A 54103-nucleotide genomic window follows, 5' to 3' on the forward strand; every position below is an offset into this window, starting at 1 on the left:
TGGGAAATATTAAATTTTAGAGTTATCCCCTGATCCTTGATCGGGGGTTTCATTTATATCTAAGTTGGTACCAAACTTGATATTCTTTTAAACCACCCCCACCGCCCTGAGGGCTCGTCTTCATTGCCAGACGGGCTAGACCCCACAAAATTAACTAGCAGTATCATTGAGTAGCTTTTCACGGGTTAATTGAAGACTGTCCAAAAAAGTCTGAATAGTCAATATGATATGATTTATCTTCTCTTTTGTGTAAATAAAAAGTAGGGTTTGATTCCATACCTTGAAATTCATTTTCTTTACAATGATAACAACTATGCAAATTAAAACTTTCTAAATCTTTTACTACTGCTGAATGTGTTCTAATCTTATGTCCTTTATCCCAACAACTATTACTGTTAAAATCACCACATATTAATAGATTTTTCAGTGCTTCCAATTTTTTGAAATGTATCTTTAAATAGACATATATATCTTCTATATAGTTCCCACATGCCCATATACCAATTAGGTTCAAATTGTCATTAATGGTACATGAAATAAACCATTCTAATCCATACGACTCCCATTCACAATTCTTTAATACAACTCCCTCTTTTACAAATATACCCAAGCCTTTATTTTTGTATCCAACCCATAAATAATTGCTCGCAAACTTACTATATCCTTCATCATTTACTGTTTTTGGGTCCTCACATTCTTGAATAATAAATATATCAGCATTTAAATTTTTAACAGCACTGAATTTTTTTCTAAATGCACCATTGCAATTCCATGTTACTACTCGCAAATAGATCCTCACCTCAAATCTAAAAAAACTCCAGAGACAATCTCTAAAAACCCGGGCCATGGATGGCCCGGCAATCGTCTGATTTCGTACAACATCCTATATCTGTAATGATTACGTCCATGCAAAAAAATATTGCTGCATTAGCGAAAAGTTTTTCGCTAATGCAGCCTATAAATCACTTCGTGATTTTGTCCTTGGGATCCTTATAAAGGTATTCCTGGCTGTTGATCAATTTTCTCCTTTTACCGTGATTTCGAGTGTAGCTGCCGCTGCTTGACAAGATTCTTGCCTTTACATTGTCCTTTAAATAGACTTCAATAATCTCCTTAATCCTCATGAATGTTTCGCTTTCTTCTACAGGGAACAAAAGCTCCACTCTTCTGTCAAGGTTTCGCGTCATCCAGTCGGCACTGGCCAGGTATATTTTTTCATCACCGCCGTTATGAAAATAGAAAATTCTGCTGTGTTCAAGGTATCTGCCTACAATGCTTCGGACTGTTATGTTTTCGCTTATTCCCTCAACACCCGGTTTCAAGCAGCAAATTCCCCTGACTATGAGGTCAATCTTCACACCTGCACAGGATGCCTCGTAGAGCTTTCTAATTATGCCTTCGTCAACAAGAGAGTTTACCTTTGCTATTATTTGTGCTTTCTTGCCTTCTTTTGCATTTGTTATTTCATTATCAATGAGGCTGACAAATTTTGCCCTTATCCCTGTTGGTGATATGTATAACTTATGTAGGTTAGGAAGTTTGGAGTAACCTGACAGCATATTAAAGAGTGCTGATGCATCAGCACCAAAGTACGGATTGGAGGAAAAGAGTCCTAGATCAGTATAGAACTTTGCCGTCACATCATTATAATTTCCTGTGCCAAAATGAACATAACGCTTCACACCATCCTGCTCCATTCTTATAATAAGGAGCACCTTACAGTGGGTCTTCAATCCAACAAGCCCGTAAATAACCTGACATCCAGCCATTTCAAGCCGTTTTGCCCATTGGATATTGTTTTGCTCATCAAATCTTGCCTTAAGTTCAACCAATACGGTAACCTGCTTTCCATTTTCCGCAGCATTAATAAGTGCCTCAACAATGGGTGAATTACCGCTAACTCTATAAAGGGTCTGCTTAATAGCCAGGACTTTAGGATCCTCTGCAGCCTCTTTTACCAACCGTACAACAGGATCAAAGGAGTCATAGGGGTGGTGCAGCAAAATGTCCTTTTTGCTTATTACATCAAAAATGTCTTCGATATCCGTTAATTCTTCCAATACCCTTGGGGTAAAGGAAGGATATTTTAAATTGTCATAGCCCGGGATTGAGCTTAATTTCATAAGGTAAGTAAGATCAAGAGGACCGTTTATATAAAAAACGCCCTGTTCTTTTATTTCAAATTCTTCCATGAGAATTTTCAAGAGTCTTGGATCGGTTTTTTTCTTAACCTCGAGCCTAATTACCATTCCCCATTTTCTTTTCTTAATATATTCTTCAATAGCCTGCAAAAGGTCTTCAGCATCTTCCTCGTCCAATGCCTGGTCTGTGTTTCTGGTTATTCTAAATTGTGTCAGTGTAAACTTATTGTATCCTGTAAAAAGCTTATCTATATATTTCTCAATAACATCCTCAAGGAAAACAAAGCATTCGTTGCCCGATTCATCTGAAGGAACTTTAATAAGTCTGTCAAGTACAGAAGGCACTTGTACCATTCCGAATATGGGCTCCTCCTCATCATCGTTTTCCAATATCAGAGCTATATTGAGGCTTTTATTGAGCACAAGAGGGAAAGGCCTGCTCCTGTCTACAACCATCGGGGTCAGAACCGGGTATACAGTATTAAAATAATAATCTTCAATAAACTTATACTGTCTCTTGTCAAGCTCATTAAGCTTTTTGAGGATTATTTTTTCATTTTTCAAAGCAGGGATAAGAGATTTATTGTAGCAATCATATTGTTGTTTAACCATTGAATGTATCTTCTCTACAATTTTGGTGAGCTGCTCCTCAGGCGTCAGACCTGAAAAGTCGCGGCTGTTTATACCGGCAAGATACTGATCCATAAGGGAAGCAACCCTGACCATGAAAAACTCATCAAGATTGGAGCTTACAATGGATAAAAATTTCATCCTTTCAATAACAGGATTATTTTTAAGGTCACAAGCCTCTTCCAAAACTCTTCCATTAAACTCAAGCCAGCTTAATTCTCTGTTAATAAACACATTTTTTTCATGAGACTTAGCTTTAGTTTTATCCTGTGCTTTACTTTTGCTTTGTATTTTGTTTTGCGTTTTGTTTTGTGTTTTGTTCTTGATTTCAGTTTTATCCTGTGCTTTGTCCTCCATTTTACCTGAATTCTTAATGGGCTTATTTAAATTGTTCTTGTCCTGAGACTTCATCACTAAACACTCCTAAATCCTTTTTAGAATTATTTTTGGTCTAACTCCCATTACATCTTCAAAAAATCCCGATACCTGTGAAAAACTCCATTGTTCAAGCATTATGTCTTCTTTGGATGTCACCTTGAATAATAACTCGTTTTTGTTAACTGTTATTTCGAAGGCAGTTATTTTCTGCTTGTGTGATACGTCCAAGGCCTCGGAAAGCCTTAAAATAGCTGCCAGCTTTGAAACAGTCAGCCTGTCAATTTCGTTAAGATCTGAATATTGCTTATGGGTAGTGTCAGGGAGATCTTCCTCGTGGTACCTTACAATATTTGCAATAAGGTTTACTTCTCTATCTGAAAAACCCATAATATCTTGATACTGGATTATGTTGTAAGAATGGATATCATGGCTGTTATAATTAATATATTTTCCTATGTCGTGCAAAATAGCAGAAACCCTGAAACAAAACCTTTCGCGGCTCCCCAGATTGTGAAATCTTTGTGTCTGGTCAAATATAGAAAGAGCTGTTTTTTCTATATATGCACTGTGATGTTCATCAATAAAGTATTTCTTACCTATATTCCAGACCAGACTTATAATATCGTCTATTATTTTTTTCTTTCTTGGGGTTTCATGCCATTGATCGGCAATATCAGCAAGTATACCGTTTCTTAAGGATAAAAAGGGTGCATATATTCCGTCAGATTCAGTCATATGTAAGAAACTTCTAAAAAGTACCATGGAAGGGAGTAAAATTTCAGCCTGATTTTTCTGCAGTTTGAACTTTTCTTCAATTTGCTCGGTTGTAAGATGGTTTATTTTGTCAAAGAGCTTTTCGAAGGTATCCCTTCCTATAGTCCTTATGCTGTCTGGAAGGTTTTCTTCCTTCACAATTTCCATTTCGCAAAGTTTAAGGATAGTTTTAAGTTCTCCGCCCAAACCTATAAAGTTATCTATTCGGGCACCCTTAATAATTGATTTCAAAAAGTCAACTTCACTCTTAATATATTCCTGAAGCACACTGGAAAAATGCAGGGACCTTTTCTGCAGATCCGCTAAAACCTCCCGAAGCCGCAATGAGCCTATTTTCAAGTATTCTGTAAATTTGAGCTTGTTATCTGAATATACAGATACCTCAACGCCTCCGGATCTAATATCTACGATAAGGGAATCCTTTTTATTTATAAACTTGGTGTTTAAAAGATAATCCCTTAGTGCTTTATACATGTAATAACGTTCTTTGGCATTATTGATAACCTCAATGCTAACGCCTGTTTGAAGCTTCACCTGATCTAAAAGATAATCCCTGTTTTTTGCTTCTCTAATTGCACTTGTTCCAACGACCATGTAGTTTTTGATCCTATAGTCCCTCATAAGCTTTGTATAGCCTTTTAATATTTCACAAAGCTCCATTATGGTTTCATTCTGGATTTTGCCGTATGAAAAAGAATCTCTTCCAAGGTTGGTGTTTTTTTCTACATCTTCGAGAATGTCGATTTCACCATCGGCACCAATTTGAGCTATAGTCATACGAACAAGATTTGAACCTACATCAAGTGCTGCAACAACTTCAATTTTTCGAACCATAAAAATACACCTTTCATTTTTTCTATAATTCCATAAAACTTTCGGTCATTTCTACAAAATCTTTTTCCGACTCATCATAAATGTTTTCCATGGTCCAGCCAATTAGCTGGTAAAAGCTCTTATCCGTTTCTAATAGGGTTATGATATATTTTAAATCTTGGTCGTTATGATTTATGTTAACCTTTAATTGTTTTGCTTCATATCCGGATATTAATGTTATGTCTTTAATGCTTTCTTCTTCGATTCCTGCTTCCAACTCAGTATTTTCACTTTTTACAGCATCAAAATAATCTTCCAGAGTAACATCATCACCTAATTCATCTTTACCCTCACATATAACAAGATAGCCTTTATTTCTATTCTTACCCGACAAAATAAGGCTTGCATCCTCGTTAGAGGAAAGGTCGGCTTTTTCCCATTCTTTTGTAGCAGTAAGTTGAAATTTGATCTCAGTGTCTTCTTTCTTTTGTCCTTCAATAGTTATTTTTTCGTTGTAGGTATCTTTATTATTTAATATATTCGATATAAAAATGAAGGAATACACTGACATTAATGCAATACCTGCAGTTGCCAATATAAAAAATATAACGGGGATCAGTTTTCTTTTCTTTTTCTGCGTCTGGGATTTTGCATATTTATACTTGTTTATTATATCCTCATCAGACTCAGTATAGGTCTCTAAACAAAAATTTCTATACTCGGTTTCAAAATCATCAAAGGAACTGCCTTTTGAAATGGTGTATCTGCTGCCGTCAAAATATTGCTTTTCAAAGCTGCTATATTGCTCTTCACCACTGGAAGGCTCATTAGTAAAATTTTCAGAATTCATAATTATTTCAAGGTTTTGTACCTTGCCCCCTCCTTAAAAGGAATTTCTCATGACAACAACCAAGGCTTCAAAATCACAAGTGATTTTGATCTTAATATCGTCATGTATGCTAAAAAAAATAATCACTTTAGTATAGTCTTTCATACTTTTTATTTAGCACTAGATATTATAACAAAATAAGACACAATTTTCAAGAAAGCTGAATTTCGTCCATACGGTAAAAGCATGAACCCACCTCCTACCAATACTCTCAAAGAGAGCTTTCTAAAATGCCATTTCAGCATTTGTATTTTGGCAGGGTTACCATTGTAACAATAGCTCCTTTTATGCACAATAAGTCTAAAAGCTCTGGTATTGCTGTAATCTCATTACTCTTTTCATTCATTCATGCTTTTGCCGTGAAAAATGCACTAAGAAAATCAAAAGATACTAAACATTTAGTTGTTATTTCAATTGATATTGGCAATGAATAATTATATAATGGTGTTAATACCCGTTAATTACATTTAATGGTATAGTGCCAAGATTATTGAGTAACTATATAAAAATATGTAAATATGGCTGGAATCTGCTAGACAATAAAAATTATAAAAATTCTCAGGAGGGTAAAACAGTGGATAAAGAGAGCACACCAAAAACCCAATTAACAGATGAAGAACTAATGGAAATGGTTGGAGGCTTTGATACAGCTGCAAGCGAGAATATAACTTCGCCTGTAACTATAGAAAAGTATGGAATTCCACCAATGATGAAATATGGTATTAAACCACCCATTACAAAATACGGTATAATACCGCCGACTCTAAAATATGGTATTATTCCTATTATGAAATATGGAATTAAGCCTTATTAGTACATAAACAAAAGCATTTTCCAGCCATTATATAAAAATATGATTTTTAAAATTGGAGGAAGTTTATGAGTAATTTATACAATCCTATTACTGCAGTATGGGAGATTACCATGGGCTGCAACTTAAGGTGTAAGCACTGCGGTTCATCCTGTGAAAATGCTCTTGAAGGTGAGCTTATCACACAAGAAGCACTTAAGCTGTGTGACGAGATGAAGTTATTAGGTCTAAAATGGATAACCCTTTCGGGAGGAGAACCGACGACTAGGGAGGATTGGAATATAATTGCATCAAGACTGAGTGAAAACGGAATAATCCCAAATATGATTACCAACGGCTGGCTTATGGATGACGAAATAATCAAAAAAGCAAAAAGTGCCGGAATCAATACAATAGCAATAAGCCTTGACGGCCTACAAAAGACACACGACCATATTAGAAAAAAAGGTTCCTTTGATAAGATCATGAAATCCTTTGACATTATTACCGGTGCAGGAATTAACTGTTCTGTAATAACTACCATCAATAGCTTTAACATTAACGAGCTTGAAGAAATGCACGGCATTTTATCCAAAAAGAATCTTTTTGGATGGCAGATTCAGCTTGGACTGCCTATGGGCAATATGGCACACAACAATGAACTGGTCTCGAGTCCGGAACACATTGACAGGGTAATTGAATTTGCGTATAACTCCTGTAAAAAAGGCGGTATAGAAATCCAACTTGCAGATTGCATAGGTTACTTCAACAATAAAGAAATTGAAGTAAGAAAAGCACAATCTGGAAATGATGGTGAATATGGATGGGTTGGATGCGGTGCGGGTAAACATAATTTTGGAATTCTCCATAACGGAGATGTTGTCGGATGCACTTCTATAAGAAGTAAGGAATTTATTGAAGGTAATGTAAAAGAAACTTCAATAATTGATATATGGAATAACGATAAACTTTTCGCATGGAACAGAGAACTCACCAAGGACAAGCTTAAAGGATTATGTTCAAAGTGCATAAACGGCAGCAGATGTTTGGGTGGATGTGCAAATACAAGGCTTACAATGGATGGATCTGTCTATGGCGAAAACCGCTATTGCTCGTATAATAATGCAGTAAAAAGAGCAGAAGAGCATTTAAACAGAGTATCTGATTCCCGGCTGCTCCTTGATAAATCTAGAACTTTTATAAAAAATAATAGCTTCCAATTGGCTGGAATAGTCCTTGAAAAGGTAATAGAGGCAGACAATAACAATTGTGAGGCACTGGCTCTTTATGGGTTCGCATCATTCATGCTGGGAAATTATATCGATGCAAAAAATTCTAATGAAAAGCTTCTTTCTATTTCCCCCACAGATCCATATGCACTGAAAGGTTATGGATTATCTATAGCAAAACTTGGCGATGTAGAAGAGGGTATATCATACTTGAAGAAATCCATCGAATTCGGAGCTGAAAGCTTTTTAGACCCCTATCATGATCTAGCGGTACTGCTTTATGAAAACGGGAGAATAGATGATGCCATAAGTATTCTTGATAAAGGGAGAAGCATATCCCAAAGTTTCAGGGATGAAACTGATGATTTTTATAAAATGTTATTAGCATGAGTGATACATAAAATTTCTTTTTTATTTATGCCCATATATGCATATTGAATAAGTTACAATAAAATTGTATTATATAATAAAGTATAGTTTATAACATTACACTTTTATTGTAATTTTACTTGCGGATAATCCTATTATATATTCTCTATTTAATGCATTTTTCTAAGTTTTTTCTGTAGATATCTTTATTATCCATTTTTAGGAATATAAAATCAAATGAAGGGAGGCGAAATATTTTTTTGTTCCGCAAGATAAAAATAGAAAAAACATAAAATTAGGAGGTATAAGTGTAAATGAATATTTTTAAGGAAAAGAGAAAATCGCTAATATCGCTGTTATTAGCAGTAATACTTGTTTTGCCAACTGTATTCTCATCGTCTGTTATTGAGGCAGCGGCTGGTTTTAAGATTTTTGGCTATGTTAAAACTGATGTTTCCTCTACCGTTTCTGTTCTTCAAGGAATAAAAGTTGAGCTTGGGTCAGGCTATTGGGCGGCAACCGATCAAAACGGTTATTTTGAAATAACTGGTATTCCAAGCGGTTCATACACTATGAAAATATCCAAACCCGGCTTTTTAAAAAGAAATGCTTCCTTAAACGTAAACTCGGATATAAGAGTTTCTACACAAGCAAATGCTGCTATATTATGGGCAGGTGACTTTAATCAGGATGACAGTGTAAATATGTCGGATGTTATCGAGATTTCCAAAGCCTTTAATGCAAGAAGCGGCGATGTCAAATACAACCCTAACTGCGATATTGACAATGATGGCTCTATAAATATGCAGGAGGTTATATTCATCGCAACAAGATTTAACAAAACAAGTGCAGACTATCCGGCCTTAACTCCTGAGTTATTGCCTACTCAGCCTTCAAACACGCCAACAAACACCCCTACAAATACTCCTACAAGCACACCCAAGCCTACTTTACCTCAGGTAACCATACCTGGCAACTTACAGGTAAACAGCAATATTCGTATTAATTCAATAGGATACCTGCCTGACCAGGAGAAGATAGCTACTATTACAGTTTCCACTTCAAATTTCTACATAGTTAAAACAGGCGGTTCCACGGTGTTTGCCGGCACTGCAAAGCCTATGACCGACAGTGATTCTAAACAGCAGGTATGGATTGCAGATTTTTCCGGAGTAACTGATCCAGGTACTTATTATCTTGCTATACCAAGTATAGGAAAAAGCGTTGACTTTAAGATAGCTGAAGACCTTTATAATAATCCTTTTAAAGATGTAATGACGGGATTATACCTGATGAGATGCGGAACCAGCGTATCAGCTACTTTTAACGGTCAGACATTTTCACATAACGCCTGCCACACTAATGACGGTACCCTTGATCCAAAGATAGGCTCAGGAAAGAAGGATGGTGTAGGCGGATGGCATGATGCAGGCGATTACAACAAATATGTTGTTAATGCAGGTATATCGGTTGGCTCTATGATTCTTGCCTGGGAACAGTTTGGAGACAAAATAAAGAACATGAAGCTAGTCATGCCGGAAAACTCCAATACAATGCCTGATTTCCTTGATGAAATTAAATTTGAGACAGACTGGCTTCTTAAAATGCAGTATCCCGACAACAGCGGAAAAGTTAGTCATAAGCTTACAACAAAGGGTTTCGGAGGGTTTATACCTCCCGAGCAGGAAAACACCGAAAGGTTTTTTACACCATGGGGCAGTCCTGCAACAGCTGATTTTGTTGCAATGATGGCTGCTGCAGCACGAATATTCAAGCCTTATGATTCGGCTTATGCAGATAAATGCTTGCAGGCCGCTAAAAAGAGCTATGATTTCCTTAAGGCAAACCCTTCAAACACAAACCCTGATCAGAGCGGCTACACAACAGGAGGATACGATACAACGGATGACGATGACAGGTTATGGGCTTCAGTAGAAATGTGGGATACTACAGGAGACAGTGTCTACCTTACCGACTTTGAAAACAGGGCAAAGAATCAAACCAAAAAGGTTGATTTTGATTTTGACTGGGGGAATGTTAAAAACCTGGCGATGTACAAATACCTGTTATCAACAAGAACAGGGAAGGATCAAGCCTTATACAATACAATAAAAGACGCCCTTATATCACAGGCAAATACCGCAGTAACAACAAGAAATTCCCATGGATTTGGAAGACCTCTTGGAACTGCATACTATTGGGGATGCAACGGAAGTGTTGCAAGGCAGACGATGCTTCTTCAGGTTGCAAACATTCTGTCCCCTAATAAAGACTATATAAACACAGCACTAGATGCTATCGGGCACTTATTTGGCAGGAACCAATACGGACGTTCATATGTAACCGGTATGGGTGTTAATCCTCCAATGAATCCTCATGATAGAAGGTCTGGCGGAGATAATATAAAAGATCCATGGCCAGGATGTCTTGTAGGCGGTAGGCATACAGACAGACAATGGACTGATACACAGGATGATTACTATACAAACGAAATTGCAATAAACTGGAGTACAGCTTTGATTTATGCACTTGCAGGCTTCACAAAGTAATTGAAGTATAATTCTTACAATTTTGCATCATTGATGTTGACTTAATAAATTAGAAGGCTGTTGGACAATCACCAACAGCCTTTTAATTTAACGTATTAACATTTTTAGCCAATATAAATATCGGAGAACTCAATTGCTACTGAATGAGTTATCCGATCGTTTGTTTGTTTCTTTAGGGTTGGTATGCTTTCTGCTTTTATTTTGGTCTCTATAGGAAGTGATAATGTAAAAGTACTTCCCTCATGTATTTTACTATCTACAGATATAGTACCTCCCATAACATTTATAAGGGATTTTACCAGATACAGTCCAATACCTGTGCCTTCAGCCTGTCTTGTCAATGAGCTGTCAACCTGCCCAAAGCGTTCAAATATTACATCCATTTTATTTGGTGGTATGCCAACACCTTCATCTTTTACAATTACAAAAATATTATTCTCGTTACAAGTTACTTGAACATAGACTGATTTGCCTTTTGGGGTAAATTTTATTGCATTTGATAATAGATTTAGTAAAATCCTTTCATATTTTTCACCATCTATTGCAATTTCCTTATAACCTATATCAGAAGTAAATTCAAGGTTAATTTCCTTCTGATTTGCAAAAGCTTTTACTGATTGGGTTATTGCCTGAGTTATAAATACAATGTCTATATTCTGGCTATGTACCTTTACGTGCCCTGCATAATACTTGGTTATATCAAGTAGGTTATTTACAAGTCTTATCTGCCTGAAAGAATTAAGACGAATTCTTTGGATGTGCTTTTTGACCTTATCTGGTAATTCTTTGCTATAAAGATCATTTATAATCTGAACTGCAGCATGAATCACGCTAAGGGGCGTTTTAAATTCATGAGTAATTGTTGTTAAAAACTCATCTTTCATTTCTATTACATTCCTCAGTATCTCGTTCTTTTCACGCTCAGCTTTTAATAACTGTGCATTCTGATTTCTTAGTTTTTCTTCATATTCTACCATTTGAGTGATATCATGCTGAGACACAACTGCTGATACCAGATTATTGTCTTTGTCAAATACAGGTACAGCATTAACCTCAATTATTACACTTCTATCAGGGTGTCTGATAATCAACCTTTCGTTGCAAATTCTTTCACCTCTAACCACTCGGATTGAGGGTAAGTTTTCCATAGCTATGGGGTTATTATACATATCAAAACATTTTATATCACTATGAATATATTCGACTTTGGAATTAACACAAATATGAGGATATAGCCTGCGTGCTTCTGCATTGGCTCTGATAACACTGCCGGCCTTGTCAAAAATGATAATAGCATCGTTCATGTTTTCAATAGTGGCTTCCAACTGCTCTTTTTGCTTTATAATCTCCCGTTCCTTATTAACCAAATCTGTAATGTTCCTACAGCATAAGATCGACATTACAAAATTTCCGTTTTTATCAAAAATAGGTGTAGCATTGGCATCAACATATAATTCTAAGTCCTTGTGCTTTATGATATACTTGAAATTGTTGATTTTTTCACCCCTGGATGATCGCTTATGGGGCATTTCATCTAAAGGAATGGGTTTATGCTCTAAATTCAGATACTGAATGGTACCAAATTGATGTTCCAGATTTCCATTATCAGGAGGTATACTGAGGATATCCTTTGCTATATAATCAGCTACAGGATTTGTGGCAAGAATGTTCCCTGCTTTATCAGAAACTATAAGAGAATCGGATATTGTTTCAAAAACAGTCTCAAGCATTTCCTTTTTATCCCTTATTTCCTGTTCGTGCTTATATTTTTCAGTAATATTTCTTAAACATAATATTGCTGAAATAATTTCTCTATCAGCACCATAAATGGGGCTGCCGTTCAAGTTGAAATATGTAGTAAAATTAGGCCTTTCCACTCTAATCACAACATTTTGAATTTCCTCACCCTGAAGTATTCTAGTGCTTGGAATATTATCTTCTGTGATCTCAATGCCGCTTTGGTCGTAGTATATGGAATTCAATGCAATTTTACCGCCAGGACCTTTAATACCTAATTCAAGTGCTGTTTTTTTTGCGTGCTTATTGTAATATTCATAATTTCCATCCTTATTGATTATTAATAAAGCATCGTTCATATTTTCAGTTATAAGCTTTAATTGCTGCTCTTTACGCTTTAATATTCTATTTTTTTCTTGAATAGATATTCTATTTACAACCCTTTCAGTCACATTAATAGAGTTGACTATGAAATACTTTATTTTTCCACAATCATACATTGGCACAATAGAAAAATCCCAATATGTAACCCCTTTTTCACACTTATCATTCTTTAATTCATCGGCATAAAACGGTTTACCCGTACTAATAAGAGATGATAGAATATTTTCCATAAAACTACCTTTAAAATACACAAAAAATTCTTCTGCCCTTTTTCCAATACAGCTTTCTTTATTGCAGGGTTCACCGAGAAATTCAATAAATGTCTTGTTAGCTTTAAGTAGTATTAAATCCTGAGCGGAATAAATTGCAACACCTGATTTATGTAGATATTCTATGTAAGAGAACTTTTCTTCAATTCTAGTATGAGGCTTTTCAATTATGGTAATTAATTTTTCGTTATTGATTGATTGTATGATGATATCTACTTCCCTAGGATCAAAATTTTTAGTAAATATATAAGAGTTCATAGATGTGTTCATAATTTTACCAATATCTACATTTGCTCTTAGCAAGTATTCCCAAATGTGTTGAATACTCTTATTTAATATATCTGCTTTAGAATATCCAGATAACTGAAGGAACGAATTACTTACATCGATAGCCTCATTTTCACGTATCAAAATGTAAGGTGTCGTGTTTAAATTATCTGTATCAAAACTACTGATCACATTTAAGCCTCCAATACTTTATAAATGATCTATATATAACTTTGAACCACTATTGTGGTAATAAGTAGTATTTTACTTTAATTTAGATAAAAAATCCATAAATTTTATATAATAATTGTTGTGCAGAATACACTATAATATGCCACACATCGAAAAGGGAGCTTTTTAAGCTCCCTTAATAGAAATTTGTATCATTATAATTGAAATCCCCTTGAGATTCGTTACCATGATATGACTTCGCCTTCTAAAGACCATGTCTGAGTGCCTGTAACTTTCACCTTGACAAGCTTACCAACAAGCTCTTTACTTCCTTTAAAATTGACAATCTTATTGGTTCGGGTTCTTCCGGTGTAATTCCAGATACTGTTTTTGCTTAGTCCTTCAACAAGCACTTCTTCTGTTCTTCCTAAAAGGGTATCGTTTATTTCTTTGCTAATTTTGTTCTGAACCTCTAAAAGCTTCTCGAACCGTGATTTTTTAACATCTTCACTTACCTGATCGGCACTTTTTGCTGCTGGTGTGCCTGTTCTTCTCGAATAAAGGAATGTATATGCAAAATCAAACCTTACCTTCCTTAATACATCCAGCGTTTCTTCAAAATCTTCTTCTGTTTCGCCGGGGTAGCCCACAATAATATCTGTTGTAAGTGCAATACCCGGCACCTTTTCTTTTATTTTGCCAATTAGATTAATATAATCTTCCTTTGAATATTTACGGTTCATGTCCTGGAGTATTCTAGAGCTTCCTGCCTGAATGGGAAGATGGAGATGCTCGCATACCTTGTCTAAATCCCTGAAAGCCAGGATAATATCCTCGGTCAGATCCTTCGGGTGGGATGTCATAAACCTTATCCTTTCTATCCCCTCCACGCTGTTTATCTCTTTGAGCAGGTCTGCAAAGCTTACTCTGTCTGCAAAATCCTTTCCGTAGGAATTTACATTCTGCCCTAATAAGGTTATTTCCATAAAATTATTCCGGCCGAGCTCCTGCACCTCTTTTACTATATCATCTGTGCTCCTGCTTCGCTCTCTTCCACGGACATACGGCACGATACAGTATGAGCAGAAATTATTACAGCCATACATAACCGTTACCCATGCTTTTATAGAATCTTTTCGTTCTATTGGCAAGCCCTCTGCTATTGATCCGGGTGACTCGTCTACATCTATAACTGAAGAATCACTATTTATCGCTCTATTGAGAAGCTCAGGAAATTTATATAAATTGTGGGTACCGAAGACTATATCTACATGCCTGTATTTTTTCTTTATTGTTTCAACAACATGGCCTTGCTGCATCATGCATCCGCATATGGCTATAATCTTTTCCTGATTATCTACCTTCTGCTTTTTAAGGGCTCCCAAATGTCCATAAACCTTTTCCTCTGCATTCTCCCTTACACAGCAGGTATTAAAGATAACCATATCACTTTCTTCACTGTTTTTTCCTTCGCCGTATCCCATTTCTGAAAGCATTCCCCAAAGCCTCTCGGAGTCGTTTTCATTCATCTGGCAGCCAAAGGATTGTAAATACACCAGCCTTTTTCTTCCGGACTTTATTTCATATTCAGCATTAGCTTCCTTTATAGATTCCATGTATTGATATTGCCTAGCTATTTCTTCAGCGGAAACCTGTATTTCCTTTTTGTTTTCCGTACCTTTATTCATTTCGTTCCTCCATATTGAATTCATTCATGTCTAATTACCTTTGAATTCAAGTATTTGTATCATTATTATCACCATATTATAACACAAAAATAGCAGGTGAAAATACCTACTATTTGAGTAAAGCTATAGTATTGTTTATATACTTGAAATTATGGTATTAAATCAATACATTGCTGTGAAGGGCCATATTCTTATAAACGCCAAGCATTGCAGCACCTATTATTACAGATGCACTTCCTGTTTGTGCCAGTGTAATCTCCGTCTGGCGAACCTGCTGGCAGTATACTTTGCTGTTTACCATCTCTTTTAAAGGTTTTAGGAAATAATCCCCTTCTTTTGCAATCTGTCCGGCTATAACTATGACCTCAGGCTGAAGCATGTTTATTATGTTCACAAGCCCTTCGGACAAATAGAATAAATATTTGTTTATAACTTCCTTAGCTGTAATATCTCCCTTTTTAGCTGCTTCAAATATGATGTGTTCGGTTAATTTGCCATAATCGTTTTCAGTGAGCTGATTAATAAGGGATTCCGGACATTTGGAAGCTGCCTCAATTGCTTGATTTATAAGTGCTGTGGCTGAAGCATATGATTCCCAGCATCCGTTTCTTCCGCATGTGCACTTTAATCCGTCAAAACTTACTACCATGTGCCCCAACTCAGCTCCTGCATAATTAAATCCGCTATATACCTTGTTGTTTATAATTATTCCTCCACCTATCCCGGTACCTATCCTGATGGTAACAGAATAGTCTATATCTTCTGCAGCACCTGCGACACTTTCCGCCAATGCAGCACAGTTTGCATCATTCTCAACATACACAGGAAGATTAATATACTTTTCAATTTCAGCCCTTAAGGGAATGTTATGAAAATTCAAAGTGTAGTTTCGGACAATTATTCCATTTTTTGCGTCCGGTGTGCCTGGACACCCCACTCCAATATATTTGACATTTCTTATATCGATGTCTTCCTTATCCAAAACTTCCATAATGAGTTTGGCAGTATCCTCAACTATTTTTGTATATGGTCTTTCCTTTATAGTAGGAATAGATTCTTTTCTAAGTAGTTTTCCGTATTTATCAACAACACCGACTAATATATTTTTTACCCCAAGTTCAACACCAACAAAATATTTCATTTTATAATCCTCCTGTTATAATGAAACATAATATTAAATGAATTAAAACAAATATTCCATTATTTTACACCGCTTTTAATTACATTAAAAGTTATCAATATTTATATTTTTATTTTTTTCCTTAAGATATAATACTAGTTTTCCATTAATATTACAATAACTAAATTTAATGAAAAACATAAATAATCTATGATTTTAATTATTTGCAGAATTCAACATTAAAATTAAATAGAATTATATATTTAATATCGTCAATATTATTAAAATATATTAATTTCGACAATATTGATTTTTTATCTTTTCATAACTCTGCAATTATTGTAAAATGATATTTATAGGCTTGTTTTAATAAAACAGTTTTATAAATAAAAGATATAAGAACATAACGGGGGCATAAACATGAACAGGTTTTTTAAATCTTACTGCGTTATAGCATTATCAACTTTAATTTTGACGTCTTGCAGCGGCAAAAACAATAATGTTGCTTCTCCAACACCACTATCCAGCTCTAGTCAGGTAACAATACCGCAGTCAACTCCATCAACAGTATCCAGCGATTTACCCGATGCAACAGCTACAGCAGCTTCTGCAACTGAATCCTCTGCTCCAAAAAGTGCAACACCTGGATCAATAAATAAATTCTCAGATTTGTTTTCAATAGAACATATCTTAGACATACGAAAGGCTTCAGACAACACCTTTTACAATACTTCTCAGCTGCTTTTATATACCATAGCAGACTTGCTTACAAAAGCCGACAAGATTGATAACAACAATCCTGAGGATAGAGCAATTGCAGCAAAATTTGACAGAAAAAAATATGACTATGTGCTGCAGTTCGACGGTGCAAAACCGATTTTTGTTTCTATAAAAGACAGTATTGTTTACTTTGATGGCGAGACTGAATATTACAGGTTGTGGGCAGACAGTAAAAAACTTTGGGAAAATATCACATTTGATACAACTAAGAAACTTGCCGATATCAAGGAAAAGGGTCTTGAAATCCAGGATAAAAGCTTTGATAGTGATATAAACGGAGATGGCAAAAAAGAAAAGATAAGCTTGGTCTATAAAGGCGGAAAAGGGTTTGATTTTAAAGGTGACCTTCTATTGAGGGTGGAAAACAGTGACGCTGTTGTTTTACCTCAAACCCAATGGCAGGTAAATCCCAAACGTACGATAAGCCAGCCGCCGACAGTATATTTTATGCCACAAAAAGGCAGCAACAACAAAATTCTTATTGTTACCCTTACATGGTTCGCAGGATCAATTCAAACATCAGGGGATGTTTTTGCATATTCATTTAATAACGGTAAACTTACAGATCTTGATTTAAGGGCACCGCAAACAGTATTTAAGTATACAGGCGGAAACACTGTTACTATGGAGTTCCCTCAAATAAAATCAAGCCAGGTAGTAAAATTTGATCAGCCTGGCTATGAAAGACTGATAGAAGAAGGTAAAGCTCTTAAAGATTTATTCAATGATCCAAATGCCTTTTCAAACAGTCCTCTGTACTTCAAGCTTGAAGATTATGATGGAGACGGTATAAACGAACTGTGCAGTATGTCAACTCTCATGTTTGAGTCTCTGGGAAAAATGAGTATGGGATTCCAGTATACATTCTATAAAGGCAGCAACGATAAGCTTGGTCCTGTGAAGGTCATCATCGCTCCACCTTTTATTGATGATGACAATGATTCACAAATAGAAAGACTTATAATGGGCTATATTTTCGAATATAATCATCTAACATTCATTAATGATGAAATTAAGGATTCGTGGTATAAGCCATCAAATAAATACAAGAAAAATGAGATAGCAAGCTGTATAAACAGGATGATTAGTGAAAATAAGCTTTATAAAAAAGGAAATAATGTTTATGTAAAAACAAATTAACATTGGTGTAGCAGAGAATACACCATAATTTCCTAGATATCAAAATAATAAAACAATGTCCTTCCTGAAAATCCAGGCAGGACATTGTTTTATTAACTTAATAAGTTATTAAACATAGGGGAAAACTAAAAACTCGGAAGACTATCCAGATTGTCACTTTCCGTACCATTTGGATTGGATCTTAAATATTCCCTTCCGCTTTTTGAAACACTGACATTTACGCCTTCAATCTTGTTGTCTTTCGCCATCATAATTGCTTCGTTAATTGAAAATACATTTCCATTCTCAAGCATTACATCAGTTATATCACCTGAAGTATCCTTTTTTACTTTAATGATTTTTGATTGATCACTCATAGTAATAACTCCTAACTTCAATTAGTTTACAACTATGTTTGCCAATACTCTTAAAATTATTCATTTTTCAATGCCATAAGGATCTTTTATGCCATCATGATTGCTCCATACCCTCCCTGTCATGCAATCTACAAGTATCGGATATTCATAGGATTTTGGGCTGCATGTTATAATAAATTCCCATGCCGGTCTGTAAGTTGAAGGCTTATCAGAGAAAACATTGCTATATACCACCCGTGCTGAAACAATAGCATCATCAGTATTATACTCAGTGCATTTACTAATACCATCAAAACTACGAACATAATTTACAGAAAATAATGCTTCATCAAAATTCAGCGGCATATAATTAGGCTTGGAGTTAACAGGTTCAAATGAACTCCACCTCAAGCTAAGCTTTGGAATACCTTCCGGTATGACACTTACATTCAATCCCTCACCATATACAGGTATGTTATTGATTCGATGCTCCCATTTAAACTCATAGATATTCTTTATAGACCTGCCTTCTTCAAATGCAAAAGAAAACGGTACCGGATACTCAAAAAACAGGTCATTGCCTAAAAAATTAAGAGCATATTCCCTTGCATCCTCAATTGCTTTAACAGGTGCTTTTTTCATTTCCTTTGGCTTGGGGTAGTTTTCATTAATTTCCCACTCCCATGAAAGAAAACTATCTTCTACGGTCAAAGTCTCTCTAAACCTGCCATATTTACTCTGATATGGGGGCAAGCGATAATATTCCCCTTTTTCTCCTAATTTAAGAATCTCATATTTCTTTCCATTCCAAATACGATGTAGAAGCTTTTCTATATTTACGGGCGGTGTACTGCCGGCAGTGTATTCCCATACCGAAAATTCAGGCAACTTTGGTTTTTCCTTTGTCCACACAAGTATCGGCAGTAGGCTTTTTGGATTAAGTTTATAAGATTTTAGATCTACCTTTTTAAGAGCAACAGTTTCTTTTGGCAAGCTTATACTATGAGATTTGGGCAATGAAGCATCCTTTAGGATTCTGTTATTTGCTTTATAGGTATACCCAATTATTGCTATAGCCCCCGTAAGTAAGATAACAAATGTAAAAATTAAAATCTTTTTTCTTCTGTTCATAATTCCATTCCTATTTTCCATATGTATTTTTATATTATTGTTTAATATTATTGTTATTACTCACCATTATATTTCTATTGTTAATATTATACATGATACACAAAAATATACACCCTGAAAAAAATATTGATGCAAAAAAGATAATTTTTCTTTTTGGTAAAATATTGCTCTCGTAAATGTTTTTATCTCTTTTTACACAGATATAAACTATTATTGCAATAAATTGCTGGATGTGCAAAAGTAAACGGCATTTTATACTCCTATATTTGCTTTCTGAATGTGTATTGTTCTTTCACATTCTCGTAGCCAATGCACTTGTAAAAAATATGGGCTTCTTTCCTTATGACATTGGATCTGAGGTTTATAGTATTGCATCCGCTGCACTTAGCCCATAGTTCCGATTGTATAATCAGTTCACTGCCTATTCCATTTCCCCTGTAGTCTTTGTCTACAACCAGGCCGCCTATTTCCCCAATAAGGTCGCATTCGAGCAAAGGATAAATATGTACATGACACCAACCAACGACCTTGCCATCAGTGGTTTCTGCAACAAAGACCTTGTGGTTTTCCCTTGAAAGAATATCACGTAAACGCGGCATTACATCCTTTGTGTTTGTGGGATACCCCAGTTGTGCACACAGTTCTGAAACATAAGCAAGATCATTTTCTACTAACTCTCTGATTGAGTACTTTAAGTTTGCCATAATGATCCACCCCATTTCCCCGATATTGATAAATTACTTAGTGTTTTTCACAACATAAATAATTTATTATATAATAATATTTTATCACTTTAGTTATGTAAATTCCATTATATGATCCTTTATTATTGTGATAAGTATCTTATTTAAAGCATTTTTATGCTTAGAGTATATAAGAATACCCTGTAAAGTAAACACATTTTATACTGTGTCTAGTTTGCAGGGTACTGTTTTCGAACAATTATATATTCAAATTGAACTTCAGACAGGTATGGGCTGTGCATGCTGCTGGCTCATGGATATACTTTCCTGATATTCGTTGATGACTTCTACTAACGGTTCCATTTTTTCAAAAAAAACAGCGATTACATCACCTTTCCTGGCTTGCAGCAATGCCAATCTTAAAGCTTCTGCCTCATCAGGAATTATTTTTATGCAATCTTTGGAACTACCTGATGATGCACCGCGATACAAGAGATCTGCAACCTCTAGAGGCTGTCTTTCACGCAAATCCTGATCTTCTTTAATAAAAATATAATCGAAGGCACTTCCTGCAATCTTCCCAACATTAAAAATATCTGTATCGAGCCTGTCGCCAGGAACACCTATAACACCTACCAAACGTGATGGCTTTAAAGCGTGAAGTCCATCAATTGTAACACGGTACCCATCAATATTGTGACCATAATCAAGAACAACCTTGAAATCCCCAAGATCATATATATTGAAGCGTCCCGGATTACTGTTTGCATCACAGCTAAACTCACTCAATGCCTCTTTGATTATATCAAAGGATACTCCAAGGGCAAAGCTTGCACCAATTGCTGCCATGCTGTTATAAATGTTATGCTTCAAACCTCCGTCAAGTGTGGCTGGAATTTGGCTTAGGCTTATGAACTTACATGTAAGACCTTTGCAGACTATATAGATAAAATTGTTTTTCTTGTATACTGCAGAACCTCCGTTTGCAATATGTTCTTGCAGGATAGGGTTCTCATATTCCATTGAAAACAATATCTGCTTACCTTTAGCCCTGTCTTTTGCCTTCATTACCCAGGGATCATCTGCATTGAGCACACATGCCCCATCCTCTTTTACAGCTTCGATAACAAGGGATTTTGCGTGGAGTAATTCCTCCATGGTATTGATCCCATCTACACCCAGGTGGTCTTCCGTGAGGTTGGTAAAAACTGCAACATCAGCTTTATCATAGGCCAGTCCATTCTTTACAATGCCGCCTCTTGCGGTTTCAAGGACTGCTGCCTCTACCCTTCTATTGTGAAGAATTTTTCCGGCACTTTTAGGACCGGTTGTATCTCCCTCTTCAATACAAGTTTCATTAACATAAATACCATGTGTAGTTGTTGTACCGACAGTAAGTCCCTGGTGCCTTAAAATGCTGCTTATCATCCTTGTTGTGGTAGTTTTTCCGTTAGTTCCTGTAATTGATACTATTGGTATTGTGAACGGTGTACCTTCAGGAAACATCATGTCCAAAATTGGAGATGCCACATCCCTTTTTTTCCCTCCTGTAGGGTTTAAGTGCATTCTTATTCCTGGAGCGGCATTTACTTCCACAATAGCTCCAATATCTGTGGTTAAAATTTTTGAAATATCCGGGGTCACTACATCAATTCCGGCAATATCAATACCTATGACTTTTGCAGCTTCTTCAAAAATCTTAATATTTTCGGGATGAATCATATCCGTACAATCATAGGCTTCTCCCCCCGTACTAAGATTCCCGTTATCCCTAAGCCAGACTTTCTGTCCTTTTTCTGGTATGTGAGAAAGCGTTAAATCTTGTTTGTCTAAGACCACCTTCATAATATCATCAACCTTTAGCCTGGTTAGAGGCTTTTCATGATCTTCCCCTCGAAGCTCATTCAGGTTTTCAATATCAATAAGCTCACTGATGCTATGTTGCCCATCACCTATAATATGTGCAGGAATCCTTTCAGCACCAGCAACTACCTTGCCGTTAACTACCAATACCCTGTAGTCCCTGCCCTCAATATATTTTTCTACGATGCATTCTCCATCAAAATTAACTGCCTGCAAGTAAGCTTCCTCAAGTTCAATTTCATTCTTAATATTAACAAATATAAACTTGCCTTTATTACCATTTTGGGGCTTTACTACAACGGGGTACCCTATTGAATTTGCCGCAGCTTTAGCCTCTTCAAGATCTAATACTGATTTTCCTTTTGGTACAGGAATTGCGGCTTCCTCCAGCAGTGTTTTGGTTAAATGTTTATTACATGCTGCATCCACCGATATACTGCTAGTGCCCTCATAAAGTGTTGCCGATAGCCTTTTCTGGTACTTGCCGTATCCTAATCGTACAATATCTCCGTCATTTACAAGACTGACGGGAATCCCCCTCTTATTTGCTTCAGATATAACAGCACCTGTACTAATACCTATATCATATCTTACACATAGTTTTTTAAGCTTTTCAATCTCAGTTTCCATATTGACGGTCTTACCATCGATTAAATTCCTTAATGTATCTATAATAAACAAACCGCAAGCTTTTCCTATGGTTGTGTGAGGACATGTAAAAATAACATGATATATATCATCCTTTACTTGTCTCGCTTTTCCGTGCTTGATGTCATACCCTAGTATTCTTAGAGTTTCAAGACATAAGTGCTCTGTTACATGGGCAAGGTAGGTTCCTTCTTTAAGTCTGTCAACAAAACCGCCGACATAGCCTGTACAACACTTATGCTCCTTTATTCCCGGAAAGAGATCAACTATTTTTTCATTTATATTACCAATATCCTTTGTTGGAATGTCTGCAAGTTCACCAAGCTTTATTTGCAGCCTAACAATCGGTTCTCTTAAGCTATAAATATTAGGAGCATTGAAAACTCGTATATCTTCTATTTCCAAAATTCTCACTCCAATGTTTCAGTTTTGTATATATATATTGTGAAACATTTGTAGTGAAATTATTTTTGTGAATTTTGCATAAATAGAGCTGTGTGTTACAAAATACCCATATTTACGTCTATATGTGTAAATATAACAATAGAATTTATATTATTTTTATTGGTCTTTTAATATATCAAATAATACCATCAAATCAATTTTGTAATAATTCGGTGTTATTTATCCAAATAGCTAGATATGGAAGTTTTGCCTTCTTATCCTTTAACATAATCAGAAAAGGCTTGTTAAACACCCGCATTTAACAATTTTTTGCCAATTAAATCAGTATAAGAATGCTTACTTTCAAAATTAATACAGGGAATTTGGAGTGTGTCTCACTTCCGAGTTTGCACCGTTTTCCGTTTTTTATTATGCCTTCCGCAGCTTCAATCGTCTCAAGCAGTGTTTGTTTGGGATTTAGCATTGCAAGTATTATTTCATCATTATCAGACACAGAATTAAGACCAATTATAAAATCCGAATCGTTGTTATAATCGTATACTATAACTTGTTTGCTAAGATTATCATGCACTTCACATTCAGAATAATTATTGATTCCAAACCCATTAACATTGTATGTTTGGTTGAACAAAACAAAATATTTTTGCCTGAATCCATATCAATCTCCATATGAGGCGTTACAATAGTCCTTATTAACTTATTATCCACGGTATTTTGATTTAATAATTTCTTCTTTAAAAACTCTTTCAGTTTTATTGCTCCTTCTATCTTATTTGGTAAATGTTAACAATTTATTAAAAAGGGAGCTTCGATGGCTTACTTTGTCTGAGTATGCTCATTGAAGCTCCCGCTATCATATTACAATTTTATTTAGCATATGATGGATAATCGCTTGTGGTCTTATTAAAATGTCTTGCAAGTATTATTACATCTGACATGTTTATGGACCCGTCCTTGTTAAGATCACAGGAATCGATGTATTGTGTATCTGTTGAAACTGCATTAAAGCCTTTTGCCAAAGCTATAACATCAGTCATATTTATTGACCCATCCTGGACTCCGTTAACAGAAATATCTCCAGCCCAAATTTCCAATGGAGATGCAATACTACCAACCTTGTCACCGGCACTTACACCTTTTATTTCTCTTGCAAGATAACCATCCTTTGATACTTTTAATGGCACTGCTACAAGGGTTTGCGGAATATTGGCCAATGTAAATGCTCCGGTTTGGTCTGTAAAAGCTGAAACCGGACCAAACTCTACTTTATATCCTGCTTTAACCGCTGAAGGACTTGTTGATGTGTCAAAGTCAGGTCTTATGTATCCTGATATAGTCATGTCTGCTTGACTTGTAGGTGTTGGAGTTGGTGTAGGTGAAGCAACTGAGGGTCCGTACACAAGCATTTCCCAAAGGGAGAATCCCCACTCGGAATTAAACTTCTGGCTGCATTCAAGTTTTATATAACGGGCTTTATATGTCTTATCAAGCTTGATTTCGTCAGCACCGCCCTTACCGTTATACTGCTGGTAAGCGATTGTCCAGCTTGTACCGTCAGTTGAAGTAAGGATTTTATATTGTGTAGCATGTGCATCTTCCCAGTATATTACAGCCCTATTTACATCCTGGATCGATCCTAAGTCCACATTTATGTACTCAGCATTATATTTACCGGAAACTGAGGCCCATCTTGTATCTCCGTTACCGTCAACGGCAAATTTAGCTGCAGTATCGTTTGACTCTATAGAAGAGGCTTCAATAGGCTTATTTAAAGCCAGGTTACCTGCCGGATAAGGCGTAGGTGTCGGAGGAGGCGGAATGCCTTTTTGTATTGAAGCAGGCTTTACAGCAATATTTTTTATACTGTGAGGATTTGTTATACAAACCTCAAGCCCCCATCCCTGCAGTGTTGCAAAAGTGCTGTCGGTTGTCATGTCAAGAAAAGTCTGGGGATTATTGCCAGGTCCCCATTCCCAGGGCATATACCCTACCTCATTTAAATGGCACTGTTCAATAATTGTTTTGTATGGAATAGCTCCCTGTGCGGTATCATCCCATTTGTGTCCGAACTCTCCCACAACAAGAGGAAGGTTCATATCAACAGACTGCTTTATTTCGTCTTTAACCCTTTGGTCTGTGTAGCCCCATGCGTATGGCCACCACATATGTACTGAAAATAAAAGATTGTGGTCCGGATCATTCTCGATAAGATATGGACCGTTTGCCTGAAGTGAATCTATTCCCTGTCCGTAGCTTGGAGCATCAATCATGAGCGGAACATGTATTCCTGCATTTCTCATCCTGCTTACCGCAAGTGAGTAACCTGCCTTGAAATCAGCATCTGAAACAGTTTGTCCGCACTCATTTGCAATGTTTACTATCAAATACTCCTGATGCTTCTTAATTACTTCAACAACATCAGGTCTTACCCAATAGTCAACAACTGTCTGAAGCTTGGACCATTCCCCTGTTGCATCATGGCATTCGATGACAGGAATCATATTATTCAGGCGGCAATTGTAAATTGCTTTATCCAGTTTTTCAGCTGAACCGGTTATACCCCAAACAATTCGAACGCTGTTAGCACCTGTTTTTGCAATTTCCTCATAGGATGGTACACCATCAATATCAGTCCAAATAATCATCTTGTTAACACCGTAAAGAATTGTTTTTTCTCCGTTCTTGTCATACAAAAAACGCCCTTTAACCCTAAAACCGGGGTATTGTTCATCTGCAGCATATGTACTTGGAAAGCTGTTAAAAATAATTGTCATTAAAAATGTAACCATAAGGACAATAGAAATCCTTTTCATAAAACTCCTCCTTTTAAAAAATAAATACATAATAATATATTATAGCAAGTAATTAGAAAAGAAAAGCGGCTAAGATATATGAACCAACATTACTGCTCAGTTCTGCAAAATCATATTAAATTTCAAGGCCACCCTTACAACATCGCTCATGTTTACAGAACCATCATTGTTTATATCACATTTTCTATCATAATTACTTTCTGAAACCGTGGTATTAAAGTGAGATGCTATCAATACAATGTCGGCCATGTTGATGACTTTGTCTCCATTGATATCCTCCGGATTGGTAGAAGTTGGTACAGGTGTGTTTATAGGAGCAGTATTTTTGTATTGTAAATAAAATGCTGCGAGCTCAGTATCCTTAATTTTACGTTCGGTTCTGGAATAATGCTCACTTGCATCCCAAAGAAGAGGACAAAACCCCAGATCATAGGCAGTTTTACAAACCGTTGAGAGATAACGTCTTACACTTTCAGGATCTTTGTTTTGTGTGACAGTACCATATTCTCCAATGATAACAGGTACCCCATTATTTGCAAACTTACTTTTCATTTTTTGAAAATCGGTTTTAACCTGATTGATTTCCGCATCTGTTCCCCATGTGGTTGCACATTTGCCCCATGAAGCGTCCTCAGTAAGAATTGTAAAAGTAGATGGTGTGTAATAGTGTACCGAAATTATCAATTTATTACTGACGGTATCTTTAGGCATTATAAAGCTTGGATCACATGTAAGGTCAATATCGGTTGCATATCCTGCAATCAAAAGGCAGCGTGATGTATTATTCCCTCCTGATGCTCTGACAATGTCAACGAATTTCTGATTAATATTATTAAGTGTATTATATGCCCGGGTTTTTGCATCTCCTGTTGTACCGCTCCATCTGTTCCAAATGCTGTCCCAACATCCTTCCTCATTTAGTGATTCCAGAATCAGATTACTGGGATAATCCTTGAAATAGCTGCTTATTTGAGTCCAAATTGCAGTGTATTTTTTCATGGACTCATCATAATTGGTTGCAAAATTTGCAAACCAACCGTTGTCCCAATGAATATTTACGATAGCGTACATACCGGCATTTGAGCAGTAGTCGACTACCTCTTTAACACGCTTCAAAAGATCCTGATTGATTGTATAATCAGTTCCTATTAGATTTGACCATGCTACCGGGATACGAACAGAATTAAAGCCAGCAGCTTTAACGCCGTCAATTATAGCCTGAGTCGTAATTACTGCACCCCATGCAGTTTCATAGTCTTGTACCCTTTTCCCATTTATCCAATCGCCGCAGGCCTCCAGTGTATTTCCCAAGTTCCATCCAATTCCCATATCACGAACCGTTTCGGAAGCCGTTTTATCTGTCGATGCAAATACAGGTAAAGATTGTGATGCTGTCAAAAGTATTATCAGTGATAATAAAGCCGTTAATTTCCTTAAAATACCCCAATGTCTCATACTTACTTGAAACCTCCTTATATTTGTACTTAATCCCCTTAATTAAAACGTAAATATAAAACTTTTTCATGTGGCTTTATACGTTAGTTTCAGAATTAATATAGGAAAAAGTCTATAACAAAAGATAGCTATTGTGCATTTGTTATAAATTATGAACTTCTATTTTCTGTCATTAGCTTTAAGAAGCCTTCCTTTAGGTACTGCATATGCAATTTGGACAGGAATTGGTACTATGGGCACTGTAATTTTAGGAATAATATTGTTCAAAGAACCTATTGATTTGGTAAGAATAGCATGCATTGGCTTTATAATAGTTGGAATAGTTGGATTGAAGCTTGTTTCTTCCCATTAACTGATGTTTTACTACTCTCATAGGAAATATTAAATACAACGAAAATAAGCTTTTATAGTTGTGTGGAAAATGTGCTTGTTATATAATTAATTATTGATTAATATATTTTGGGAGTACGTGTTACAATTTATGGGTTTTGATAGTGTTTTATATTTATTAACTTCAATAATAGCACTGTCTGTTTTATTGTTTTACTTGGTATATGGAAAGAGCTGTCCCCTCTTAAAGAGCTTTATATTTTTGCTTCTGACGGTATTAATATGGTCGTTCGGTCTTTTTCTTGAAGAAATCATAGCAGATAGAAAAACTGATTGGTATATACTTAAGTTCTATTATTCAGGTATATGTTTTATTGGATATGCCTGGCTTATTTTTGTGCTGTACTACATAAATAACAAATATGTCAGCAAAGCGTCTGTAAAAATATTGCTTTCATTAATACCTCTTACCTCATATTTTATGCTTCTTTCAAATGAGATACATGGCTTATTCTACCGAGTAGATGGAACAAATTACAGATTTTCTGTATTTTTCTGGATAATTTATTTGTATTCACTAATATGTGTAATACTTGGTAACACCCTGCTTATTAAGCATTCGGTGAAATACAAAGGAATAAAAAAGCTTCATTTCATCATCTTGATTCTCTCAGCGTTAATACCTCTTCTTTTTAATATTGTTTTTATGATGTTAAAGTTAAAAACTGAAATAACGCCATTCAGTTTCATAATTGCTCTTGTTATTCTGACCTTTGCTTCTTTAAAATACAGGTTTTTAGATATTGAATCCCTTGCACTGAAAAACTATATATCCCAATTGCCTGATGCATTCCTCCTATTAAATCACAATTTTGAAATTGAAAGTTATAATAATTCCTTTAAAGGTATCATTGATACTGATAAGTTAAATGGACACGAAGATTTTAAAAATATTTTGGACACTATAGACAAAAATTCCTATAGTACTGAAGAGCAAAAAAAGATTCTATCATATTTAAAGAATCGAGAATTTAAAAGGATGACAGGTGAGGTAATTTTTAAAAAAAATGAAGTTACGACTTACGAGATCAATATCATGCCTTTAACGAACAAAAGGGGTAGTTTTATAGGATTAATTATTTCATTTCACAATGTGCAAAAATATAAGGACCTATTAAATGATATTAACGACAGGAATATTGAATTAAACGCTATAAATGACCAATTGACAGAGTACGCCCAAAAGGTTGAAGAGCTTTCAATATTAAAAGAAAGAAATAGGATATCCAGAGATTTACATGACAATATCGGGCATTCGCTTACTACTCTTATTTCATTGACTGAAGCCCTCAAAATATCAAATCAAAAAAACACGGAAAAATCAAAAGAAATAATTGAGAAAATCAATATGTTATCCAGGACATCATTGAAAGAGCTTCGAGATGCCGTATCAGGTATGCTGACCTCAAACACAGAGTTTGAGACTTTTAAGGATGCATTAACCCAAATAACTGATAAATTCAGCTATGCAGGTATCAATGTAGATATTATGTTTGATGAGGATTCCAAAAGTCTGAACAAAAAATATTTTAATGAGTTATATCTAATCTGCAAAGAATCTATAACAAACGCTGTTAAACACGGCAATGCCAAATCAATAAAATTAATTTTTCAAAAGTCTGATGCCTCTCTAAGGCTTTTCATTTTCGATGATGGAAAAGGATGTAAAAGTATAAAAAAGGGCATGGGCCTTAAGGGAATTGAAGAAAGAGTTCAAAGCCTTTCTGGAAGAGTAATATTTGGCTCAGATGGAGAAAAAGGTTTTAACATACATATTGATATACCTTTTGTAGGGGGTAAAAATGATTAAAATAATAATTGCAGACGATATGATAATATTTCGCGATTCACTTAAATATTTGCTGGAAAACCAGGAATGCATTGAAGTCGTGGCATGTGCCGATAATGGTGAAGAGGCTTTTAAGCTATGCAAGAAGCATAAGCCTGACATTGTACTTATGGATATAGTCATGCCGGTGTGTGATGGTATTTTGGGTACAAAGCTAATAAAGGACTCGTTTCCGATGATAAAAGTACTAGTTTTGACAACCCTTGATGATGAAGAAAAAGTTAGAAAAGCCATATCTTGTGGGGCTGACAGCTATGTACTTAAAGATACCACTCCCTTTGAACTGGTAAATATAATAAAAAGCCTTTACAATGGCTATACCATAATTCAAAAAAACGTTTTTGATTCGGTAATCAGAGACAATAGCATATTTGATAAAAATACACCAGAAAATGCAAACCTATGCAGTAAGTTAACTGCCAGAGAGCTGACAGCAATAAAACTTGTTGTTGATGGCAAAAGCTACAAGGAAATTGCAGGTGAACTTTATATAACTGAAGGAAGTGCCCGTAATCTTATAGTGCATATACTCACCAAGCTTAATTTAACCGATAGGATTCAGCTTGCAGTTTTTGCAGTACGTAATAAGTTAGCCTAGCAATTCTGATACTCCAAAATGAATACTGAATGACATTTACCGTTTTATCATTTTAATAAGTATGACAAAATGCTGCATCTATATGACAAACTGTATCTATTACAGTTATTTTTTTTGCTGTATGATAATTTGTAATTATAAAATTTGTAAAGAAATTGGGGGTAATTATTAATGAATTTTAAGTTTAAAAAAGTAATGTCTTTTTTAATTGCAGCTGTGCTACTTCTTTGCCAGTCTGTTTATTTTGATTTGGAAGCTTTTGCAGAGGCTAATGTCTATGAAGTTGAAGGGTCTAACCTTACTCAGAATGGAATAGCAAGAGCAACAGCAAGCATAAGTGACGATGCTTGGGGAACAACTGCAGACAAAGCAATAGATGGTAAATACAGCAATTGGACACAGCAGTGGTGCAGCGGGGGTAATACTACAGAAAAATGGCTGCAAGTAGACCTTGGTAAAAACTACCTCATAAACAGGTATGTACTTCGTCATGCAGAACCCTATGAACCTGGAAGAGGAGTTGTCAAGAACTTCAAAATTCAAAGCAGTTTCGACGGACAATCATGGAAAGATGTAGATGCAGTTTCAAACAACAGCAGCGGAATAACAGATAAGGTAGTATCTTCATTCGCGGCAAGGTATGTAAGGGTTTATATTTTAAATCCTGACGGCGGTAACATATGTGAAAGAATTTATGAATTTGAATTGTACTATAATTCAAAATATGCAAACCAGAATGCTTTGGTGGTTGAAGGGTCAAACCTTACTCAAAATGGAATTGCAAAGGCAACTGCAAGCGTAAGTGATGATATATGGGGCACAACTGCGGATAAAGCAATAGACGGTAAATACAGCGATTGGACCCAGCAGTGGTGCAGCGGAGGAAACACTACTGCAAAATGGTTAAAAGTAGACCTTGGAAAAAATTATCTTATAAACAGGTATGTACTTCGTCATGCAGAGCCTTACGAGCCTGGAAGAGGAGTTACCAAAAACTTTAAAATTCAAAAAAGTCTCGATGGCCAGAACTGGGTTGATGTGGATGTGGTTGTGGACAATACTGACGGAGTTAACGATAAAGTTTTATCCACGTTTGCAGCAAGGTATGTGCGTGTAGACATCCAGATGCCTCCAAGCAGTGCAACCTGTGAAAGAATCTACGAGTTTGAATTATATTATCATTCAAAATATAACATTGACAACGATAATCCAAATTATAAAAAATACATTTATAATTATGGGAATAAAGTAAATGCAAAATATGTAAATCCCGATGTAAATATTGCACAGAAATATACCGGCGTAACATCAAGCAAAAATGTTTCGTCTAATTACGAACTTCCATATATGGCAGTAAACGGAACGGTTTCAGGCATTGGAGACAAATGGTGCTCTGGCTACGGAGGTGGAAAAAATCAATGGCTTATGCTTGATTTGGGAAACTACTATTATATTGATCGTTGGAAAGTTGTAAATGGAAAGCAATTCGATTCTAGGATGTTTACTAAAAACTATAAGCTCCAGTATAAGGATGAGAACGGTAAATGGGTGGATGCTTCAGGCGTTTACAATAATACAAGCGGAAGTACCGACATTACACTAAACGGTCAGATTATTGCAAGGTTTGTAAGACTTTATGTTGTTGAGGGAGATTTTGATGATGCAACTAGAATACATGAGTTCCAATTATACAACTCAAGAGGATATGTTCCGATGCCGGGAGATGTTCTTCTTACTACAGAAGCCGGCGGGCCTGCATATCAGCATGCCGGTATAGTAAAGGATTCAAAAAACACCATAGAAGCAGATGGCAGCGGTATAAACGATTCATGTGACATTGAAAAATGGACAAACCCCAGTAGGACATATGGAGCAAATATACGTGTTATGAGAATCAAGAATTCAAGCTATGATAATGCAGTTGCAGCAAGAGATTATGCAATGAGACAGATTGGTAAGAGTTACCTTATACCCAATCCATTTTCATACAAAGGATATGACAGGGAAGATAAATTTTATTGCACCTCCCTTGCACATTTTTCATGGAGAAGTGTCGGGTATTCACTGGACAGCACTTATGAGTACGGCATTTTAACAGTTGGTGACCTCCACTCCGATCCTGATACCTATGATGTTTATGAAAACGGAAAATTTGACCCATCAGCTATAAATACATTCTCAAAGCTGTGGGATGATACTTGCGAGTATATCATTGAAAAGGGAGAATATGTTGTTGCAATGACCAAAAACGGTATAGAATATATTTATAAAAAAACTTCCGATGGCTTGATGTATGTGGGAAGAAAAGTTAATGGCGTTATCGAATGTATTGGTGATGCCACATATGAAGTAATCAATACCGTAACTACACAAGCTGCCCAAACCTACGTAAATTCAATAAAAAATGTAGTTCCTCCCACTATTATACCTGATGGTGATGACGATGAGTGGGATTTGCTAAAATTTTTTGGTTGGTAAATCTTTCGTGAACATTTCAATATAAAATAATATTAATATGGGAGAATTTTATGAAAAAAAGAATCGCTTCTTTTATCTTGTTTATAACAAGCTTGATTATAACACTGTGCTTTTATTCAGTGGTGGGACACGGTATTGAAAACTATACCACCGGTGGTTTTTATTATACTTCCCACGACTATATCGATGAAATTTATGTTAATGGTGTTAAGCAGCAGAATATTCCACCTTTCACTTTTGACCCATCCAAAGGTACTCATAATTTCATTAATATTAATCTTCGTGAAGGTAAAAATGTGGTTGCCGTCAAGGTATCAAGGAATAATAATGCTTCAAGCCATGGGTTCATAGGCAGGATTCAGACAGGTCTTGGTACTAAGTACACTACCGGAATGAATACAACCAGCATAACCCATCCTAACAACAACTCTACAGGCTCCAACTTTCCAGCTGACCATAGATTCAAGGGGAAATTCGATATCACAGACTATAACTGGTATTACAGCAACTATAACGATTCCGGCTGGAGTACGGCTGACTATTTCCACAATGACTATACCAATATGGATCAATCCATATTTCCACCAACATACGTAGGCAGTACAACTTACGCCAGCCGCCCGTACTGGATATGGCCTAAGGAAACAAGCACCAGCTTTAATGGGATGATCGCGTATTTCAGATATTCTTTCTATACAGCTAATGAGCCAACAGCAACACCGACACCTACACCAACACCGACGCCCAAAAAACCTAGCTTGGTAAAGGGAAGCATATACTACTATGGTATTCCTTCAAAATCTGATGGAACCATTGATGTAACCAAGTCGGAAATGCCTGTCAAGCTGCCGCTTGACAACACAGATATTGATTTATGTCAAAAAGATACCTCTTTATCAGCAGGATATAAATTGATAAAAACCATAAGCACTGATTCAAACGGACAGTTTTCAACTACAGATCTTGCATCTGTCACTGCAAACGGAGGAAGTCTCTTTATAAGGGTAAAGGCAGAAGACGGGTATTCCCGGGTAAAAGAACTGGCCAGTAACGGTTCGGAGTATCCTTTTGTATATGAATCTGCCTCCTATACCCTGTCCTCCGGTGAAATGTCTATGAATAATTTGGAAATTATCGATGTAAAGGTTAGCGGTTCTTTCAATATCATGAAGACTATTAAAAAGGGAGCAGAATTCTGGAAAGAGAATATGACAGGAATAGCTCCCCCGGTAAAAAGAGAAGTATTGATGATACCGGGTACGGAAAATAGTGCTTTTATAAGAGAAAAAAACCAGATTAATTATAATGATAAGCATGCCTACAGTCCTTCATTCATTCTCCATGAATATGGACATGCACTGATGGATCAGTATGGAGCCATGCCGATTAATTCAGGCGGTAATCACAAATTTTATTCCATTAAGACCGACGGCTGGCTTCACACCCCTCAGTTGGCATACAGTGAGGGCTGGGCATGGTTTTTCTCCGCCAGTGTCCTAAGATCCCCTGTTGTCTACTTTGACAAAGCCAGGATGTTTGATATTGAAACTCTTGCAAGTTATGCCGAATCCTCCAATATTGTACGCGATATCAGGAACGAGGTATCCAATGCAGCTGTTTTATGGGATCTGGCAGATACGACAAACGAAAAGTATAACACCAAAAGTTCCGATACAGTATCATCAGGATTTTACAATGTTTCAAAAACAGTATTGGACAACAAGCTCAGTTCCGGTAAAATGGACATGATGAGCTTTTGGGAGAAATGGAAAAACGGCTTTGGCAAAACCATTCAATCTGCATCCTGGAAAATATTCTGTGAATATAATATCAAAAGTTCTGATCTTCCACTAAAACTGGAAGAAGAAAACATAGCATCAATAAGCAGCGGTACTACCCTGGTCTCATACACTGATGGTATTGTGAAACTTTTGACCACAAATATAGACCCAATGATCTATATGAACAACACAGGATACTTTGACCCCAATGAATACCGCTACTTCAGGCTTGAATACAAAATGCCGGTTGGTACACCGCAAACTCCTTTTCAGGTATATGTCATGAACGACAAATATCCGACGGTAACCACAGAAGCACAGAGTGTTACTTCGCAAAATCTGATTGCAGACGGTCAGTGGCATACCTATCTTATGGATATGTACAACAACTCAGATTATAAGATTGCCGGAAGGGTAACAGGCTGGCGTTTAGACTATGCCGCAGCTTCTGGTGTGACAATGGAAATCAAAAATACCGGGCTTGTAACAGAAGAAGAGAAGTTCTTTGAAATAAAGACTCCTTCAAGTGACTTCAGCAATGATATTATCAATCCTGATAAAGCCAGTATTTACCCCGGAGATTTCAATGGAGATAAAATTACAGACTTTATTGCACATTCGGATGGCATTCCAGGATTGTTCAGTTTAAGCAGTTCATACCTGAGGTTCTACATATCCAGAGGAAATGGAGATTTTGATGCTACTAAATTTATAAAACCCTATATAGGACTTGGCACAAGCATTCAGGCGGGAACTTATCTAAGCAGAATCCTTATCAATATTATTCCGGGGGATTTTAACGGTGACGGGATCACAGACCTCGCTTGTCAGTGGAAAGATATGGACCCACCAACTGTTAACGGTGTCGTACGAAATTTCTGGCTTCTTATGGGAAGTGTTGACAGCAACGGCTCTCCCAGTTTTTCTAGTGCCATTCTTCCTGACGGATGGGATCACCAGGATGGAATATCAGGACTCTACACCAATCTGATACCGGGAGACTTTAACGGAGACGGTAAAACCGACCTCATTCGCCAGGAAAAGAACGGCTGGGATGATGATAATATCGGAACCTTCCAGGTGTATTTCAGTAAGGGTGACGGAACGTTTAACATTATAACTCCGCAAAATCCTTCCTATCAAACAGATATGCAGGGAGACTATGTAAATATCATACCAGGGGATTTCAACGGAGATGGAAAAACTGATTTCCTCCGTCAGGAAAAGGGCGGCTGGGATAATGATGATACAGGAACCTTTTTAGTACATTTAAGCAAGGGAAATGGAGACTTTGATGCGTATTACCCCAATACTTATGATTATCAGGTGTCGTTAAAAGGATCTTATTCCAACCTGATACCAGGATATTTTAATTCAGATGAAAAAATGGATTTCATATGCCAGGAAAAATCCGGGTGGGACGATGATGATATAAGTACGTTTAAAATCTATTATTCCACAGGTAACGGTACCTTTGACATACAAAGAATGGATAACTGGGATGTTCAGTACACAATGAAGGGGGATTTTGTAAATCTTATACCAGGGGATTTTGACGGTGATGGAATTACAGACATTATACGCCAGGAAAAAGCAGGCTGGAACGATGACCCTACAGATAACTTTAAATTATATCTTTTGAGACAAGATAAGATTACCGGATTTTCCACAAATTTTGAAAACCCGGACAGACTTTCTTTATTCTATGACACCATTGCTTACAGCAGAAATGTTACAGGTTATACCGCAGGGATTAACCCTGAATGCAGCCCAAGGACCAATGAATCCGCTCACAGTGGAATTACTGCCCTGATGTTCTCAGGAACCGACACTGATTCTTATACAGCATCCTACTGTTACTACCAGCTGTTCGATAATCTTAACCTGCAGGTTACAAGTAAAACAAAGCTGTCATACTGGTTCCTGCCTCAGGATTCCAACGCCAGGTATTCAGCTGTTGATATTGAATTCACCGACGGCTCCACCCTAAGACAGGCAGGTAATGCAGGACTTACCGACCAGAACGGTGTGAAAATGCATCCGGCATATGGTCGTGGAAGTGTAGGACAATGGAATTATATTGAGTCAAATATCGGCAGCAAATGTGCAGGAAAGGTAATCAAGAAAATTATGTACGCATATGATCAGCCAGGCTCTACAGGCCAATACAGGGGTTATGTAGACGACATAAGAATCTGGCAATAGTGCAAAAAATTTAGTTTAAACTCATGTTATTCTTGGTAAATATTATCAGAGGTCAACAATAAAACTTAATGATTTGATTAGAAAAACGTCTAGTCACTGAGTTTGAAGTTACAAAAAGGAGAATGACTTATGAGAGTATACAAGAATTTAGTTAACCTTGGTGTAATAGTTCAAACATTGGGAGTAAAACAAAGTATTCCGGAAAATGACGTTTACACAGCTTTAGAACGCCACTCAAATGGTGATTGGGGTGAAATATCCGATGCTGATAAAAAGGCCAATAACCAGGCATTAGAGTTTATGGAAATGCTTTTATCTTCCTACACATCAAGTAATAATGTGCAATTTTGGATTATAACAGAGATCAGCGGTTATACAACAGTATTGCTGCCAAGTGAGTACAAAAAATAAATTTCAAAATTAGAAGTGTAAATGATTAATGATTATAAAACATATAGTTAAAAGACCCTGGGAATTTATTTTCTCAGGGTCTTTGATTATGGTATGATTTATACATAGGTACGATCAAAAAAACTTCTGCTATAAATTTCGCTCATGTGTTGACTTAACTGGTCAACACCCGCTCAAAAGCGGAAGTAATTTTTTAATCATACCTTAACTTCAGGGTATGATTCCGATGTTGCACTAAAGTTTTTAGCCAATTGTATAACATCTGAAATATTGATGCTGTTATCCATATCAAAATCACAAGTTGAATTGTATAGGGCATCACCTTTTACTGAATTGAAGGCTTTTGCAATTTCAACAACATCCATCATGTTTATTGCACCGTCCTGTGCATTTCCTGATGCCGGCAGATCTCCAGCCCAGATTTCAACAGGTGATGAAACGATTCCTATAATATGATTTTTGCTGCCCAATAAATCCTTAATATTTCTTGTAAGATAACCGGGCTTAGATATACTAAGGCTGTAAAGACCTCTTATAACCGGTACATTTTCCAGCTTGAAGAAACCGTTTTTGTCTGTCGTTGCAGTAAATGTGGATACGCTGCTTTTTAGTTCAACCTTAAATCCTTCGTTTATATCGCTGCTTTTTGATCCTACACTTGATTTTACATAGCCTGAAACTGATATTGCCTGTTCTGCGGACATGCCGTTATTGGCAAAAGCTGCCATAAATACCAAGGCGGAGTTCCAATAAACTGTGTGCTCATTTGCAACCCAGTCATTGGTGGATTTCGTATAACATTTTGCTGCAAACCTTGACAGACCTGCTCCTTCATAAGCATTAGGCCCCCCAGGCATATAGCCCGAAGGAATTCCCGCTTTATTATCGGTATTGTATATGTTGCTGTAAACACCTTTAGCAGAGTCTTCACCATAGCCTGAGACAAAGCTGTAACGCAGAGGGTTTGTACCAAGCAGCCAGTTTAATGATCCAAATCCAAGTATATTTACCGAATCACTTGATTTTCCTAAAAGCTTGGCCCCGATAATCGCATCCATAGGAGTATTCATAACCTGCATATTGATTCCCCAGAAGTAGTTGCCTGGAACAACGGCGTTTTTCCATGGGTTGTTGTTATATCTTGTTGAGATTTTGTTCATCCATCTTTCAAACTGTGTATTGATCCATGCAACTACCTGAGAGTCTTTTGATTCTGCTTTAAGATAGCACAAAAATGCTGTAAACCACATGTCTCCCCATGTATGTCCATAACCATATGAATCGGTAAACTTAGATTCGAATTTAGTATAATTGTTCTTAAAGTATGTATTATACTTTTGATCGGATGTCGCCCTGAATAGTGAAGCAGCAGCCCAAAGCCTGTCACTGCTGTCATTGCTTACATTGTATGGGCCGGGCGGTGACACAATATTGGAAGTATTAATTTCAAGGAATGTCCATGCCTTTTTAGCTGAACTAAGACACCCTGCAGCGAACGTGGGGTCGAAATCCTTATACAAGAGATATGCTTGTGCCAGTATAGCAGCTGCACAAGCTGTATCATCTGTGGTACATCCATTCTGGTCCATTATGATTCTTTGTTTAACATTTTCGTCACTATCAGATTGAACCCTCGGATAAAATCCTCCGCTTGCTGAATCCTGCATCTTAAGCATCCATTCAAGCTCCCATCTGCACTCATCAAGCAAATCAGGTATGTTGTTGCCGCTTTCAGGTATATTAAACTGATTGTCGTTAAACTGTGAGGGGAACATTTCATATGCCCAGAAAAGATCGGAAAGTCCTGATGCCCCTGCATTTACATATTTTCCGTAATCTCCTGCATCATGCCAACCCTTGGTAATGTTTATAGGAGCCTTTTTGCCAGAAGCAAAATTTGCTATTGAATCCTGTGGTGTCTTATCCTGTCTTGGATAGCCCATTGAATAAGGTTCTTTAAGCTCGATACCCTGACGCTGGAAGTAGAAGTACCTTGCTGAATCAGCTATGAGATTTTTATATATATCCTGACCTATTCTAAATTTGGGCGAAGCTTCAATACCAGGTGCCGAAACAGTCATATAATACTCTCCGGGTACTTTCAATTCTGTAAAATCAGCCTTTAATATCTTTTCTCCCGAATCTACAGATTCAAAATCTGTAACCAGTGCTAATTTATTCTGGTATGCAACAGAATTATCTGATACTTTCTTCACTTGGAATTCTGTGCCTTCAACAGCTTTGAGCTCTTCAGGAAACCCTGTAACGAGGGCATATTTTTCACTTTCGGGTATGAACCCTAATTGGTTGATTTTAATGGCAGGAGCCGCTTTCTCATTGTCTGGAGAAGTTATCTTCAAATCATTGAACCAAACTGTAAATGGGTTCGCATGAACCTTCTCAATAATCAAGCAGGTAACAGAAGAAGGATCAAAATTTTTGTTAGCGGCTTTAATATCTTTAAGAGGTATTTTCACATGCTGCCAGTCAGTGGTTATTTGTGCATATTTGGAGACAGAGATTTTTGCATCAAGTTCAAGGCCAGTTGTACGTTCATAAACTTTATCCCTGAATCCCATTACAAAGTCTTCCCCGCCATCCTTTCCCTTTATGTTAAATTCAAGATAGCCGTTTTCAATATATTGTGAGATGTCGTGGGAGTTCCAACCTCTAATTGTAAGGAGGGATACCCACCAGCCTGATGTAACAGGCTTTGAAATATTAAGCCTTAAAGATGGAAGATTGTTGTATGTAACTGTTGTATCAAGCGGCAGAGTGCTGTTGACTGTCTCTATCTCTTCTGCCCCACTTCCGGTCCAGCCTCCAACAGATGAGTCTTTGAATATCTGGACATCAAGCAGTTTTCTGTAACCCTCGGAGGGGTTAGCAGCGTTTGAATATACCGGAGGTACAAATATGGTTATAACCAACATGACCGCCAGTAACAGTGAGATTTTTTTTGTCATTCTTATCATTCCCCTTTTCTTAATTATTTTTTATTTTAAAAGTACTAATATTTTTAATATATTTAGCACTTTTAATCGTTAAAGGTAAAAAAGACAAGTATAATAGTAATATTAATTCTATCATTATCTGGGAGTAATTTAAAGGAAATTTGTTATTCTAGTGTAGATTAGTGAGATGTGTTTCTAGACATTTAAAAAAAATATTTTATAATATGTAACATTCATCACATTCAAACGTTTAAATAAAGAAGGCAGGTGATGCTAAGTGGATGCCTTGACTTCACTTTACAGTGAACTTGCGGAACCGTTAGCCAGATATGCAATGTCTTTTATTAAAGATTCAGCATTAGCCGAGGATATCGTTTCAGAAACATTCTTGAGGGCTACTAAGCATTGTATAGCTTATAACGAACTTCCAGCCAGGGCTTGGTTTTATAAAGTAGCAAGAAATATTGCACTTGATATGATTAGGAAAAAAAGAAATATCGAGTATGGTGAAATTCCTGATGCCATAGACAACTCAAGGGATATAAATCCCGAGATTTCAGCATTGCATACCGAACGGATGGAAATGCTTTCAAAAAGCCTATCCAGACTTTCAGAGCCATATAGATCGGTGCTAATGCTAAAGGAGTATAATAACCTTACATATGCTGAAATTGCAAGCATCATAGGGGTTAGTCTTGATAATGTCAAGGTAATTTTGTTCCGTGGTAGGCAGAAACTAAAAAATCTTTACAGGAGGGATTATAATAATGAAATGTAAAGAGGTACAGGAAAAGATTCCTGAGTATCTTGCAGGAATTCTTGATAAAAGTAGCAAAACCCAAATGCAAGAACATTTGGAAAACTGTGTCGAATGCAGCAGTGAAATAAAACTGATAAACGATGGTTTCAATTTTGGTTTTGTGCAAGAAGATATTATAAATCAGAACAAAATCATAAAAAAGACCAGAGCAAAATTTAATATGGAAATATTGAGAAGTGTCTCAATAATCATTGCTGTTTTTATATTAATCCTGGGGGCTTCCGCTACTATACTAAAAATGAGGTCAGCAGTCGGACAGGAAAAGGCGTCAAGGGCATTGATGGATGTTGTTCAATTTTCCCAGCCAAATATGGTAAACATGTGGGGTAACAGTACCGGCAGTGTGTTTTCAGTGTCTCTGAAAATTGGAGCACGGTCTGTAGTTGGAAAAAAGTACGGTGAACAGTTCGAGTATATAGGTAACATGTCGGCTATAACAGGCAAAGTTTCTGTCCCGGTTATTATAGGAGCAAATTTTGTTCACCCAGGCTTATATAAAGGTCAGGATTTTGATAGGGATAGAAATGTAAAAGCACAGACTGATTTATTGAAAAGAAATATCGACACAACTGTTGCTACCGTTGACTATTCCCTGAAGAATACAATATCCCTTGAGTATGTGGAAAAGTTAATCGGCAGGTTTGATGTTGAGATATGCTGGATGGCTGTTGAGGCTGGTATTGAGGATGTCAAGCCTCAGAATATGACTCTTGAAAAGCAGCAGGTGCTTCAATGGGGAATCCCTGGAAAATTATCAAGGCCTGGGCACTTTCAATATTCACAGCTAAAAGAGGGAAAGATAAAAGAGTATGAGAAATCGGTGCTGGAGGAAATTAAGTGGCTTGATGACAATAAGGATTTATTAATAGCAGACAAATCTTTATTAAGTAGCAATGGGATTGACAACTCTGTAAAAGAAAAAGCCGCGTATATTCTTAAAAACGGAATAAAAATATACGGGCTTCGCATTACAGGTCCCTCCAGCGAACTCGTAAAGCTTACCGGAGAATTGGATGCAAGGACAATGTCTGTTATAGATATGAGTTTCTGGAACTGGTGAATATGTAATGTGATTAATATTTTAGGATCCTAAAACAATATTAGATTGTCCTCAGCTTTTATACCCATAATAAAATTGTTTTTTTCCGAAAGAGTACATGTATTTTTGTTGTACGGGTTTCTAACGGTATTGCCATTTTCGATCCATTGGATAAGCTCAAAATCTGTGTATATTTCATCGGTATTATAGCCTTTATCCTTTATATATCTACTCAAGCCATATTTATAAACGGAGTTTGATGCAGTCAGCTTAACCCTGTAATTTATTTTTATAATATCATTAGGAGCAAAGCTGCTGTTAATTGTTATTTGAAGCTTCTGGTTATCGCTATTTCCAGAGCTCAATATTTCTATAATTATATTGTTTGAATTGATTAGAACACCATTTTTATATGCTTTGAAATATTGTTTATCAATAAAATTTTTGCCTAATGTTTTAATCTTAAACCCGCTGTTTTGCTCCGCACTATCCTTTTTGAAGTTCATATCGATGTTTAATACAGGTGAACTGATTGTTCTGTTAATTTTCATTTGCAATGAAGCCGGTATGTTGTCACCCACTGCGAACCTGTTTGAATTGGTCATTGCCTTGTGCAGCATTGCGTTTACTACAACTGGAGTACTTGTAGGCGTCGGAGATAGTGTAGGTGTTGCCGTATTGGTTGGTTTTGCTGTATTGGTAGGCGTTGCAGTACTTGTAGGTGCTGGTGTTGAAGTCGGCGTGTTTGTAGGAGAAGGATTACTCGGGTCAATTCCCCAACATAGCTCATCCCCTATAGAACATGTTATCTTATCCCAGTCAACATAATCATCGGAATTACTGCTTGAATAGTCATTTGCATTATTAAAATCTGACCAGTTATTCTTGTTTATGGCACAATAAAGCTCCCTTTGCTCCCCTCTTAAAAGTTTGTCTCCAGCATTTGTGAAATTGATATGTGCTATATAATCAACTGTGCTCAGGGGTGGCTGCACTTTGGTAAATGTTATCTTTACATCTGACGTGTTTCCGTTCTCATACCAGTAGCAGCTATATGATTGAGGACTATCACCGTCAATAGTATAATAATAGTTTATTATCACATCTTTTAAATTTATAGTGCCAGCACCAATATTGATCATATTTATTTTAAAGCTGACAAATTTGGAGTTGTTACTGATATTATACATTTGAAGTTTAATTGACTGATCGGGTAGAGCTGTTGTAAGTGCTGGCTCGGTTCCCCAGACTAGGCTGCCATTTATGTAAGCGGTTGTCTTATTCCAGTCAATGTATGTTGATCCGGGATTGAATGAATAGTCATCGGTTTGTGTATAGTTTTCCCAATTATTTTTATTTATTGCAACATACAAATCTCTGCTTTGGCCTGAAGGCAATGAACCTACAGAACCGGTGAAGCCTACCTCCAAGTAACAATCTGCTTCAGAGCTTACGGTATTCAAAGGCTTGAATGTGCCGGTAACATACGATGTACTGCCACCATTATAGCTGTAACAGTTAAATGACTGATTAATATACCCGTTTACAGTATAGTAATATCTCACTTTTACAGTGTTAAGGTTTATTGATGCAGCGCTGGTATTTACCAGTCTAATCCTTAGTTGAATTGTGTTAGTTGATTCTTTATTTGAATTACTATACATCTGAACTTTTAGAGAAGCTCCGGCAGAGTTAACAAATACAGGAATGCTGTATATAATTAATATTATCGAAAGCATCAAAGAAGCTATCCCCGATGCTTTTTTAAAAAAACATAAAATATACATATCTCACCCTTCTTCCGTATGTTTATGCAGAAATCGGCATGTAGAAAACAATGTTAAGTTTTTCAACATGAATGTACATTTGAAATATACTTTGTTAATGGGAGAGTTTTTGTTAATGCTGCAATTGGACATGACTTTATCGCTTAATTATATTATAGCATAAAATCAAGCGTTTGAAAACATTTTACTACTCACTTGTTTTAATTAGTCAGGTATTTTTATTATAAATGTTGTTCCTTTTCCAAGAGTACTTTTACATTTTATATTCCCACTATATTCATTAGTTATAATATTGTAAACTAAATTTAGGCCCAACCCGGTACCGCCTTTTCCTCTTTTAGTTGTAAAAAACGGCTCATATATTTTCTTTATATCGTTTTCACTTATACCTTTTCCATTGTCGCTGTATTCAATTACAATTTCGTTAAATTCTTTTGTAACACTTATTTCAATAGTACCTGCTTTCATATTCTCAAAACCATGGAAAAGTGAATTTATAACAAGGTTCGTAATAACTTGGGACATACCTCCTGGTGAAGCATAAATTACCAGATTATCGTCACAATTTACAATTATTTTGTGACTGGTTGATTTTATTTTGGGGTACAAGCTTAGTAATACTTCATTTATGTAATCCTTTATAAAAAATCGTCTTTTTTCCACAATTGACTGATCTGAAGCTATTTGCGTAAAACTCTTCAAGAGGTTTGAAGCCCTATCAAGGTTAATTGTAAGAATTTCAATTGTTTCCATAGCAGTTTCAATATATTTTTTTAGATCAACTTTTTTAATCTTTCCGGTCTCAATTGATTTGATTATTTCATTATTTTTATCTTTAAGATATGATGCTGCTGTCACATTGACACCTACAGGAGTATTGATTTCATGGGCTACTCCTGCAACAAGCCCACCTAGTGCAGCAATCTTTTCTGAATGGATTAATTGCTTTTGTGTTTGCTTAAGGGTTTCCAATGTAGCTTCCAGTTCTGTTTTTGCAACATCACGATCCATGGCAATGCCCAGAAGAGTATTAATAACAACGGAAATATTATATTTTGTAAGTGCCGATAATTCCTTAAACGGGCTTGCGTAAGCCATTACTCCCCAGTTTCTTGTTGTTGAAGAGATTGGCATTATCCAAATTATATCATCATTGTCCATGCATTTTTTGTTTTCCAAGATATCAAAAGGCGGGAAATTATCAAGACTACAGGATAAGTCCAAATTTTCCAGGTTTTTTGACACATCGTACAGGGCTTTTATATCTATGCTTTCCCGCTCTGATTTTTCATCATCCCAAAATCCTATACATTCCCAGGAATAGTCATCCACAATAAATGGAAATAGTTTTTTAATACCGTTTATGTCTGTTGTAAGCAGTTTTGTGCCGATATCAGAATTTTTTAATATTGCTTCCTCAAGGTACTTTATTATTGAATCTTTCTTTTTGGCACTTTCTATTGAAATATCCTTGCTGTCATCTATAGCATATTTACATCCGCAAGACTTTCTTATTACCAGTTCTGATTTTATAAATACTGTTTTTCCGCTTTTATCCCTGTTTTTAATCTTATCAATCAATGTTTTTGCAGAGGTAAATCCTAGATCATAAACATTCTGATCAATCGTTGTAATACCCGGATTGCAGTTTTTTGCGAAGTAGCTGTTGTCATAACCTATTACTGCTACATCTTCCGGTACCGATATCCCATGACTGTTAAGTTCCTTGAGGGCACCGACTGCAAGGCTGTCGTTTCCTGTAAATATTGCTGTAAACTCTATTTTATTTTTTATCCAATGCTCAATTGCCAGTTTACCATCCCTTGGCATTGCATATTGGCTAAAATAAACAAGGTTTTCATCAAAAGGTATCCCGTTATGAAGTAGCGTGTCCTTATAACCCAAAAAACGCTCCTTCATATCGTCACTGCCCATCCAGCCTATAAAACCAACTTTCCTGTGACCGTGCATAATAAGATGTTCTACAGCATTCTTTGCTCCTTTTATATTGTCACCCTTTATTAATGTACTTTTTTTTCCTCCATCATTAACACCTATAAATACCATAGGTTTGCCTTTCTCAGTTATTGCATTTATATGACTTTGGCTGGCACCTTCAGGCAACACTATCCATCCGTCTACATGTTCAAAAGCTAAATTATAATAGCTCTCAACCTTCTTTATTTCATTAGAAAAACGACTTATCATAAAAGTATTAATCACAAACAATTTAGCATTCATGTCTTTGACACAGTTATAAATACCGTTTATAAGATTACCGTGATATGTTCCTTCAGTAAATTTTGTTATAACACCAATCCGCAGCCTTTTATCCATAATTAACCCTTTCTTTTATAGATACCAAATGCAAATAAAATAATTCTATTGTGCAATCAATGATAGGGGAAGTTTTATTATGAATCTTGTCCCTTTATTATACTCGCTTTCGCATTCTATAGTTCCGCCAAGCTTTTGCTTTATAATATTGTTTATTATATATAATCCCAATCCTAAACCGTCATTGTCCTTTTTAAATGTAAAAAACGGCTCGAAAATCCTGTCATAGATTTCCTTTTCTATTCCTCGTCCATCATCCTTATATTCCATAACAAGGCTTTTATCGGTTTTTTCAAATATTATTGAAATTTCGCCGCCTCTACCTTCATCGTATCCATGAATTATTGAGTTTAGAATAAGACTTGTAAGCATCCGGTAAAAATCTCCAGGATTGCATATTAGGTAAAGATCTTCAGGGCACTTAAGATTAACTTTTATATCCATATTTCTTGAGTTTAGGTCAAGACTTAAAATGACATCATTTATATAATCATTAACTTTAAAAATCCTTGTTTCATCAATAGAATTATCCAATGCAATTTGCTTGAATTTTGTTATAAGGTTTGAGGCTTTCTGTAAATTTGAAAGAAGTATTTCAGAAGACTCATTGTTTTTTTCCAGAAGATTTAGTAAAGCAGTCTTAGGTATCCTATTTTCCTCAAATAAATCCTTTAACTTGTGTATATTGCTTTTTAGTTCAGATGTGACAGCAATACCTATACCTATAGGATTGTTTATCTCATTGGCAACACCTGATACCAGACATCCCAAAGATACCATCTTTTCTGATTCTATCAGCTGCTCCTGGGTTTTCTTTAGTGAATCTAATGTTTCCTTCAAATCTGTCATTACAAGATTTCTGTCTATAGCAATGCCAAGCAGGTTAAACATCAGCATATGCATTTCATATACAAAGAGAGTGGTTTCTTCGTGGATTTTAGTTATATATGACATAATACCTATGTTCTTTTTCTCTGTGGATATAGGAACCACCAATACTACATCGTTCTTGCCCAAATTTTGATAAGGCATAAGCTCCAAAGGAGGAAAACTTTCCAATGTGCACTCAATGCTTTTATCAATTTTACTTTTACTTATATTATCGACAACTGTTTGAGTTATTATCTTATATTTAGATTCTTTATCCCCTGTATACTGGCCGAAACAAAACCAACTATATTGGTCAGTTATTTGTGGAATCAGCTTTATAATTTCACTAATACTCAATGCAAAAAACCTTGTTCCAAGATCCGAGTTCTTGTACAATACATCTTCAAGTCTTTCTATCATATAGTTTTTTTGATTTATAACATCAACTGTTATAATATCATCAGTTGTTTTATATATGCAGCCGCAAGATTCTCTTATAACAAGATCAGATATTACAAGCACTTCTTTTCCCACATTCTCCCCTTTTAAAAGTCTCATTACCGTTCTTACAGCTTCCCTACCAATTTCAAAGGTATTTTGATTTATACTGCTTAAAGCAGGCACATTATTTTTTCCACTATCCGAGTTATCGTAACCGATAATCGCTATGTCCTCAGGCACATGAATATTGGCATCTTTTAACCCCTCTATCAACCCAATTGCCAAATAATCATTTGCAGCAAATATAGCTGTGAAGTCTATCCCATTTTTAAGCATATCTAAAGCCACATTTTTTCCGATATTCGGCACAGGATTGCTTACTTCATAAACAATACTTTCATCATAGAAACCATGTTCCTCAAGGGTTTTCTTATATGCTGCATGTCTTTGAGACATATCATAGATATTATTAGCCCCTACATAAGCTATTCTCTTATGTCCATGGGACAGAAGATGTTCAACAGCCTGCTTTGCACCATTATAGCTATCATCAAGCACTGCGGTACAGTTACCACAATAAGAACGTTGTCCGACAAAGACAACAGGTTTTCCGCTTTTTATAATCCTATTGACATATTCTGCTTTTACCCCTATAAGAATGATCCAGCTGTCAATATGGTCGAATGAAAATGTATAATAGTCTTCATCACCTTTTATATCCATCCTAAATTTATCCAGCATATATGTGTTAAAAATAAAAAGTCTTCCTTCTTCTTGTTTTATTATGTTCTGTATGCCCTTTAACAAAGATCCGAAATAATAATTCTCAATATATATTGAAACAACACCTATATTACATCTCTTTTTATTCATATATTATTTCTCCTATCTTTATTTTGATGAAAACAATTATTCATACAGCTTTGCTGCCTTATTTCTTGATGTTTCTGCAGCTATAAGCTTGCCCCTTATGTATATATTCAATTTTATCAGATAGTTATAGTAGTCTTTCGGATCAATCTTAATTGCCATATCCATATAGTCATCTGAAAGTGTTTCATTTTTTAGCTTTTGCTCTGCAAATGCTTTTGCAGCATAAGCCCTAGCGAAATAAGGGTTATAGTCTATGGACATGCCAAGTTAAATAGAGGCATTTTTGTAATCATCAAATTCTAACGCTTTATTTATATTAAAAAGTGCTCCATCCAGACTGCTAAGTCTAAACTGTACCTGTGACTTGTCAAAATAAAGACTTGAAATTCCTTGTTCCAATTCTATAGCCTTGCTATAGGCACTCATGGCATCTCCAAAATTGCCTTTTTTCAAAAGTATACTTCCTTTCAAGTGATAATTTCTATAATCATCTTTATTAAGGCTTATTGATTTTTTCAGCAGCTCATCTGCCTTATCGGCATATCCTTTTTTGAAATAGATATTTGCAGTTTCATAATAAGCTGCAGCAAAATTTTTATTGATGCCAAGGGCTTTATACAGCATATTTTGACAATAACGTCTTAATTTAGATGTTATTGTCGAATAAGTAAAATATACCAATGTACTGATTGTTAAATGTATAAAATTCTATAAAGATTTACCTTTACCCCAGCTAAAATAAAGCAAATAAAACTTTATAAATATTGTCTATATTGAAAAACTAATTAGAATTAAAATATCTCAGATAGGAAAATGATCAGAAAACTTTTAAAATAATTGTACCATTTTTCTACTTATAAATCAACTGATTGTTTCATATGAAATTCATTGAATCATTCACCACCTGAAGCTGTATTTGTCATATTTCCGATAATATTGACATATTTATTTATATTTATAATAATAAAAAAGTTGGTACATAAATAACATGTTATATTGGAATGGGTGATTCTAAATGATATCGAAATTCAAAGAGGTTATAACAGGAAAATCAAGTCACAAACCTGTTTTTGGAGCAAGAGAAATATTAAAATATTTAGGTCCTGGATTGCTTGTAACGGTTGGGTTTATTGATCCTGGAAATTGGGCCTCCAACATTGTGGCAGGTTCAAAGTATGGATATACTTTGTTGTGGATGGTGACCCTTTCAACGATAATGCTTATTATACTTCAGCATAATGTAGCACATTTAGGAATAGTTACAGGAGATTGCCTTGCTGAGTCAACAATGAAAAATATAAGGCCTGCTATTGCCAGGCCTATATTGGCAACTGGCATTTTAGCAGTAATTAGCACTGCATTGGCAGAAATTTTAGGCGGTGCAATAGCCCTTGAACTATTATTTGGTATACCCATACGAATTGGTTCAATTATAATTTTGGTTGTAGTTATATTTTTACTATTTTCTAATACATATACCAAATTGGAGAAGTTAATCATAGGTTTTGTTTCGATAATAGGATTTTCGTTTTTGTATGAAATAAGTATTGTAACAGTAGACTGGCCATCAGCATTAAAAAGCTGGGTTACTGTCAGTATACCTCATGGTTCTATGACAATAGTTATGGCAGTATTAGGTGCTGTCGTTATGCCGCATAATTTATTCCTGCATTCTGAAATCATACAAAGCAGGCAGTGGAACAAGGAAGATGAGGCCGTAATAAAAAAACAGCTTAAATTTGAATTTACTGATACCATTATTTCAATGATTATAGGATGGGCAATAAACAGCACAATGATAATTTTGGCAGCAACAACCTTTTTTAAAAACAATACCAATGTAACCGAGTTAGCCCAGGCACAAAGCTTACTTAAGCCAATGCTTGGGACAAATGCGGCAATTATTTTCGGTATTGCCTTGCTTTTTTCAGGAATATCCTCAACAATAACGGCAGGAATGGCTGGAGGAACTATTTTTGCAGGCTTATACAAAGAACCATATGATATTAAGGATTCCCATACTAAAATCGGGGTATCTCTTATTTTGATAATTGCAACAGTTATAATTTTTTTAATATCCGACCCCTTCAAAGGATTGGTGTATTCACAAATGATCCTAAGTATTCAACTTCCTATAACAGTGTTTTTGCAAATTTACCTTACATCATCAAAAAGAATTATGGGCAGGCACAGAAATTCTATTTTGCATAATATAGTTCTACTAACAATTGGGAGTGTTTTAGCAATTTTAAATATTATGTTGTTTAAGAGTTTTATATAGGAACGACCTTACAGGTATGGATGAAATATCCTTACACCAACTATAATCCGAATCTAAAAATACTGTTATTGCACTCTTCCCTTTGGGTGATGAATACGGACCACCAGAGTGTACAAGATTGTTAAATGCAGTAATAGGTACATAGTCCACCAAAACTTTTACATTGAATTGTTAGGCCAATTAGTAACAATAATAATTCAGTTTACATAATATAATGTATAAACTAAATTACGGAGGTTACTATGGATACGTCAATGAATGTTATTAATATGTCAGGGGATGAACAAAGCCATGTACACGAATTCGAAGGGAGCACCCACCTGGCAGAAGCAGGTGTAGATAGACATAACCATCGTTTTGCTGGAGTTACTGGTGAAGCAATTCCTATAGGCAATGGAAGACATGTTCATGATTTTCGAAGTAATACAGATTTCTTTGAAAATCACCATCATATGATTAAGGGTAGGACTGGCTCAGATATTAGATTACCAGATGGTAAACATATTCATTTTGTAGATTCAGTAACAACTGTTAATGATGGACACCGGCATGAGTTCGAATTTGCAACTTTAATAGGTCCAAGTCCTATAACTGATTAGTCTGAATTTTTTTGATGCTATTTAAGAGCCGTGAGGCTTTTGGTAGCATCTTTTTGTAATAATAAATTCGAATTATGAAATAACTTTTAAATTTAATTAAGTTTTATAATGAAATTGACGAACTATATACAGAGTACAGAGGAAAACTTGTGTATAAGGTATGGTGATATGATAAGACGAACATATTTATTTATACAAATAACCTTAGGTATCTATTTTATTGTATATTTTATAGCTGTAGCAAACCAATCAGACTTCTGGGGCAACGTCTTATCTCCTTTTGGAGCAATTTTTGCGTTTTTAATTCTTCTTGCCGCCTGTTTGAAATCAAAGCAAATGGAATTTTGCTGGCTGTTTGTAAGCTTAGCATGTTTAAGCTGGGCTACTGCAGATATTGTTTGGGCTATTTGCGAGGAAATATTGTCACTTAATCCTGAAAGTATGGATTTACTAATGTACCTATACCTGTTACCAAATATTTTTATTGCAATTGGAACAGGTGCATTTTTTATGTCCCAGTGGCACAAATGGAATAAGGTGCAGTTGGTTCTTGATGTTTTAGCTATTACAGTTACAGGGTTAACAATAACCTGGATTCTTTTTTTTCAAAAGCGATTTGAAATGCTTTTTATTATAAGTGCAACCAAATTAACATCATTTACAGCAATACTATGTGATTTATTTGCAGGCTGCTGTATTGGAATATGGTTTAGTTCCATTCGTGTGGGTAATGTTTCCGGCTATATACGATTAGTCATAGCCGGAGTGTTTATGTTTACAGCAGCTGACTTGTTTTATATTAATCAAATTTTTAACAATCAGTATGTTCCCAACTCATTAGTGGATTTTGTATACATGGCTTCTTTACTGATTATAGCTAATGGAGGTTTACAAGAACTATGTTGTAAAGAAAGGGATTGTCATGATGCTTCAAATTTTAAAAAACAGGAGAATACGGGAACCAGTAATAAAGGTATTATACTTCTCTCCTTAGTAATGGTGCTGATCTTTGTTAATAAACTCGGTAATTTAGAAGTCGTCATACTTGGAGGCATTATAGTGCTTTATCAGGTTTTTAGCAGCTATGTTCAATACACAATAAGAAATGAACAATTACTTCTTCGTGAAAAGAAATTAAATACATCTTTAGAAGAAAAAATTGCTGAGCACATAAAAGAATTGATTGAGGTTAATAAAAGTCTGGAAATCTTGTCACGGCAAGACACTATAACAGGCCTCTTTAACAGACGATATTTTTTGGATTCACTTGATCAAATGCTAAGGGATATTGATTCAAATGAATCTGTTGTACTCTTCTTCATGGATTTGGACAGGTTTAAAGCGATTAATGACTCTTGTGGCCATGATATTGGAGATAAGGTTTTAAAAGAAATTGCAGGCAGGCTTTCTCGTTGGAACTCTTCTAACGGCTTACTTGCTAGGCTTGGTGGAGATGAATTTGTATTTGCTCTTCGTGGATGTTATCAGTATACCGAAATCAAAACGATGGCTGAAGAGCTTGTTAGATGCTGTAGCGAATCCATTACCCTAGAGCCCTACCAGTTCAACATTACATTAAGCATCGGAATAACCCTATATCCTGCCGATGCACTCGAACGTAGCACTCTTATGAAAAATGCTGATATTGCAATGTATCATTCCAAATATCAGGGATATAACCAATTCTCCTTTTTCAACTCTGCCCTGGAAACTAAAATACGAAGAAAAAACAAGCTTGAGCTGTTATTAAAAAATGCAAATTTTGATAACGAGTTTGAACTCTATTACCAGCCCCAAATAAGAATTCCTGAAAACAAACTGATAGGTGCTGAAGCACTGCTCCGTTGGAGCTCACGTGAGTATGGCAGTATTTCCCCAAGCGAGTTCATCCCTATTGCTGAAGAAATTGGGATAATAGTACCGCTGGGAAAATGGGTAATGAAAGAAGCTGTACACCAGATTTCACTATGGAATACCAGTAACAACATGGATTTGAAGGTTGGAATCAATATTTCACCGAAGCAATTTGATTCACCAGACTTTGTAGATTTCCTGAAAGACCTGATAAGCAAGTATAAAGCCAAGCCTGAATGGCTGGATATAGAAATTACCGAAAGCATAGCCATGAAGGGCGAGTTAACGGTACAGGAAGTTTTCGCCGCCCTGACAGAACTTGGAGTTTCAATCTCCATTGACGATTTTGGCACAGGTTATTCTTCACTAAGCTATATAAAAAGATTTTCCATAGATAGGCTGAAAATAGCAAAACCATTGGTTGATAATATTTCAACTAGCAATGGAGATGCACAGATTGTTAAAGCTATTGTCATGATGGCTAAAGCTATGGGTATAAAAACCATTGCAGAAGGCGTTGAATATGAGGAACAGTCGAGACTTCTGATTGACCTTCAATGTGATGAAATACAAGGATATATATTCGGACGCCCGGTTCCAGCTTCAGAATTTGAAAAGTCTTTCTGCCATGCAGCTATATCAGGTAATTAAGTGATATAAAATTACTCATTATGGCAATGAATATATACATTATTAACAAGAAATAATATAAAAGGGTTAGTTTTGTAATGGACAAATAAAATATCATTAAGCAAAAGGTGATTATGAATCAATTAAGAAACAAGTCAGAAATTTTGGAAATATTAATTTGGAGCATTGCTTTTCCTGGGTTTGGGCAAATTTTAAACAAGCAAGTTTTAAAAGGAATATTACTAATATTATTAGAATTTCTAATTAATTCTCAATCTCAAATTAATTTAGCACTAATAGACAGTTTTTATGGTAATACTGAATTGGCAGTAGAGAAAATAAATTACCAGTGGTTCTTGTTTTACCCTTGTATTTATATGTTTGCTATTTGGGACTCATATAAAAATACACGGGGAGACAAACCGGTATTTATTGCACTTCCTTTTGGAATAGCA

33 protein-coding genes and 4 pseudogenes are annotated in these 54103 nt (G+C 35.9%); 17 read left to right on the top strand and 20 right to left on the bottom strand.

From position 1 onward, the window contains the following. Nucleotides 1-178 precede the first annotated feature (178 nt). From VIO64_RS11355 to VIO64_RS11370, 4 genes are all read right to left on the bottom strand, one after another. Nucleotides 179-787, bottom strand: a complete 609-nt coding sequence (locus VIO64_RS11355; protein ID WP_331918213.1) for a hypothetical protein — start codon at nt 785-787, stop codon at nt 179-181. 175 nt (nt 788-962) lie between these two features. Continuing rightward, nucleotides 963-3182 carry an RNA degradosome polyphosphate kinase gene (locus tag VIO64_RS11360; protein WP_331918215.1) on the bottom strand — a complete coding sequence of 740 codons (2220 nt, stop codon included), beginning with the start codon at nt 3180-3182 and terminating at the stop codon, nt 963-965. A 12-nt stretch (nt 3183-3194) separates the two neighbouring features. Continuing rightward, nucleotides 3195-4757 (bottom strand): HD domain-containing protein, encoded by a 1563-nt coding sequence (locus VIO64_RS11365; RefSeq protein ID WP_331918217.1) that lies wholly within the window; start codon nt 4755-4757, stop codon nt 3195-3197. Between the two features lie 22 nt (nt 4758-4779). Then, complete coding sequence (locus VIO64_RS11370) at nt 4780-5586, bottom strand: hypothetical protein (RefSeq protein ID WP_331918219.1); 807 nt, start codon at nt 5584-5586, stop codon at nt 4780-4782. A gap of 613 nt (nt 5587-6199) precedes the next feature. Here VIO64_RS11370 and VIO64_RS11375 point away from each other — a divergent pair. The 4 genes and pseudogenes from VIO64_RS11375 to VIO64_RS11385 form a co-directional block, all read left to right on the top strand. Then, nucleotides 6200-6439 (top strand): hypothetical protein, encoded by a 240-nt coding sequence (locus VIO64_RS11375; protein WP_331918221.1) that lies wholly within the window; start codon nt 6200-6202, stop codon nt 6437-6439. 65 nt (nt 6440-6504) lie between these two features. Next, nucleotides 6505-8034 (top strand): radical SAM/SPASM domain-containing protein, encoded by a 1530-nt coding sequence (locus VIO64_RS11380; protein ID WP_331918223.1) that lies wholly within the window; start codon nt 6505-6507, stop codon nt 8032-8034. 293 nt (nt 8035-8327) lie between these two features. Further along, nucleotides 8328-8825 (top strand): annotated as a pseudogene (locus tag VIO64_RS23100) (carboxypeptidase regulatory-like domain-containing protein); the annotation flags it as partial. A gap of 114 nt (nt 8826-8939) precedes the next feature. Then, a pseudogene (locus VIO64_RS11385) lies at nt 8940-10562 on the top strand (glycoside hydrolase family 9 protein); the annotation flags it as partial. A gap of 104 nt (nt 10563-10666) precedes the next feature. On the opposite strand, the gene VIO64_RS11390 reads toward VIO64_RS11385, so the two are convergent. The 3 genes from VIO64_RS11390 to VIO64_RS11400 all read right to left on the bottom strand — a co-directional run bounded on the left by VIO64_RS11390 (nt 10667) and on the right by VIO64_RS11400 (nt 16219). Further along, on the bottom strand, nt 10667-13411 hold the full coding sequence (locus VIO64_RS11390) for a PAS domain-containing sensor histidine kinase (RefSeq protein WP_331918227.1): 2745 nt from the start codon (nt 13409-13411) through the stop codon (nt 10667-10669). Between the two features lie 221 nt (nt 13412-13632). After that, complete coding sequence (gene miaB / locus VIO64_RS11395) at nt 13633-15078, bottom strand: tRNA (N6-isopentenyl adenosine(37)-C2)-methylthiotransferase MiaB (RefSeq protein WP_331918229.1); 1446 nt, start codon at nt 15076-15078, stop codon at nt 13633-13635. A 157-nt stretch (nt 15079-15235) separates the two neighbouring features. Next, the gene (locus VIO64_RS11400; protein WP_331918231.1) at nt 15236-16219 is read right to left on the bottom strand and encodes an ROK family protein; all 984 of its coding nucleotides are present in this window, start codon (nt 16217-16219) and stop codon (nt 15236-15238) included. Between the two features lie 399 nt (nt 16220-16618). Here VIO64_RS11400 and VIO64_RS11405 point away from each other — a divergent pair, with 399 nt between their 5' ends. Continuing rightward, nucleotides 16619-18118 (top strand): hypothetical protein, encoded by a 1500-nt coding sequence (locus tag VIO64_RS11405; RefSeq protein ID WP_331918233.1) that lies wholly within the window; start codon nt 16619-16621, stop codon nt 18116-18118. A 125-nt stretch (nt 18119-18243) separates the two neighbouring features. On the opposite strand, the gene VIO64_RS11410 is transcribed toward VIO64_RS11405, so the two are convergent. From VIO64_RS11410 to VIO64_RS11440, 7 genes are all read right to left on the bottom strand, one after another. After that, nucleotides 18244-18474 (bottom strand): DUF3892 domain-containing protein, encoded by a 231-nt coding sequence (locus VIO64_RS11410; RefSeq protein WP_331918235.1) that lies wholly within the window; start codon nt 18472-18474, stop codon nt 18244-18246. A 60-nt stretch (nt 18475-18534) separates the two neighbouring features. After that, a complete protein-coding gene (locus VIO64_RS11415) occupies nt 18535-19584 on the bottom strand; it encodes a hypothetical protein (RefSeq protein WP_331918237.1) in 1050 nt (349 codons plus the stop codon). Between the two features lie 260 nt (nt 19585-19844). Further along, entirely contained in the window at nt 19845-20288 is a 444-nt protein-coding gene (locus VIO64_RS11420; protein WP_331918239.1) for a GNAT family N-acetyltransferase, read from the bottom strand. A gap of 258 nt (nt 20289-20546) precedes the next feature. Next, on the bottom strand, nt 20547-23183 hold the full coding sequence (gene cphA / locus VIO64_RS11425) for a cyanophycin synthetase (protein WP_331918241.1): 2637 nt from the start codon (nt 23181-23183) through the stop codon (nt 20547-20549). Between the two features lie 316 nt (nt 23184-23499). Next, complete coding sequence (locus tag VIO64_RS11430) at nt 23500-23754, bottom strand: hypothetical protein (protein WP_331918243.1); 255 nt, start codon at nt 23752-23754, stop codon at nt 23500-23502. Nucleotides 23755-24049: 295 nt separating this feature from the next. Next, the gene (locus VIO64_RS11435; RefSeq protein ID WP_331918245.1) at nt 24050-25996 is read right to left on the bottom strand and encodes a discoidin domain-containing protein; all 1947 of its coding nucleotides are present in this window, start codon (nt 25994-25996) and stop codon (nt 24050-24052) included. A gap of 96 nt (nt 25997-26092) precedes the next feature. Beyond that, nucleotides 26093-27451, bottom strand: a complete 1359-nt coding sequence (locus VIO64_RS11440) for a cellulase family glycosylhydrolase (protein ID WP_331918246.1) — start codon at nt 27449-27451, stop codon at nt 26093-26095. Nucleotides 27452-27599: 148 nt separating this feature from the next. On the opposite strand from VIO64_RS11440, the pseudogene VIO64_RS11445 reads away from it, so the two are divergent. The 6 genes and pseudogenes from VIO64_RS11445 to VIO64_RS11470 all read left to right on the top strand — a co-directional run. Then, a pseudogene (locus VIO64_RS11445) lies at nt 27600-27803 on the top strand (DMT family transporter); the annotation flags it as partial. 129 nt (nt 27804-27932) lie between these two features. Further along, entirely contained in the window at nt 27933-29651 is a 1719-nt protein-coding gene (locus VIO64_RS11450; protein WP_331918248.1) for a histidine kinase N-terminal 7TM domain-containing protein, read from the top strand. After that, nucleotides 29644-30288, top strand: a complete 645-nt coding sequence (locus VIO64_RS11455; protein ID WP_331918250.1) for a response regulator transcription factor — start codon at nt 29644-29646, stop codon at nt 30286-30288. Before VIO64_RS11450 ends, VIO64_RS11455 begins: the two co-directional genes overlap by 8 nt. A 171-nt stretch (nt 30289-30459) precedes the next feature. Continuing rightward, nucleotides 30460-32766: a discoidin domain-containing protein gene (locus tag VIO64_RS11460; protein ID WP_331918252.1), complete on the top strand. Its 2307-nt coding sequence runs from the start codon at nt 30460-30462 to the stop codon at nt 32764-32766. Nucleotides 32767-32816: 50 nt separating this feature from the next. Beyond that, the gene (locus tag VIO64_RS11465) at nt 32817-36752 is read left to right on the top strand and encodes a VCBS repeat-containing protein (RefSeq protein ID WP_331918254.1); all 3936 of its coding nucleotides are present in this window, start codon (nt 32817-32819) and stop codon (nt 36750-36752) included. Between the two features lie 129 nt (nt 36753-36881). Further along, complete coding sequence (locus VIO64_RS11470) at nt 36882-37163, top strand: hypothetical protein (protein WP_331918256.1); 282 nt, start codon at nt 36882-36884, stop codon at nt 37161-37163. Between the two features lie 197 nt (nt 37164-37360). Here VIO64_RS11470 and VIO64_RS11475 read toward each other — a convergent pair whose 3' ends face one another. After that, complete coding sequence (locus tag VIO64_RS11475) at nt 37361-40129, bottom strand: glycoside hydrolase family 9 protein (protein WP_331918258.1); 2769 nt, start codon at nt 40127-40129, stop codon at nt 37361-37363. A 265-nt stretch (nt 40130-40394) separates the two neighbouring features. On the opposite strand from VIO64_RS11475, the gene VIO64_RS11480 reads away from it, so the two are divergent. Together VIO64_RS11480 and VIO64_RS11485 are read left to right on the top strand one after the other, a co-directional pair. Next, nucleotides 40395-40895, top strand: coding sequence for a sigma-70 family RNA polymerase sigma factor (locus tag VIO64_RS11480; RefSeq protein WP_331918260.1), 501 nt, complete (start codon nt 40395-40397; stop codon nt 40893-40895). Further along, nucleotides 40885-41997 carry an anti sigma factor C-terminal domain-containing protein gene (locus tag VIO64_RS11485; protein WP_331918262.1) on the top strand — a complete coding sequence of 371 codons (1113 nt, stop codon included), beginning with the start codon at nt 40885-40887 and terminating at the stop codon, nt 41995-41997. The genes VIO64_RS11480 and VIO64_RS11485 overlap by 11 nt, the downstream gene beginning before the upstream one ends. A 29-nt stretch (nt 41998-42026) precedes the next feature. On the opposite strand, the gene VIO64_RS11490 is transcribed toward VIO64_RS11485, so the two are convergent. From VIO64_RS11490 to VIO64_RS11510, 5 genes are all read right to left on the bottom strand, one after another. Further along, a complete protein-coding gene (locus VIO64_RS11490) occupies nt 42027-43763 on the bottom strand; it encodes a cellulose binding domain-containing protein (RefSeq protein ID WP_331918264.1) in 1737 nt (578 codons plus the stop codon). Nucleotides 43764-43967: 204 nt separating this feature from the next. Beyond that, nucleotides 43968-46100, bottom strand: coding sequence for a substrate-binding domain-containing protein (locus VIO64_RS11495; RefSeq protein WP_331918266.1), 2133 nt, complete (start codon nt 46098-46100; stop codon nt 43968-43970). 45 nt (nt 46101-46145) lie between these two features. After that, nucleotides 46146-48284 carry a substrate-binding domain-containing protein gene (locus VIO64_RS11500; RefSeq protein WP_331918268.1) on the bottom strand — a complete coding sequence of 713 codons (2139 nt, stop codon included), beginning with the start codon at nt 48282-48284 and terminating at the stop codon, nt 46146-46148. A gap of 36 nt (nt 48285-48320) precedes the next feature. Then, nucleotides 48321-48545, bottom strand: coding sequence for a hypothetical protein (locus VIO64_RS11505; protein WP_331918270.1), 225 nt, complete (start codon nt 48543-48545; stop codon nt 48321-48323). A gap of 6 nt (nt 48546-48551) precedes the next feature. Further along, entirely contained in the window at nt 48552-48908 is a 357-nt protein-coding gene (locus VIO64_RS11510) for a hypothetical protein (protein WP_331918272.1), read from the bottom strand. 391 nt (nt 48909-49299) lie between these two features. Here VIO64_RS11510 and VIO64_RS11515 point away from each other — a divergent pair, with 391 nt between their 5' ends. The 4 genes and pseudogenes from VIO64_RS11515 to VIO64_RS11530 form a co-directional block, all read left to right on the top strand. After that, nucleotides 49300-50565 (top strand): Nramp family divalent metal transporter, encoded by a 1266-nt coding sequence (locus tag VIO64_RS11515; protein ID WP_331918274.1) that lies wholly within the window; start codon nt 49300-49302, stop codon nt 50563-50565. 242 nt (nt 50566-50807) lie between these two features. Beyond that, nucleotides 50808-51164 carry a YmaF family protein gene (locus VIO64_RS11520; RefSeq protein WP_331918276.1) on the top strand — a complete coding sequence of 119 codons (357 nt, stop codon included), beginning with the start codon at nt 50808-50810 and terminating at the stop codon, nt 51162-51164. Nucleotides 51165-51332: 168 nt separating this feature from the next. Further along, nucleotides 51333-53669, top strand: coding sequence for a putative bifunctional diguanylate cyclase/phosphodiesterase (locus VIO64_RS11525; RefSeq protein ID WP_331918278.1), 2337 nt, complete (start codon nt 51333-51335; stop codon nt 53667-53669). A 113-nt stretch (nt 53670-53782) separates the two neighbouring features. Next, nucleotides 53783-54103: pseudogene (locus VIO64_RS11530) on the top strand (hypothetical protein); the annotation flags it as partial.

The sequence above is a fragment of the Pseudobacteroides sp. genome (assembly GCF_036567765.1).
Lineage (GTDB): Bacteria > Bacillota > Clostridia > Acetivibrionales > DSM-2933 > Pseudobacteroides.

Excerpts from the sequence above, each read along its gene's own strand:
- VIO64_RS11470 (WP_331918256.1), top strand. The coding sequence starts at position 36,882 with ATGAGAGTATACAAGAATTTAGTTAACCTTGGTGTAATAGTTCAAACA.
- VIO64_RS11380 (WP_331918223.1), top strand. The coding sequence starts at position 6,505 with ATGAGTAATTTATACAATCCTATTACTGCAGTATGGGAGATTACCATG.
- VIO64_RS11405 (WP_331918233.1), top strand. The coding sequence starts at position 16,619 with ATGAACAGGTTTTTTAAATCTTACTGCGTTATAGCATTATCAACTTTA.
- VIO64_RS11360 (WP_331918215.1), bottom strand. The coding sequence starts at position 3,182 with ATGAAGTCTCAGGACAAGAACAATTTAAATAAGCCCATTAAGAATTCA.
- VIO64_RS11435 (WP_331918245.1), bottom strand. The coding sequence starts at position 25,996 with ATGAAAAGGATTTCTATTGTCCTTATGGTTACATTTTTAATGACAATT.
- VIO64_RS11460 (WP_331918252.1), top strand. The coding sequence starts at position 30,460 with ATGAATTTTAAGTTTAAAAAAGTAATGTCTTTTTTAATTGCAGCTGTG.
- VIO64_RS11510 (WP_331918272.1), bottom strand. The coding sequence starts at position 48,908 with ATGCTGTATAAAGCCCTTGGCATCAATAAAAATTTTGCTGCAGCTTAT.
- VIO64_RS11420 (WP_331918239.1), bottom strand. The coding sequence starts at position 20,288 with ATGGCAAACTTAAAGTACTCAATCAGAGAGTTAGTAGAAAATGATCTT.
- VIO64_RS11500 (WP_331918268.1), bottom strand. The coding sequence starts at position 48,284 with ATGAATAAAAAGAGATGTAATATAGGTGTTGTTTCAATATATATTGAG.
- VIO64_RS11475 (WP_331918258.1), bottom strand. The coding sequence starts at position 40,129 with ATGACAAAAAAAATCTCACTGTTACTGGCGGTCATGTTGGTTATAACC.
- VIO64_RS11410 (WP_331918235.1), bottom strand. The coding sequence starts at position 18,474 with ATGAGTGATCAATCAAAAATCATTAAAGTAAAAAAGGATACTTCAGGT.
- VIO64_RS11520 (WP_331918276.1), top strand. The coding sequence starts at position 50,808 with ATGGATACGTCAATGAATGTTATTAATATGTCAGGGGATGAACAAAGC.
- VIO64_RS11450 (WP_331918248.1), top strand. The coding sequence starts at position 27,933 with ATGGGTTTTGATAGTGTTTTATATTTATTAACTTCAATAATAGCACTG.
- VIO64_RS11515 (WP_331918274.1), top strand. The coding sequence starts at position 49,300 with ATGATATCGAAATTCAAAGAGGTTATAACAGGAAAATCAAGTCACAAA.
- VIO64_RS11440 (WP_331918246.1), bottom strand. The coding sequence starts at position 27,451 with ATGAGACATTGGGGTATTTTAAGGAAATTAACGGCTTTATTATCACTG.
- VIO64_RS11525 (WP_331918278.1), top strand. The coding sequence starts at position 51,333 with ATGATAAGACGAACATATTTATTTATACAAATAACCTTAGGTATCTAT.
- VIO64_RS11455 (WP_331918250.1), top strand. The coding sequence starts at position 29,644 with ATGATTAAAATAATAATTGCAGACGATATGATAATATTTCGCGATTCA.
- VIO64_RS11400 (WP_331918231.1), bottom strand. The coding sequence starts at position 16,219 with ATGAAATATTTTGTTGGTGTTGAACTTGGGGTAAAAAATATATTAGTC.
- VIO64_RS11415 (WP_331918237.1), bottom strand. The coding sequence starts at position 19,584 with ATGAACAGAAGAAAAAAGATTTTAATTTTTACATTTGTTATCTTACTT.
- VIO64_RS11495 (WP_331918266.1), bottom strand. The coding sequence starts at position 46,100 with ATGGATAAAAGGCTGCGGATTGGTGTTATAACAAAATTTACTGAAGGA.
- VIO64_RS11465 (WP_331918254.1), top strand. The coding sequence starts at position 32,817 with ATGAAAAAAAGAATCGCTTCTTTTATCTTGTTTATAACAAGCTTGATT.
- VIO64_RS11485 (WP_331918262.1), top strand. The coding sequence starts at position 40,885 with ATGAAATGTAAAGAGGTACAGGAAAAGATTCCTGAGTATCTTGCAGGA.
- VIO64_RS11505 (WP_331918270.1), bottom strand. The coding sequence starts at position 48,545 with ATGTCCATAGACTATAACCCTTATTTCGCTAGGGCTTATGCTGCAAAA.
- miaB (WP_331918229.1), bottom strand. The coding sequence starts at position 15,078 with ATGAATAAAGGTACGGAAAACAAAAAGGAAATACAGGTTTCCGCTGAA.
- VIO64_RS11490 (WP_331918264.1), bottom strand. The coding sequence starts at position 43,763 with ATGTATATTTTATGTTTTTTTAAAAAAGCATCGGGGATAGCTTCTTTG.
- VIO64_RS11365 (WP_331918217.1), bottom strand. The coding sequence starts at position 4,757 with ATGGTTCGAAAAATTGAAGTTGTTGCAGCACTTGATGTAGGTTCAAAT.
- VIO64_RS11370 (WP_331918219.1), bottom strand. The coding sequence starts at position 5,586 with ATGAATTCTGAAAATTTTACTAATGAGCCTTCCAGTGGTGAAGAGCAA.